Below are 55,357 nucleotides of genomic sequence, written 5' to 3'. Positions count from 1 at the left end.
TTTGTGGTGGGGCAGATGACTACATTGATGGGAGTAGTCGCTCCGAAGGTGCTGTTGTGTACGCGAAACTCGCATGAAGGGTCCCCTGCTGTCCCTTTTGTGCGCCTCTTCGTCGGGGGGTGACTCCGCTCCGGAGAGGTGGGGGTCGCGTCTTTTTAGGAGGGAGTCGTTGACGACGGTGCAGGCGCACGGGCCAGCAGGGGACCCTTCCTGCTCAGACAGGCTCGCTGGCTTTGGGGATTTGTGGCGAGGCAGATGACTACATTGATGGGTGTAGTCGCTCCGAAGGTGGAGATTTGTACGCGAAACTCGCATGAAGGGTCCCCTGCTGTCCCTTTTGTGCGCCTCTTCGTCGGGGGGGTGACTCCGCTTCGGAGACGTGGGGGGTCGCGTCTTTTTAGGAGGGGGTCTTTGACGACGGTGCAGGCGCACGGGCCAGCAGGGGACCCTTCCTGCTCAGACAGGCTCGCTGACTTTGGGGATTTGTGGTGGGGCAGATGACTACATTGATGGGTGTAGTCGCTCCGAAGGTGGAGATTTGTACGCGAAACTCGCATGAAGGGTCCCCTGCTGTCCCTTTTGTGCGCCTCTTCGTCGGGGGGGTGACTCCGCTTCGGAGACGTGGGGGGTCGCGTCTTTTTAGGAGGGGGTCTTTGACGACGGTGCAGGCGCACGGGCCAGCAGGGGACCCTTCCTGCTCAGACAGGCTCGCTGACTTTGGGGATTTGTGGTGGGGCAGATGACTACATTGATGGGTGTAGTCGCTCCGAAGGTGGAGATTTGTACGCGAAACTCGCATGAAGGGTCCCCTGCTGTCCCTTTTGTGCGCCTCTTCTTCGGGGGGTGACTCCGCTTTGGAGAGACGAAAAATCTCGGGGGAGCCGACAACATGGGGCAGCAGACATGTAGAGCAGGTTGCTCGAGTAGGAGGCGCGCCGTTTCAGGGGTTGAAACACGATGTTTCGGGGGTATGAGACCCATATGCTTGTGGAGGACCAGATGTGCCGCGGTTGAGGCGCGCTTGACTTAATACCCTTGGGGGGTATGGGTATGGCGATGATGGACCCGCAGACCAAAGGCAAGGTCGAGGCCCGGCTCAAGCGAGTCGCAGGGCAGGTGGCTGGTGTGCAGCGCATGGTCGAAGACGACCGCTACTGCATCGACGTCCTCCTGCAGATCTCCGCGGCCCGGGCGGCCCTCGCCAAGGTCGGGAAGATCCTGCTCGAGTCTCACGTGCGCACCTGCGTGAAGTCGGCCTTCGAGAGCGAGGACGACCAAAAGCGCGACGCGAAGATCGCCGAGCTGATCCAGGTCTTCGACAAGCACTACTGAGGGAGTGGGCCATGCACGAGCACGAGAGTCATGACGAGGAAGGTGGTTGCTGCGGGCAACCGAAGGCCGAGGTGGTGGAGGAGAGGCAGGACGCAGGTGGGTGTTGCGGGGGAGGGTCGAAAGACGAGGTGGTGGAGAAGCAGGAAGCAGGCGGGTGTTGCGGGGGCGGCGGTGATGAGAAGACGCTGCGCGATCCCGTGTGCGGGATGAAGGTCGCGCCGGATGCTCCTTTGGCGCACACCCACGCGGGCACGACCTATCGCTTTTGTTCGTCGCGCTGCCTCGAGAAATTTTCTGCCGACCCGGAGCGCTACCTCGACGAGGACCGGCGGGCGGCCGAGCGGGCCAAGCCGGCGCCCGCGGGCACGATCTACACCTGCCCGATGCACCCGGAGGTCGAGGCGCCCGAGCTGACCGACTGCCCCAAGTGCGGCATGGCGCTCGAGCCCAAGGGGCGGCCGCAGCCGGCCACGCGGACCCAGTGGACCTGCCCGATGCACCCCGAGGTCGTCGAGGACGAGCCGGGCGACTGCCCCAAGTGCGGGATGGCGCTCGAGCCGACCACGGTGACCGTCGACGCCGGGGAGAACCCCGAGCTGCGCGACATGAGGCGGCGGTTTTGGATCTCCGTCGGCTCGAGCTTGCCCCTGGTCGCGCTGGTGATGATCGACATGCTGCCCAGCCGGCCGATCTCCAGCGTGCTGCCCGAGGGCGCGCGCGGGTGGATCGAGCTCGCCCTGGCCACGCCCGTGTGTCTGTGGTCGGCGTGGCCCTTCCACGTCCGGGCGGTGCGCTCGATCAAGACCATGAACCTCAACATGTTCACGCTGATCGGCATCGGCGTGGCCGTGGCCTATCTCTACAGCCTGATCGCAACGCTGGCCCCGGGGATCTTCCCGAGCTCCTTCCGGGGCGCCAAGGGTGAGGTGGCCGTCTACTTCGAGTCCGCGGCGACGATCGTCACGCTGATCTTGCTCGGCCAGGTGCTCGAGCTCGAGGCGCGGGCCCAGACCAGCGCGGCGCTCGAGAAGATCCTCGGGCTCGCGGCCAAGCACGCCCTGCGCGTGGGCGAAGACGGCAGCGAGAAGGAGGTCCCGCTGGACCAGGTCGAGGTCGGGGATCGCTTGCGCGTGCGCCCCGGCGAGAAGATCCCCGTGGACGGCGTGGTGCTCGAGGGCCGCAGCCGCGTCGACGAGTCCATGGTCACCGGCGAGCCGATCCCCGTGGCCAAGGGCCCCGAGGACGAGGTCATCGGCGCGACCGTCAACGGCACCGGCGCCCTGCTCATGCGCGCCGAGAAGGTCGGCGGCGAGACCCTGCTCTCGCGCATCGTCGACATGGTCGCCGAGGCCCAGCGCAGCCGCGCGCCGATCCAGCGCCTCGCCGACGTCGTCGCCAGCTACTTCGTCCCCGCCGTGCTGCTCAGCGCGGTCGTCACCTTCGCCGTGTGGGCCCTCGTCGGCCCCGAGCCGGCCATGGCCTACGCGCTGCTCAACGCCATCGCCGTGCTGATCATCGCCTGCCCCTGCGCCCTGGGCTTGGCCACGCCGATGTCGATCATGGTCGCCACCGGCAAGGGCGCCGGCCTGGGCGTGCTCTTCCGCGACGCCGAAGCCATCGAGGTCCTCGGCAAGGTCGACACCCTGGTCGTCGACAAGACCGGGACCTTGACCGAGGGCCGCCCCGCGCTGGTCGAGATCGAGACCTTCGGCGAGGTCGACGAGCTCGCGCTCTTGCGCGCCGCCGGGGCCCTCGAGCGCGGCAGCGAGCACCCCCTGGCCCGGGCGATCATCGAGGGCGCCCGCGAGCGCCTCGGCGGCGATGCTGCGGCCCTCCCCGAGGCCGAGGACTTCGAGTCCGAGACCGGCAAGGGCGTCCGCGGCCGCGTCGACGGCCGCAGCGTCGGCCTGGGCAACGCCGCCATGATGGAGGCCCTCGGCGTCGACTCGAAGGACGCCCAAGCCCGCGCCGAGGACCTGCGCCAGCGCGGCCACACGGTCGTCTTCGTGGCCATCGAAGGCGCCCTCGCCGGCCTCCTCGCCGTCGCCGATCCCATCAAGGAGACCACGGCCGAGGCCATCTCCCAGCTCCACCAAGAGGGCCTGCGCGTCGTCATGCTGACCGGCGACAACGAGACCACCGCCCGCGCCGTGGGCGAGCACCTGGGTATCGACGAGATCGTCGCCGGCGTCCTCCCCGATCAGAAAGCCGACAAGATCAAAGCCCTCCAGGCCGAGGGCCGCATCGTGGCCATGGCCGGCGACGGCATCAACGACGCCCCCGCCCTCGCCCGCGCCGAGGTCGGCATCGCCATGGGCACCGGCACCGACGTCGCGATGGAGAGCGCCGGCGTCACCCTGGTCAAAGGCGACCTCCGCGGCATCGTCCGCGCCCGCCGCCTGTCCAAGGCGACCATGGCCAACATCCGCCAAAACCTCTTCTTCGCCTTCATCTACAACAGCGCAGGCGTCCCCATCGCCGCCGGCGCCCTCTACCCGATCTTCGGCGTCCTGCTCAGCCCGATGATCGCCGCCGGCGCGATGAGCTTCAGCTCCGTCTCGGTGATCAGCAACGCCCTGCGCCTGCGCCGAAAAGAGATCTGAGCAGACTGCTCAGGCAGCCCACCTGCGCTCGGCGACTGATGGCGAACACTCGCGGTCAGTCGCCGAGCCAATTCCGAAGCACGCCTGAATCTAGTGTGCGAGGCAGAGGACTTGAAGGGTCTCAGGCGCCGGACCGCCGGTTGCTGACGAGGCGCGAGGAGGGAGTTTGTCGGGCACAAATGACTGACGAGCAACGAAGTCAGCGGCCGGTGCTCCAAGCCTGGGGCCCTTCAAGTCCTCTGGCGCGCACACTAGAGCGGCAGAGGAGCTGATGGGGCCCAGGCTCGAAGTCTCACCTCCAAGAGCCATCCCTCGATTGTGATCAGCGGAGAAATTTCCCGCGAAAGAAGCGCACAAAAGGGCCAGCGGGGGACCCTCTGAGCGAGTTTCGCGTACGCAATGCACAATCGAAGCAAAAGCCCTCACAAAGGAAGACGCACAAACGAGAAACGAGGGTCGGAGTCAGCGAGCTGTCTGAGCGCAGAGGGTCCCCCGCTGGCCCGTGCGCGCTCTGCCGTGAGGGAAGACCCTCGAGAAAGAACACTCGAACCCGTACGCGGCTCATCGCAGGGAAGACCCTCGAGAAAGAATACTCAAACCCGTACGCGGCTCATCGCAGAGAAGACTCTCGAAAAAGAGCACTCAAACCCTCGGTGAGGACGCTCTCAGCGCTCCCCCAAAGCCCGAGTCCCCTCCAAATTGACCGCCTCCAATTCCGGCAACCCCTCCAGCACCGAAACCCCCTCCACCGTCACCACGGTCCCCGCCAAATTCAAGCGCTCGAGCTTCTTCAACCCCAACAAATGAGGCAAGGCCGCGTCCGTAATCAACGTATGATCCAGCCGAAGATCCCGCAGATTGCTCAGCCCAGACAGCTGCTCGACCCCCTCGTCGACGAGGTCCGTATGGTCCAACTCGAGCACCTCGAGGTGCGTCAGCCCTGCCAGATGCGAGAGCCCCTGCTTGGTCACCCGCGTGTGGTGAAGCTCGAGCACCCGCAAGTTGCGGAGCTCCGCCAGAGACTCGAGCCCCTCATCGGAGATCGACGTCCCCCCCAGCAGCAGCCGCTCGAGCTTGGTCAAGGTCGCCAGCTGCCGCGCCGAGCGGTCGTCGAAGCCCTCGAGGTCGAGCTCGAGCTCGCGCAGGCCCACGAGCAGATCCAGCCCCGGCGCCTGCGGATCCTCCAGGCGCCCCGGGCCGAGGATCAGCCGGCGCAGCCGCGGCAAGCTGGCGAAGGCGGTGAACGCCTGGCCGTCGAGGTCGCGGTAGCGGATCGTCAGCGCCTCGAGGGCCTGGAGCTCGACGAGCTCGGCCAGCCCCGCCGAGCTGATGTCCGAGCGCGGCAGCTCGAGCACGCGCAGGGCCGGGAGCAGGCGCAGCAGGTGCAGGCCGCGGTCGCCAAAGCGCGGGCAGTGGCAGACGAGCTCGTCGATGGGCAGCTTGTGGATGTACTGCGGGCTGTAGTCGGTGAAGCCCAGGCCGCGCCACTCGATGCGGTGGAGCTTGTCGAGGGGCTTGAGCTGGTGCAGCGAGAAGTTGCCGATGCCCGTGTCGAGGACCGCCAGGGTCTCGAGCTCGCGGGCCTTGCCGACGAGGATCATCGTGTTGTGCCCGGCCCACGGTCCCTCGATGCGGATGTGCTGGAGGCCGCGGAGCATCGTGAAGATCTGGGCGACCGGGCTGTCGTTGGCGAGCTCGCGCAAGGTCACGCTGCTCGGCGCGATGTTGCGGGCCAGGGGCTTGAGCGCGTCGGCCTCGGCGCTGACCCGGGTCAAGGTCAGGCGGTCGAGGCCGTGGAGCTGAGACAGGCGGGCGACGGTCACCGCGTCGAGCTCGACGTCGACGAGCTCGAGGGCCTCGAGGCGCTCGCCGAAGGCCGAGAGCCCGGCGTGGAGCGCCGCCTGGCAGCCGCTGATCCGCAGCGAGCGCAGCTTGGGGGCGCGGGCGGCCACGTCGTGGAGGTCGAGGCCCTCGCAGCGCGGGTGAAGGACCGGGCCCGGGGCCTGCTCGGGCTGCTCGCCCTGATCCGACTGCGCAGAGGGGCCGACCGGAGCAGGCGCGCCCGCGCTCGTGTCTGCGCCGGGCTCGGGATCCGGCTCCGGCAGCGGGAGGGGCAAAGGGCGCTCTTGCCCGTCGATCTCGGACATGGCGAGGTCGAGCTCCTCGACCGCCGAGAGATCCAGGTCCGGATCGTCGAGCTGCGAGGCGTCGGCGATCACCAGCTTGCGGACCACGACCTGCTTGGGCTCGCCGTAGGGAGAGACCGGGGCCTCGCGGCGGGCGGCCTCGACGGCCGCCTCGCGCCCCTCGGAGATCATCGCGCCACCCTCGACGCCGCAGCGGCAGCCCACGGTGGCCAGGGCGAAGGCGGTGGTCAAGGCGGCGAGCCGAAGCCCGCCTCGTGCGCTCGAGCTCAGCACGGGAGGGCGTTTAAACGCCCTCGCGAGGCGAGGCGCAACCCAGCCGCGTCGCTCGCTAGTTCGGCGCGTCGAGGTCGACGCCGAAGAGCCGACAGGCGTTGGCGGTGGTCTGCGCGGCGAGCTCCTCGAGGGGCTCCCCGCGCAGGTCCGCGAGGCGCTCGGCGACGTCGACGATGAAGGCCGGCTCGTTGTCGACGTCCCCGCGCCCGGGGGGCGTCTGGTCCGGGGAGTCGGTCTCGATCAGCAGGCGCTCCGCAGGCGTCGCGCGGGCGGCCTCGACGACCTTGCGCGCCCCCGGGATGCATACGTTCGCGGCGAAGGACAGGTAGTGCCCGGCCTGGACCAGCGCGCGCCCGAGCTCGGCGCTGCCCGAGTAGGCGTGCATCACCGAGGGCGGCGTCGGGCGCTCGCGGAGCAGCTCGAGCATGAGCCCGTGGGCCTTCACGCAGTGGATGGTCAGGGGCATGCCCAGACGACGCGCGAGCTCGAGCTGGGCGCGGAAAACTCGAACCTGGTGCGCGCGCGCGTCGGGGTCTCGCCCAGCCCTCTGGAAGTCCAGGCCGCACTCCCCAATTGCGCACAGATGCGAGGGGGCGTTTTCTGCGCGAAGCTGTAATTCCTCCAGCTGACTTAAATACACCTCTGGGGTGAGTTTCGACACGGAATATGGGTGTATGCCGAGCGAAATGCGCACTTTTAGGTCTTCAAACTGTGGCAAATCCGCGAGCTGATCCCAGTCCTGTGCGCAAATCGCGGGCACTAGAATCGCGCGTAACCCGGCCTCTGTGGCATTTTGGACCAATTCCGTGAACCGAGGTTCATCAGTCGGCGCGGACCGCTGTATGTGTGCATGTGTGTCAAAAAAATACAATTTCACTGAATCTCTCGCGCGATTGACGCTGTGAAAAACCCGCTGTACAAGTCCTGAGTCCCCAACCCAGGAACCAAAACATGGCCAACAACAAGATCGAACGCGTCCTCCGCCACGATGGCATCGTGGCCGTTCTCGACTGGTACACCGACCCCGCCCAAGGCGGCGGCGAGCCCGAGTGGGTCGGCGACGACCGCTGGAACCCCATCGTGATGGAGGCGGTCAAGCTCCGCCAGATCGCTAGCGAGCCCTCGGTTCGCGTCCTCGTGGGTGATCACGCCGTCCTCGTCTCCGGCGACGATAAGCACGTCGTCGGCGTCGTCTTCATCAAGGGCCACCCCGTCGTGAAGTCTGTCGTTCGCATGGTGCGGCAGCTCCTCCGCCCTCGCCAGCCGCAGCCTTCCGTGTCCGTCTGAATAAAAGCGAACAGTAACCGTCGCGCGACCACGGACGGAACCGCGACAAGAACACGTGCCTCGAAGGATCGAGGCACGTGTTCTTCGTTTCGAACCCCTTCGCGAAAACCATGGGGATTTTTGGTCCTGGACCCATGGACAAGCGAGTGTCCTTTGAACCACGATCGGGCGTTTCCTGCGCGTAACTTCAGAGGGGTATCGAAGCCGAGCATGAGGGGGAAAACTTTGTTGTCACTCCGAGTGAAGATCCGCGCGTATGAACCCGCTGGCTTCGCGAGGTTTCTTCGCCCTTTTAGACCTGAACGTAATTTTACTAACTGTCATAATCGCGCACGAAGTAGATTCCGGCCGGGTCGCCCAGCGTGAAAATCGAATCGCCGAGCACGACGACAAGGCGCGCTTGTGACGGTAGCTTCGCCCGCATGCCCGGCTTCCGAAGGGCCGACGACCCAGACTTCCTCGCGGCGCTGCGCGAGCGCATTGGCGAGGCCCAGCTGCGCTCGCAGCCCGAAGACCTCGCCTACTACGGGGCCGACCGCTGCAAGGGGGGTTGGCCTGTCGCCCCCGGGGTGATCGCCCTGCCGCGCACGGTCGAGCAGGTCCAGGCGATCGTCGAGCTGTGTGCCGCGCGAGGCGTGGCGATTGTCCCCTCGGGGGGACGCACGGGGCTGACCGGGGCCGCGACGGCGACGGGCAAGGAGCTGGTGCTCTCGCTCGAGCGCCTCGACGCGATCCTCGAGGTCGACGCGACCAGCCGGCTGCTGCGCTGCCAGGCGGGCGCCACGGTCGAGGCCGTACAGCAGGCCGCGGCCGGCGTGGGTCTCGAGTACCCCGTGGACTTCGCGGCCAAGGGCTCGGCCCACATCGCGGGCTCCGTGGCGACCAACGCCGGCGGGGTCAAGGTCATCCGCCACGGGCTGACCCGCGACTGGGTCTCGGGCCTCGAGGTCGTGCTCGCCAGCGGCGAGCGCCTGAGCCTCGGCGGCGAGCTGATCAAGAACAACACCGGCTACGATCTTCGCCAGCTCTTCATCGGCTCCGAGGGCACGCTCGGGGTGATCGTCGAGCTGACCTTGAAGCTCGCCCAGCCGGCCCCGGGCCACGAGGTCGCGCTGTGTTCGCTGCGCGACGACGAGGCCCTGCTCGAGCTGTTCTCGCGGCTGCGCGCGGCCCCGCTGACGCTCTCGGCCTTCGAGTGCTTCGACCGCGGCTGCATCGATCGCGTCATCGCGCACCGCGGCGTGGCCCAGGCCGGGCCGCTCGCCGAGCTCGGGCCGATGCAGGCGCTGATCGAGATCGAGCGCGGCGCGGGCGAGGGCTCCGACGACGAACGTGACGACGCGGAGGACACGAGCCGCGACCGCCTGCTCGAGCTGCTCGCCGACGCGCAGGACGAGGGCCTGGTCCTCGACGCCGCCCTCGCCGCTGGCGAGGCCCAGGCGCGCGAGCTGTGGGCCTGGCGCGAGGACATCTCCGAGTCGCTTCACCCGCACACGCCGCACAAGGCCGACGTCGCCGTACCCGTCCGCGAGGTCGTCCGCTTCGTCGGGCGCTGGCGCGCGGCTGTCGCCGAGGCCCTCCCCGAGATCCCCGCGCTGTGCTTCGGCCACGTCGGGGACGGCAACCTCCATCTCAACTTGCTGTGCCCCGAGGGCATGGCCCTCGAGGACTTCCTGGCACGCTGTCACAGCTTCGACCCCACGCTCTACGGCCTCGTTCGGGACCACCGCGGCAGCGTCTCTGCCGAGCACGGCATCGGCCTGCTCAAGCGTGACTACCTGGGCCACACCCGGAGCGCGCGCGAGGTCGAGATCATGCGCGCGATCAAGCAGGTCTTCGATCCCACCGGCGTCCTCAACCCCGGTAAGCTCTTCCCACCCCGCTCATGATCGCCGCCTTCGACGATCTCCAGGCCGCGCTGGCCTCGGAGGAACCATGCCGCGAGCTCAGCTTGGCGCTGGGCTACAGCGAGAGCTTGCCGACCGAGCTCGTCGCGCTGACCGAGCTCCAGTCGCTGCGGGTGACCTGCGAAGACGGCGTGCTCGAGCTGCCGCCCTGGATCGGGCGCATGCGCGGGCTCAAGACCCTCGAGCTCCAGGGCAACGTCGAGGAGATCCCCGAGAGCCTCGGGGAGCTCGATACCCTGCGTCGCCTGGTGCTGCGCAGCTCGGGCACCTTCCCCCCGGTGATCGCCCAGCTACGTCGGCTGCGAGAGCTCGAGATCGAGGTCTCGAGCGTGGGCACGGCCCCCATGGCGCTCAGCGAGCTCGACCGTCTCGAGGCGCTCTACCTGCGGGTCGCTCGTCTGGACCAGGTGCCGATCGGCCTGCTCGCCCTGCCCAACTTGCGCATGCTGGTGATCGAGGCCTCGGCCAGCAAGCAGTCGGCGGTCAACGAGCTCCCGGCCATGCTCCCGGGCCTGACCCACCTCGAGGATCTGGCGATCCTCGGCTGGCGCATGTCCAACCTCCCGCCGGCGCTGCTCCAGCTGGCCGAGCTGCGCACCTTGACCCTGCGCCGCTGCGCCCTCGAGCAGCTGCCCAAGTCCTGGTCGGCGCTCACTCGCCTGCGCAAGCTCGACCTCTCGGACAACCGCCTGGCCACCTTGCCGCCGAGCATCGGCGCGCTGTCGAACCTGCGCGAGCTGGTGCTCACCGACAACCCGCTCTACGAGCTCCCGCCGCAGCTCGGCGCGCTCGAGTACCTCGAGCGCCTCGACCTCGACGGCAGCCGGCTCAAGGCCCTGCCCTCGACCCTGGGTCGGCTCCACCGCCTGCAGGTGCTCAGCGTCGCCGACACGCGCTCGCTCGCGGCGCTGCCCGAGTCGGCCGAGCTGCTGACCAAGCTCGTGCGCGTCGACCTGGCCCGCGGGGCGCTGACCGAGGTCCCCGCGTGGCTCTTCGATCTCCCGCGCCTGACCAGCCTGCGCCTCGACGGCAACAAGATCACCGCGCTGCCCGAGAACCTGCTCAACAACGACACGATCACCCACCTCAGCGTGGGCGATAACCCGCTGCGCGAGGACCAGCGCCGGGCCCTGGAGCGCTACCGCCGGGCCCGCGACGAGGTCGAGCGGCCCATCGACCTGCTCGGGGTCTGATGTCGACGCGCGACGACCACGGCGAGGGGGCGGCGCTCGACCGGCCCCCGCGGACCCTGGCCGAGCTGCTCGCGGCGCTGCCCGAGGGCCTGGCCGCGGGCGCCCGGACCCACGCGCTGCGCGACGAGCCGGGCCGCGTGGTCCTCGGTCCGCTGCGCGACGACTCGCGCGCGGTCGCGGCAGGAGACGCCTTCGTGGCGGTGCCCGGAGCGACCCACGACGGTCACGCCTTCTTGGCCCAGGTCGCGGCGGCCGGCGCAGGCCTGGGCATCGTCGAGGCCGGGCGCTTCGCCGAGGCGGCTCGCCGCGAGCCGACCCTGGCCGCGCTCCCGCGCCTCGAGCTCGACGACGTGGCGGCCGCGCTGCCCGAGCTGGCCGCGACCTGGCACGGCCGCCCCGGGGAGCACATGCGCCTCGCCGGCGTCACCGGGACCAACGGCAAGACCACCGTGGCCCACCTGCTCGCGGCCATCCTGCGCGCGGCGGGGCGCCCCCACCTGCGGCTGGGGACCACGGGCAACTGGCTCGTCGACCACGAAGATCGGGCGGGCTTCACCACGCCCTTCCCCGTGGAGCTCCAGGCGCTGCTCGCCCGCGCGCGGGCGGCCGGCGCGAGCGAGGGGGTCATGGAGGTGTCCTCGCACGCCCTCGCGCAGGGCCGCGTCCGCCCGCTTCGCTACCGCGCCGTGGGGCTGACCAGCTTCAGCCAAGACCACCTCGACTATCACCCGAGCATGGCGGCCTACCTGGCGGCCAAGTGTCTGCTGGCGAGCGAGCACGCGGATCCGCAGGGCGTGGCCGTGGCGCCGAGCAGCCAGGGCGAGGCGACGCGGGCGTTCTTGGCGGCCGCGGCCGAGGCCGGGGTCGCGCGGCGCTGGACCTGCGCCCGGGAAGACGACGGCGCCAGCGAGCTGCGCGTGCTCGCCCGCCGCGAGCCCGGGCCCAAGGCCGGCCTGGCGGCGCGGGTGCTGACTCCCGCGGGCGAGCTCGAGCTGCGCTCGCCCTTGGTCGGCGCCTTCAACCTCGACAACTTGCTGGTGAGCCTGGGCCTCGCGCTCGGCCTGGACATCGAGCTCGAGCTCGCGGGCGCGGCCCTGGCCGAGGCGACCGGCGCCCCGGGCCGCCTCGAGCGCGTGCTCGCCGGCGACGGCCGCCCCGGGCCTGCGGTCTACGTGGACTATGCCCACACGCCCGACGCCGTGGCGCGCTCGCTCGAGGCTCTGCGCCCGGTCACCCGCGGCGCGCTGATCGTCGTGCTCGGCTGCGGGGGCGACCGCGACCCGAGCAAGCGACCGCTCATGGGGCGAAGCGCGAGCGAGGGCGCCGACCGCTTCATCGCGACCTCCGACAACCCGCGCAGCGAGGACCCGGAGGCGATCGTGGATCAGATGGTCGCCGGGGCGGACCCCTCGGGCGCGACCCTCGTCCGCGAGCTCGACCGCGCCGCGGCCATCGCCTTGGCGATCGCCGAGGCCGGCCCCGACGATGTCGTGCTGATCGCCGGCAAGGGCCACGAGGACTATCAGATCCTCGGTGACACCAAGATCCACTTCGACGACCGCGAGCACGCCAAAGCGGCGCTGCTGGGTTGAAGGGGCTTTCGCGCCCCAAACGCTCACCTCATCGGCGAGTGGGCTCAGGGCGTCGTGGCCCAGTCCGGGAGGGCGGACTCGGCGGAGACTGCTTCGCCGGAGAGGGGGTGCTCGAAGTCGAGGCGGTAGGCGTGCAGGCGCAGCGGCTCGATCTCTCGCTCGCCTCGGCCGGCTTCGGCGCTGGTCTCGGGGCTGGGGCCGTAGCGGTGATCCCCGACCACGGGGAAGCCCAGGTGCGCCGCGTGGGCGCGGATCTGGTGGGTGCGCCCGGTCTCGAGCTCGGCCTCGAGCAGGTCTTCGCCCACGTCCTCGAAGCGGGCGAGGCGACGAAAGTGGGTGCGCGCGGACTGGGCGTTGGGGTCGCCGGCGTCGGCGATCGCGACCCCGGACTTGCGCTCGACCAGGGCGGCGTCGCAGGTGATCGCCTCGGGGGCCTGGCCGCGCACGCGCACGCGGTAGCGTCGGCGCACGCTGTGCTCGACGAACTGCTTGTGCAGCGACTTGTTGGCGATGTCGCGGATCGTGAACAGCACCAGCCCCGACGCGCCGCGGTCGAGGCGGTGGACCACGCCCACGTAGGGTCGGGTCACGCCCTCGGCCTCGAGGCGGTGGATCAGCGCCTCGCTCAGGCAGCCCACGGCGGTCTCGCGCCGCGGCGTGACCGGGACGCCCGGGGGCTTGTCGAGGATCACGAAGTCCTCGCTGCGCAGCACGAAGCTCAGGGACTGGGGGTCGAGGGGCTCGGCGTCGAGGGCCTCGGGGTAGACGGTGATCCGCTCCCCGGGGGCGACGCGGACCTGGGGCAGGCGCACGCGCAGGCGGTTGATGTACACGCCGCCGGCGAGCACGAGCTTGGTCGCGCGCTCGCGGTCGAGCTTGCGCATGCGCCGGAGCAGCACGTTGCGCAAGGTCATGCCCTCTTCTTGGGGGATGATCCGAAAGCGCTTGAAGGCGGCGGCCTGAGCAGACACGGCGCTCACGATTGTACCCGGCGCAGCTCGGCGGCCAGCTCGCGCAGGCGCGGGGCCTCGACCGTGGTCACGTCGCCACAAAAATTGCAGCGCACCTCGGTCTGCTCCTGCTCGTCGGCGAGCTGCTCGAGGTCCGCGGCGCCGAGGGTCGAGAGCACGCTCAGGGCGCGCTCGGGGCCGCAGGGGCAGTCGAAGCGGACCGGGTGCTGGAGCATGTCACGGTGCGGCTCGCCGCCCAGGGCCAGGCCGACCAGCTCGCTGGGCTCGCGGTCGTGGGCGGTGACGAGCTGGCGCAGGCCGGCGACCAGGCGCTCGCGGACCGGCGCGAGCAGAGCCGGGTCGGCGCCGGGGAAAGCCTGGACCAGGACCCCGGCGGCGCGCAGGACCTCGAGGTCCTGGCCGAGCACGACCTCCGTGCGCAGCACCGAGGGCAGCTGCTCGCTGTGCGCGAGGTAGTGCTCGATGTCCTCGTCGACCTCGCCGCTGACCAGCTCGACGCTGCCCTGATAGGGCCGGGCCAGGCCGAGGTCGCGGGTGATCACCAGGTAGCCGCGGGCGCCCACGGCCAGCGCCGTGGACGGGCGAGAGCCGTCGGCCGTGTCGCGCAGGACCGCCGCCGGGCTGCCCTCGGGCAGGCGTGACGAGAGGCAGGCCCGGACCCGCCCGTCGCCGTGGCCGTCGATGATCAGCTGACCGATGGGTCCACCGCCGTGGACCTGGAGGCGCACGCGCTCGTCTTTGGCCTTCGCCAAGGTCGCGAGCAGGGCACCGGCCGTCATCGCGCGGCCGATGGCCAGAGCCTCGACACCCCGGGCCGCCTGGCGACGGCAGGCCTCGCGCACGCTGAGGGTGGTGGTGGCCGCGACCACCCGCATGGTCTCGGGCTGGTTGATGGCGCGCAGGAGGGCGTCCATGGCGGGGGAGGGTACTGGTCGGCCCCAAAAGACACGAGGGCCCGGAAGGCGCCGCGAGAATTTAATTTTGACAGCGTCTACTGTAACGGTTACTGGTGGTTCAGTTGGATCATCGATCCACTGAAGAGGTCACATGTTTGCTGAAAGCACAGTGAATTCAAATATTTATGAGCATAAATCGACTCCGCGCTGGTCCAGCGATGCCGAGCGGTTTCGCTCTTTTGGCCAGGCCATCGACCAGATCCGCGACCAGGCCAAGGCCCGAGTCGGCGAGGAGGACCTCGTCCGCGTCCGCCGCCTGGACCGCTTTTCGCGGGCCTGCGAGGTCGTCGGGCGCGCCCTGATCGCCGTCGGCCCCGGACCGGTGGCCTTCGGTGCCGGGGTCCTGAGCTTGTGGGTGCACAAGCAGCTCCAGGCCACGGAGATCGGCCACACGGCGCTGCACGGCGCCTACAACCAACTCGAGGGCGCGGGCCGCTTCCACAGCCGGCGCTTTCGCTGGCAGATCCCCATCGACGAGGCGTCTTGGATCCGCGGCCACAACGGCAAGCACCACGGCCTGACCAACGTCGCCGACGTGGACCCCGACATCGAGTTCGGGCCGGTGCGGCTGACCACCGACGCGCCCCACCGGCCGCGGCACTACTTCCAGCTGCCCTTCACGCTCTTCGTGCTCTTCCCGGCCTTCGGCGCCCTGATGAACCTGCACTTCACCGGGGCCACGGACTTCATCCACGGACGCGTGCCGCGGACCTGGTCGGCCGCGCGCCTGGCCGCGGGCCGGACCTTGCGCAAGTACCTGCCCTACTACGGCAAGGAGCTGCTGCTGCTCCCGGCCCTGGCGGCGGGCATGGGCGCGCTGGTCTACGGGCCGCTCCTGGCCCCGTGGATCTTCGCTCGAGCCGCGGCCGGCAGCCTCGCCTCGGAGCTGCTGCGCGACCTCTACTCGGCGGCCACGATCTTTTGCGGTCACGTGGGTGAGGACACGGCGCACTACGCAGAGGGCACGCGGCCACGGAGCAAGGGGGAGCGCTACGCCATGCAGGTCGAGGCGAGCAACAACTTCTCGGTCCCGCGTCCGCTCTCGGTGCTCTGCGGGGGTCTCGACTTGCAGATCGAGCACCACCTCTTTCCCACCCTCGCGCCCGAGCGCCTGCGAGAGATCGCCCCGGCGGTCCGCGCGGCCGCCCGCGAGCATGGTGTAGACTACCGCTGCGCGAGCTGGCCGCGGACCCTGGCCATGGCCCTCGCGCAGGTCGCCCGCTTGAGCTTCGTGCAGCCCGAAGAGCTGGCAGGAGCCAAGTCATGACCGCCGCCGCTCTCCCCTGGGTCCGGCTCTTTCCCATGGCCCGCGCCCGCAAAGAACGCGACAGCAAGCCCAAGAAGCGGAGCTCCCGGCGCGCGCGAAAGCGTGAGGCCGAGGCGAGCGCGCCCGCTGTGGCCGCCACCGGCGGGACGCCCGAGCCCGAGTCCGAGCCCGAGTCCGAGCCCGACGAGGGAAGCGATCAGGTCGAGGCTGGGCCCGAAGAAGAAGAGGCGCCCTCGTACACCATCGACGAGCTCGCCGCGCACACCGGGGTGCCCAGCCGGACCATCCGCTTTTACCAGTCCAGCAGCGTGCTGCCGAAGCCAGAAAAGCGCGGGCGCGTGGCCTACTACGGCCCCGAGCACGTCGAGCGCCTGCGGCTGATCGGCCAGCTCCAGGATCGTGGCCTGCGCATGCGGGCGATCCGGACCCTGGTCGAGCAGCTCGACACCGGGGAGCTCGCCCTCCAGGAGTGGCTCGGCCTCGAGGAGCAGCTGTCCTCGGCCTGGGTCGACGACACCCCCCAGGTCCTCGACCGCGCCGCCCTGGGCGAGCGCCTCGGGGAGCGCCGGCCCGGCTTCCTGGCCGAGCTCGGGCGCCAGGGTCTGGTCGAGGCCCGGGGCGACGACGCCTACCTGCTGCCCAGCCCCAGCATGTTGCAGATCGCCCTCGCCCTCGAGGACGCCGGGGTCTCTCTCGAGATCGCCGCCGGGGCCCAGGCCATCCTCGCCCGCCACCTCGGCAAGGCCGCGAGCGAGCTCGCCGAGTACTTCGTCGAGCACGCCGGCTCGGGCTTCGGCCAGGGCAAGAGCGTCGCCGGTGTGACGGCCGCCTTCCTCGAGCTGCGCAGCCTCGGGCTCGAGGCCGTGCGCTTGCTCTTCGCCCGTGAGATGGAGCAGGTGCTGCGTCACATGGTCGAGACGGGCTCCGCCGCGCGGATCGACAAGAAGCGCCGGCGTCGGCGGGGCTGAGCGGGGTCCCTCCTGGCGGGTCCCTCCCAGAGGGGGACCTCCCAGAGGGGGACCTCCCGGCGGGGCCTGGCGAGTTCGCGTGAAAATTTCAGATCCGCGGGCCTCGGCCTAGCCTCGGCCCCATGCCGCGCTTTTTCGTCGGGCTCCGCCGCGCTCTGCTCGCTTCTTTCATGCTCGCCTCGGGCCTCGCCGGGCAGGGCTGCGCCACCGGCGACGGCATGACCGAGAAGCTCTACGACACCACCAGGGCCTACAATCGCTCGCTGCGCTGGGGCGACTGGGACCGCGCGGCCGAGCACCTGCCGCGGGCCTCGGCCGACGCCTTCATCGAGTCGCACCAGGCCGTCGAGGACGAGCTGGTGGTCATCGACTACCGCATGACCCGGCTCGAGATCGACAAGCAAGGCGGCGTGGCGGCCTCTCAGGCGGAGATCGACTGGCACACCAAGCGGGATCTGGTCGTGCGCAGCACCACCGTGGAGCACCTGTGGCAGTGGCACGGGGGCCGCTGGGTGCTCGTCGACGAGCGCCGCAGCAGCGGTCGGCCGCTGTCGATCTTCGCCGAGGTCCAAGAGGGCGACGCGCACCCCTGGCTGCCGGGCCTCGAGGCCTATCGTGACCAGAACGCCATCGGCCTCGAGCCCGCCGAGAAGCGCAAGCGTGAGCGTGAGCAACGTAAGAGCGACGAGCAGGGGCCCCGGGAAGACGGCATCTACTCCCTGGACGACCTGCACAGCATGCCTTCGCAGCGCCGCCCTGCGAGCCTCAACTGAGCCGCTTTCGCCGGCCGAGGTCCGAGCCGGGTGACCGCTGCGTGACCCGAGCGTGGAGGTCATGAATGCTCGCTCACGGGCTCGGCCTCGCGGGAGGCGCAAAGTCGCCGATCAGGCGTACAGCCTGCTCTCCTGTACCATTTCGCCCCGTGTCGACTCCCCGGTGCAAGCCGGGCTCACAACCGTTAGGATTCAAGCCCGCGATGCGTCAGCCCAAGGACCGAGCGACCTAGGAGCCCGTGGTCGACACGCAAAAAACCCAGCCCCTGGATCTCATCGGGGACATCCACGCTCAGCAGCGCCGCAAGCTCTTTCGCCGCGTCGCGCTGATCGTCGCGCTCTTCGTGGCGCTGCTCCTCGTCGCGGTCGCCCTCAAGCTGCTCGCGGATCGCCGCGACCGAGATCGCTGCCTCGACGACGCGCGCGACGGCTTCACCCTCGGGACCTCGGCCGACCTCAGCGCCGTGGGGCAGGGCTTGGACCTATGCCTCGAAGAGCACGAGGGCGACGCCCTGCTGCTCGGTGCGCGGGCGCTGACCCGGGCGCAGCTGCTCGCCGAGTTCGGTGAGGGCAGCGAGGCCGCCCACGCCGCCGTCGACGCCGTGACCGGCGACCCCGACGCGGCGACCCACGACGGCGAGCTCGCCCAGGTGATCGTCGACCTCGACGATGGAAACTTGTCCGCGGCGAGGGACCGGCTGACGACCATCGAGGCCATGGACGACAGCCACAGCATCGCCCCGAACCACGAGGTCTGGGTCGGCGGCATGCTGGCGATCGCCGACCCCGAGGCGGACCTCGACGCCGCCATCGACGAGCTCGCGGCGACGGTCGAGGACGACCCCTCGATCTCGATCCGCCGCCTGCTGGCCACGCTCTACATGCACGCCGGTGACGGCAGCGCGGCCCTCGAGGAGCTCGGCCGCGCCCGCGAGCAGAGCCGGGCCCACCTCGGCCTGGCCGCCGACGAGGCGCTCTACAACGCGCTGCTGCGTCAGAAGCTCCCCGGCGTCGCCGACGTGGCGGATCAGCTGCTCGAGGGCGACGCCTTCGAGCTCGCGACCCGCGACCGCGCCCACGCGACCTTGGCCCGCGGGGTCGTGCGCATCCAAGACGGCGAGATCGAGATCGGCATGAAGGCCGTCGACGACGCCTGGGGTGCGCTGCCCGGCTGGGACAAGCTCTCGCGCACCCTCGCCCTCGAGATGGCCATGGAGGCCGGCGACGGCGAGCGAGCGCGGCGGTGGATCGACGAGGCCGGCCTGCGCGCGCCCGAGTCGGACATCTACGAGGCCTGGGTCAAGCTCGTCGAGGGCGACGTCATGGGCGCCCTCGAGGATCTGGCCAAGCTGCCCCAGGAGCACCCCCAGGTCGCGCTGCTCCAGGGCCTGGCCCTGGTCGAGCAAAACCGCTGGGCCGAGGCGCAGCCGTGGCTCGAGCGCGCCGACAAGCTGCTCCCCGGGCGCATCGACGTCGAGGTCGCCCGCGCCCGCGTCGAGGCTCAGGTCGGGGATCCCGAGGCCGCCCAGCGCAAGCTCGAGGCCCTCGCCGAAGAAGAGCCCTTCGCGCCGCGGGCGTGGACCGGCCTCGGCGAGGCCAACCTCGCCGTCGCGTGGACCAAGCCCGGCGACGAGGACGGCCAGCGCGTCCGTCGTGACGAGCCCGACGCGACCGCGCTCAAGGAGGCTCGCCGCGCCTTCAAGTGGGCGGTGCAGCGCGAGCGCATGCCGGCCGAGGCTTACCTCCAGCTCGCGGAGATCACCGAACGCAAGCGCGCCGACGATCCCCAGCTGGTCACCGAGGTCGTCGACCTGCTGGCCAAGGCCGTCGCCGCCAACCCCAAGCTCCCGCGCTACGCCGAGCGTCACGCCCTCTACCTCGCCGAGATCGGCCGCCAGGTCGAAGCCTCCGAGAAGCTCGAGGCGCTCCTCGACCGCCCGGGCGTCGGCTACCAGGTCCCCCTGAGCCTGGCGACCATCGCCCTGCGGCGCTTCGAAGAGCGCGAGGTCTCGACCCTCGACGAGGACCTCGACCGCTGGATCGAGCTCGCCGAGGAGCGCCACGCCCCCAAGCGCGACCTCGACCTGGTCCGCGGCCGGGCGCTGCTCGCTCGCGAGAAGCCCGACGAGGCCCTCGCGCTCTTCCAGGGCATCCTCGCCACCGACGAGACCGACATCGACGCGCGGGTGTTTCAGATCCGCGCGCTCATGGACAAGCGTGACCGCGACGCCGCCCTGGTGGCCGTGCGCGCGGGCATCGGCGCCCTGCCCCGGAACGAGACCGGGCGGATCTTCCTCGAGTGGGCGCAGATCATGTCCCGCGGCGGCAAGCGCCGGGTCGCGGGCTCCCACGCCAAGACCGGCTGGTCGCGGCTCAGCGAGGAGACCGGGGTGCCGATCCCGATCCTGCTGTGGGCCGCCGACGAGGCCATCTACCACCTCGGCCGCGACGCCAAGCCCAAGCCCGCGGCGTCCATCGGCCGCGAGATCACCGCGCTGGCGCCCACGCACAGCGACGCCTGGGTCCTGCGGGCCAACGCCGAGCTGCGCACCAACCGGGGCTCCGACGCCAAGGCCAGCGCCGAGAAGGCCGTCGAGCTCGACCCCAATAACCCCAGGGCCCACGACATCCTCGGTCAGCTCTACCTCCGCTTTGGTCGCAAGGCCGACGCCAAGGCCTCCTTCGAGAAGGCCCTCGAGCTCGGCGAGGGGACCCCGCGGGAGAGCGACTACAAGAAGAACCTCTCGGGGCTGTGAGGCGAAAGAAGAGCCCCCGACCGGCGAGACCGGCGGGGGCTTGCGAATGGCTTCAGGCGAGATGGCTCAGACGACGCTCAGAGCGTCAGCGCGCTGAGGATCGTGTCCATCTCCTCGAGGTCCGCGTCCCCGGGCAGCGCCGCTTGGGCGGCCGCGATCGCGTCGAAGGCCGCGTCGATGGTCGGATCGGCCGAGGCCACGCCGCCCGCCTTGATCAGCTTGAGCGCGTCGGTGTAGGCGAGGATCGCCGCGCCCTTGAGCAGCAAGGTGGCGTCGCCGTCGAGCAGCTGGCCGAAGGTGTAGCTGCTTGAGACCTCCATGGTCTCGAAGGTCTCGATGTCCTCCCAGGTCACGCGCACGTCGATCGCCGCGTCGGCGTCGACGAGCTCGGGGGCGCAGGTCTCGACCTGCTGATAGAAGACCATGGCGTCGTTGGGCGCGAGGTGCTGGGGCTCGACCTCCTTGGGGTCGGCGCTGAACTCCTCGCCGCTGAACTTCACGATCTCGAAGCCGGGGGGCATGGTCAGCTCGACCTGCACGTTGCGCGCGGCCAGGCCCATGGTGTTGACGAAGTCGGTGTTGAACACCTTCCAGGCCTCGGCGTCGTCGGTGATGAACACCGAGGCGCCCTTGCCCGCGTCGGTCACGTCGTCCATGAGCGTGTCGTTGTAGGAGCCCGAGAGATCGACCCCGGCGCCGACCAGGTAGATGCCGTCGGACCCGCCGTATTCGGCGTTTTGGGCGATCAGCTCGATGTCGGTGATGCCCGCGTTGGCGCCACCGTCGGAGATCAGCACCAGGCGGTTGAGAGCGTCGACGTCGAAGACCATCTGCGCGAGCTCGTAGCCCGAGCTCAGCCCGCCGTAGAGGTTGGTGCCGCCGCCGGCCTCGGTCGACGCGATCACGTCGAGCAGGGTCTCGTCGTTGGGGCCCTCGACCTCGTAGCCGGCGAGCTTCCAGGTGTTCTCCGTGTCCCACTCGACCACCGAGACCTTGTCGCCCGCGCGCAAGCTCGCGGCGATCGCCCGGCAGCTCTCGCGCAGCAGCTCGATCGGCTCGCCGGACATCGAGCCCGAGGTGTCGAGCACCAAGGTCACGTTCATGGGTGGGCGCTCCTCGGGGGTCATCTCCTCGGAGCTGACCGCGATCTGCAGCTGGTAGCGCGCCTCCTCGCCGTCTTCGACCTCGACGGCGCGCAGCGCCGTGTGCAGCGCGAGCGTGCCGTCCTCCGCCGCGGGGTATTCGAAATCGTAGTAGTTCATGAACTCCCACGGGCGGATCGGGATGCCGTAGAGGGAGTTTTGGCCGTCCGCGAGCACGCGCTCGCGGACCTGGACCGGAGAGGACATGGAGTTGCTGTCGTCGGGCGACAGATAGAGCACGACGTCGTTTTGGTCGTCGCAGACCGGGTCGCCGGTGTCGGTCTCGGTCTCGGTCTCTTCTTCTTCGGACTCCTCGGACTCCTCGGCGTCGCCCTCGTCACCGCCGGTCTCGCCGAGATCGTCGCCGTAGCCGCTTTCGTCGGCGGCCTCGTCGTCGCCGGCGAGGTCTTCATAGCCAGCGGAGTCCTCGCCGCAGGCGGTCGTGGCGAAGGCCAGGGGGAGAGTGGCGAGGGCGAGTGTTTTCAGGGAAAGGGGGGATCGTCGCATGTTCAAGTCTTTCTCGATAAGGGTTGGGAGCGCCGAGCGATGCCGAGCGATGTCGGCCGACGAGGCTTCGTCCGAGGAAGTATCCCCAAGCCCACGTTTCGATCACTAGAGGATGGTGAGCGCGGGGGGAAGCGAGCCCGCGCGCGCTCGAGTGACGCACCCGCCCTCGCGGGCTCCGGAGCCGCTGGCGCGCGGGGCGAACGGGGACTAACTTTGGGCCATGCCACTGCCCGACGGAGACCGCCAGCTCGCCCACCGCCTCGTCCAGGAAGGGGTGCTCTTGCTCGATGTGCGCACCCAGGCCGAGTACGACGAGCGCCACCTCGACGGCTCGGTGCTGATCCCCCATGACCAGGTTGGCCAGCGTGTCGCCGAGGTCCTCGAGCGCCAAGGTGGAGACAAGCAAAAGCCGATCGTGGTGTTCTGTCGCCGAGGTGGGCGCGCCGCCACGGCCAAGCAGACCCTGATGAAGCACGGCTTCACCGAGATCACCAACCTCGGGAGCATCGACGACTACTGAGAGCCTGTGAATCTTTCCCGCACGACGCCATGCCCGCCTCTGGACCCCGATGCCGATGAGCGAGTACGAGTGTGAGCGTGAGCGCGACATGGATGACATGCCCGGCATGAGGTGCGCGCGTGGCTGAGGCGCTGTGGCTGGCTCGGCTCGCGCCCGCGCGGCCGGGGGAGCGACCCACCTGTCTGCGCTGCACCACCGCGGGCGAGGTCCCCGGGCCGGACCAGCGCTGGCGTGCGGTGACCGACCCCTTCGAGGCCGCGCGCTGGGGTGCCCCGGGAGCCTCGCCGTGGGCGGCCGCGCTGGCGGCCGAGCCCCTCGGCGAGCCCGAGACTCTTGTCGCGCTCGGCCGCGAGCTGCTCGCGCCCCTGGCCCCGACCAAAATCATCGCCATCGGCCGCAACTATGCCGCCCACGCGGCGGAGCTCGGCAACGAGGTCCCGAGCACGCCGATCAGCTTCTTCAAGCCGCCCTCGTGCCTGCTCGCCTCGGGCCAGCCGCTGGCCCTACCCCGGGGCTACGAGCGCGTCGACATGGAGGCCGAGCTGGTTTTGGTGATCGGGGCGCGGGCGCGCAGCGTGCGGGCCGAGGACGCCTGGGCGCACGTCGCCGGCTACCTCATGGGCAACGACGTGTCCTGCCGCGACCTCCAGCGCGCGGACAAGCTGTGGACCCGGGCCAAGGGCTTCGACGGCTTCGGCCCCGTGTCCGCCTTCGCGCGCCTGGTCCCGCCGGGCTGGGTCTTGCCCGCGGACCTCGAGGTCCACGGCTTCCTGGACGACGAGCGCGTGCAGGCGGGGAGCGTGGCGCAGATGATCTTCTCGATCCCCACGCTCATCGAGCACCTCAGCGCGTGCATGACCCTCGAGCCCGGAGACATGATCTTCACGGGCACGCCCGCCGGCGTCTCGGCGCTCGAGCCGGGCAAGGTCACCCGCGTGGCGCTCGGTGGCCGCGAGGACTTTCACCTGGCCCCCGTGGTCACGCCGGTGGTCTGAGCGGCAGCTCGCCGTTGTCGGCGAGCTGCCCGTGTTCATCTCATCGTTGGCTCAGCACGAAGCCAGCAGCGCGCAGTCCTGGAGGGCGGCGGCGTCGACGTTCGGGAAGTAGCCGTCCGAACAGGAGCCGTAGGCGCCGTTGATGCACTCGAAGTAGTCCTCGAGATCGCAGACCGTGTCCGCGTAGTACGAGCAGTTCAAGGTCCCCTCGAGCGAGGAGACGCAGGCGGCGAGGGTGTCCTCGAGCTCCTCGCAGGCGGAGACGGGATCGGAGCCCTCCCCGGCTCCGCCGCTGGCGTTGGAGGAGCCGTCGTCATCGTCGACGGGCGCGTTTGGGTCGAGGCCGCAGCCGAGGACCAGCGCCGAGAGGAGGAGCAATGAAGTGGTGATGGTGCGAGACATCGTCATTCCTCCCGATCAAAATTGGCCAGAGATGGAGATGCCTGCGCCCGAGCGGTCTGCGCTCACGCCCGCGCGCATCGACTTGGCGTTGCCGGTGAGCAGGCCGAGGCCGGCCGCGGTCGCCCCCGCGCCGACGCTGAGCAGCCCCGAGCCCCAGCCTGCGAAAGCCGCGGTGTTGTGGGCGGACTGCTCGTACTCGGGGCGAAACTCGGAGAGCTTCGCGGGGATGCTGCTCCACTCGCCGGCGCCATAGAGCACCAGGAGCAGGCCACCGAGGAAAGTCGCGGCGCCGCTGCCCAAGAGGACCGCGCCCGCGGCCCGCTGCTGACGCTGGCGCTTGTGCGTGGCCATCAGATCGTTGGCCACGCCGGCCTCGCGGGCGAACATCGAGCCGCCGATGCCGGCCAAGACCGCGCCCGAGACGGCGAAGGTCGTGCCCATGACCACCCGGGGGATGCGGGGTTGGAGCGAGTAGTTGACGGCGTCGAAGGTGACCAGGCCCTGGCTACCGATGTCGGTCTGCCCGGCCTTGCCCGCGAAGGTCACGCCGCCGATCACGGCGAAGGTCAGCCCCGCGCCCAGCAAGATCCCGCCGGCGACCCGCGCCTTGGGGTTGTTGCCAGCCACGATCGGCTGCGCGCTGGGGAGGTCGAGGCCCTCGGGGGGGGGCTGGTCGACCTGGGGCCTGGGCGGCTCGACGGGCTGCTGCTGGGGTTGAGGTTGCCAGCCCTGCTGTTGGGGTTGTGGCTGCTGCTGAGGCTGCCAGCCCTGCTGTTGGGGTTGTTGCTGAGGCTGCTGCTGGGGCTGCTGCTGCCAGCCCTGCTGCTGTTGGGGTTGCTGGGGTTGCTGCGGCTGCGGCGGCTGCTGCTGCGCGTCCCAGCCTTGCTGCGTCGGCTGCTGCTGCGCGGGCTCTTGGCCTCTCAGCGCGAGAGCGGGCGCGTCGAAGCGCGGCGTCGAGGTGCCCGCGCTGGCGGTGCAGGGGATCGTGATCAGCGTGACGGCCAGACAGGCGCCCAGCGCTCTACGTGAGTTGGTCATGGGCGAAAGCTAGCGGCGGTCCACAGTGAGGTCAAATCATTTCAGGACACTTCGAGCGATCATGAATGCAAAGGTTGCTGTGGCTTTTGGCCTCGGCGCCCCACCTGGACTCAGGTGTGCATGCGAACCGGCGAACCGGGAGAGCTGGCGAGGATCGCCGCCTCGTGGGCGGCGAGCTCGGCGAGGCGGGCCTGCAAGCTGGACTCGTCGATCTCGACGCAGCGCCGGGCGAGCTCGACATAGGTCGCGTGGTGGCGCGCCTCGCTGGCGAGCAGCCCGTCGTAGAGCGCGAAGAGGTCGTGATCGGGGTGCGCCGGGTCGTCGGCTCCCCGGGCGGCCAGGGCCCGGGCGATCATCTGCATGCGCTCGCAGCTGCGGGCCTCGATCAGCGCGCAGCACAGCAGGGTGTCGAGGAGCTTGGCCGCGGGTGCCTTGCGGACCGCGGTCATCAGCTCGGCGGCGTAGGGGCTGGGCTTTTGCCGACAAAATTCGCCCCCCCGGGCGCGGATCAGCGCCACGACCTGCTCGAAGTGGCGCAGCTCCTCGCGGGCCAGCTCGGACATGGGCACGGCCAGGCAGGCGTGCTCCGGGTAGCGGAAGATCATACTCAAGGCCGTGGACGCGGCCTTCTTCTCGCAGTGGGCGTGGTCGAGGAGCAGGGCGTCGAGCTCGGCGAGGGCGCGCTCGGCCCAGCCCTCGGCGCTGGCGGATGCGAGGTGCAGCATCGCCGGGGAGTGTATGCTCCGAGCCGTGAGCGCGCGCCTTCCTCGACTCGGCCTCGGCGTGACCGCCCTCGCGGCGACGCTGGGCTGCGTGACCGCGAGCAGCAGCTACGGCGCGCGCGAACGCTACGAGTCACCCTCGTCGGAGGCGCCGCCGCTGGGGGCCGTGACCTTAATCTCGGCTCACCTCGCCGCCCCGGCCGCGCACCCTCGACCCCCGCGCGAGCCCGGCAGCACCTGGGTCGAGCCCGCGGACGAGGAGCTCGACCGATTGATCCTCGTGTTCTCCCGGGAGCTCGACCCGCTGACCGTGGATCCGCGAGCCTTCGCCGTGCTGCGCGGAGACGGCCTGCGAGTCGCGGCCGTGTCGGCGACCTTGGCCCCCGCCGACGAAGGCGACGAGAACCGCAGTGTGACCTTGCGCGGCTACTTTGGCGCCGACCAGCACCCCCCCGTGAGCGTCCACGTGCGCGCCGAGCTGTTCACCGAGGGGGGCGAGAGCCTGCGGGGCCTCGACGCCGAGATCGCCGCCTCCGAGGTCCCGGACCGCCCAGTCGCCGTCGAGCGCCTCGAGCCCAATGATCGCCGCTGCCCCGGCGCGGCGGCCGTGCTGCGCACTTACTGGAGCGACGACCTCGCGGGCGTCGGCGCCGACGACCTCGCTGGGATCAGCCTGCGCTTCGCCGACGGCACCGCGGGGCTGCCCGTGGACTTCGACGACCAGGCCGTGCGCGAGGAAGACGAAGGCGCCGAGGGCTTCCCAGGGCTCGGCCCCGCCGACGACAACGTCTTGGACCTGTGCCTCGACCGCGTCCAGGCCGTGACCGCCGTCGACTTTGCCCCCGCCTTGTTTCGAGACGCCCTCGGTCACCCCAGCGCCGGCGCCCGCCTCGAGCCCTGACCCCCGACCCTCGACTCCCGACCACCCCCCATGGTTGCCCCCAAGCGCCGCTCGATCAGCCTGCCGATCATCTTGTCCTCGGTGGCCGTCGTGTTGACGGCCACCTTGCTCTTCGGCTGGATCTTCATGATCGCCCGCAACATGGAGTCGGTGCGCGAGACCATCGGCGGCAACTACTGGCTGCTCGTCGGCGGGATCGTGTCCTTCGCCACGGTGATCTCGGTGATCGTGCTCTTCACCGTGTTCCTGATCCGCGAGATCGGCGAGGTCCGCCGCCAGACCGGCTTCATCGACTCGGTCACCCACGAGCTCAGGACCCCGCTGGCCTCGCTGCGCCTGGCCGCCGAGACCCTGGCCCGGCCCGAGCTCGCCGCCGACCGCCGCGAGCAGCTGCGCCGGATGATGCTCGACGACGTCGAGCGGCTCTCGGCCCTCGTCGACGGCATCCTCGACGCCAGCCGGCTGAGCTCGGGCAGCCGCGAGCCCGGGGACCTCGACGAGGTCGACGTCGGCGAGCTCGTCGAGGACGTCGTGCGCGAGCTCGCCGTCCGTCACCACCTCGAGGCCGCGCGCGTCGAGGTCGAGGTCGAGGCCGAGCTCAGCTTCGTCGTCGACCCCCACGCCCTGCGCACGGTCGTGCTCAACCTCGTCGACAACGCGATCAAGTACTCCTCGAGCGAGCCGCGGATCTGCGTGGCGGTGCGGCGCTGTCCTGGTGACAAAAAGGTCGAGCTCGCCGTGAGTGACCAGGGCATCGGCATCGCCAAGGGCGACCTCAAGCGGATCTTCGAGCGCTTCTATCGGGTCCCCGAGGAGGCCGTGCGCTCGCGCCACGGCACCGGCTTGGGGCTCTTCGTGGTCTCGGCGCTGGTCAAGGCGATGGGCGGCAAGGTCGAGGCCAGCTCGCCCGGCGAAGGGGAGGGCACCACGTTCCGCGTGTTTCTCCCGCTGCGCGACGCGAGGGCGTGAGGAGGCGGGATCGCGGGGCCCTGCCGACGGCCTCGAGCTGGCCCAACGTCGGTAAGAGCGGCATGTCGCCCAAGGGGTACACGACGGACGTCGAGGTGGAGATCAGGAAGCTCAGCGAGAACGCTGGGTGCCCTATCCAAATTATCAAGAATTGACCCATGGCCGGAGCAAGACAGTGAGCACATCATTCGAGGCAAGGTTCTCAACGAGCAAGCTAGGGTTGCCCCAGTTGCTCCACAATCTCGACTCAGCATTCAAGCAGTGCAACCTCAGGTTCTATGGAACCATTGCCGAGCTCCACTCTCACCGGGGGTGGCCGACGGTCATGAGTCTCGAGTTTCTCAACGTGGACTCGCTCGCGGAAGCTGCGAGCGTGGCTCGAAATTGGTGGGGGCTGGGCATCGAGTGCATATCGGAGAGTCTCCAAGAGGAGTTCGGCCGAAGTGATGTCATCGAGGTCTATTTCAACATATTCAGGGCTCCAGACGGTAAGTGGACCCTCATCTATCTCGAATCGAGCCGGGCGACTGTCTATCGAAGCCAGTCAGCTCATGCAGCGCAGGACTTGACCAACTTACAGATCGCAATGTGCCAGGCCGGAGGCTTTGCTCTTTCGATGTACGACGAGCAGTATCATGAACGGTCACCGCTCCTAACCCGGCGAGGGGTCGAGGTTGCGATCAAGCGTGTCGCCGGCGACCCGAGGCGGGGATATCTCTCGGTGGTTGCTTCGCTAGATGAGATTAGCCATGAACGGGCGCGCGAACTCGCTGGGCCTCGTGCTGACGAGGTTCTGCTCGCTATTCCGGGCTACGTCGTCGTGCCCTTTCTCCGCCCACAATGATGAGCGTCACCCACGAGCTCAGGACCCCGCTGGCCTCGCTGCGCCTGGACGCCGAGACCCTGGTCAGGCCCGAGCTCGCCGTGAGTGACCAGGGCATCGGCATCGCCAAGGGCGACCTCGAGCGGATCTTCGAGCGCTTCCATCGGGTCCCCGAGGAGGCCGTGCGCTCGCGCCACGGCACCGGCTTGGGGCTTGGGGCTTGGGGCTCTTCGTGGTCTCGGCGCTGGTCAAGGCGATGGGCGGCAAGGTCGAGGCCAGCTCGCCCGCGAAGGGGAGGGCACCACGTTCCGCGTGTTTCTCCCGCTGCGCGACGCGAGGGCGTGACGTGAGCGCAGGGCCTGGACCCCGCTTTACAAGCGCGTCGAATCCGCGCCACCATGTCGGCGCCATGGCCAACGGCTCTCCTCGTCTGCTGGTCGTCGAGGACGATCGCAACCTGGGCACCGGTCTCAAGCTCAACTTCGAGCTCGAGGGCTACACCGTCGACCTGGTTCACTCCGTCCGCGAGGCCGGCGCGCAGCTGCTCGAGTCGGGCAGGTACGCCGCGATCATCCTCGACGTGATGCTGCCCGACAACGACGAGGGCGGCTTCGTGCTGTGTCGCAAGCTCCGCGACGCCGGCGACTTCACCCCGGTGCTGATGCTCACCGCCCGCGACCGCACAAACGACCGCGTCCGCGGCCTCGAGGCCGGCGCCGACGACTACCTCGTCAAGCCCTTCGAACTCGACGAGCTCCTCGCCCGCGTGCGCTCGCTGCTGCGCCGCCGCGACTGGGAGCAGCAGGTCAGCGAGGAGCCTCGCGAGCGCCTGTACATCGGGACGGCGCAGATCGACTTCGCGGCCCGAACCTGCGAGACCGGCGGCGAGGAGATCAAGCTGACCGCCCTCGAGTTCGACCTGCTGCGCTACTTCGCGGAGAACCCCAACCGCGTGCTCAGCCGCCAGGAGCTCCAGCAAAAGGTCTGGAAGCTCGACAACTATCCGAACTCGCGGATGGTCGACAACTTCATCTTGCGGCTGCGCAAGCACTTCGAGGAAGACCCCAAGAACCCGCGCTACTTCGTGTCCGTGCGCGGGGCGGGCTATAAGTTCGTGCCTTAGGGGCCCGCATCCTCATCGACGAGCCCGACCTCGGCTTTCGGATCTTGCGTGGGGGACGACAAATTCTCGGGCTTCGGACGCTACGGATCCGACTCGCAGACGCGGACCATCGACGAGATCACGAAGGCCCTCTCGAAGCACGCCACCGAGGCCCACGAGATATCGGGGACCGACGACCCGGCGCCAAAGCTGGACGAGATCGTGGGCTTGGACAGCCACTTCATGTAGAGCCCTGAGCGCTCGATGTTGGTCGTGCGCTCGCTCCTCCTCGCCGCGGCCTGCTTCGCCGCGCTCTCCTCCGGCTGTACGTCGAAGAACTCGGACGCGGGCGATGACGCCGCGCCAGCGAGCAGCACGCGCGCGCTGCTCGCTGGCGCGGCGTCATTGACGGATACGCGGGGCGAACTCCAGACTTTCACTACAGCCTCGACCTTCAGCTGCAAAATCCAGCCGCCGAGCCGCGGTGGTTGATCTGGCCCTGCGAGCTCCCGCAGGGAGAGCGCGGTCATCCAGGCCAGCGCCGGCTCATCAACCTCGACATGCTTCTGCGTTCGCTGGCCAGGGTCGGCGCCCAACAGCTGACGGTCGCCGACAGCCGCGCCGTAGCAAGACGCAAGCGCCGGCTGGTCCTGCGCGAGCTCGTCGGGAGCGTCGTCGAACTCGTCGAGCGAGCGGCCTTCGACCACGGGGGCCCGGGGCGAGCTCGTCGATCACCATCTGCCCTGTCGCTGATCCAAAGCGGATCGCGTCAGAGGTTGCGCAGCGTCAGGCCGGCACGAACGACGCTGCGTGCCGGGTAGGTCAGCCCGGACGGGGTGCCGCTCCCGAGCGGGCTCTGCGGTCGGCCGAAGAAGTCGGCGATGTCTTCGAATAGCGCTCGGATGCAGGGGACCCAGGTCGGCTGCGATGCGACGTTTCGCCAGCTCAGCTGGGAGAACGCTGGAGCTCCGTGCACGCACTCGTCGTAGAACCCACCGGAACGCTCGACGAGGTGCTCGAGGTAGTGCTTGGGGTGTCGACGCTCCCGCCACCAGGGATACCGCCCGGCCATGTTGGCGTCAGTCGCATTGCAGCGCGGGGTCCAGCTGGGATCGTTGGCCTCGAAGCTCTCGACGTCCGGGTCGACGAGCTGGGGCTGGACGGAGGCTGCACAGCCCGCTCGTCTCAGTGCCCCTGGGTCGCCGAACAGATAGGACTCGACCATGGGGCGCAGGAGGTGAAAGCTACAGCGCCCCTGCAGTTGTGCCCGGACGCGAGCCTCGTGCGACGCGCTCATGCTCCGGCGCTTGAGCTCGGCCTCGATCGCCCTGCGAAAGTGAGCACAGATGACGGCTTCTCGACCGAAGTTGTGCAGCTCGACGTCGTCGAGCGCGATCGCTAGATCTGCGGGGGTCCCGTCAGCGCCCTCGATGGCCTCGGCCACAAGCGCACGGGCGAGCCCGAGCATCGCCTTGCCAGGGCCCTGCTCGGGCTGCAGGCGGGCCGAAGTCGCAGCGTGGACCTTGCGGGGGGGCAGCCACTCGACCTCGTGGCCCTCGTGGGTCAGTCCCTTGTAGTGCCGGCTGACGGACTCGACGATGGCGAGTCGCTCAAGGTCGCCGGTGACGATGAACCGGACGCGCTTCACGGGACGATCTCGAGGTCGTTGTTCCCGAGCTCGCCGTCGGCGTAGAGCTCTCCGAGTCGAAACTGTCGCAGCCACTCCGGGTTCTTGAGCTTGGTCAGCGGTGTGGGGCTGGGGGAGAGCTGGGGCTCGAGGACGTGGACGCGCTCGGGCTGGGCGTCGAACACGTCGAGGAGCACGGTCGAGTGGGTAGCGAGGATCACGCGGAGCTTTCGCTGACGAGCCGCACGCTCAGCGAAGCGTGCGAAGGTCCGGACAGCGTAGGGATGCAGCGCAGTCTCGGGCTCGTCGATCGCTACGACGCCGCCGTCGTCCGCCGCCGCGAGACTAGCGAGCAGGACGAGCATGGCGATCACCCCGTTGGCTTCGTTGCGCAGGGGCTCGGCGAGCTCGCGCCCCGGTCGAAACACCCGCGCGACCAGGGTGTTGCCGGCCTCGACGAAGTCGAGGTCTTCGATGAGCCTCGGAAACGCCGCCTGGAGGCCGGTGAGCACGAAGGTGTAGCGGTGGCGGTCCGGCTTGCGCTGCCACCACGCGCGCAGCATCGTGATCGCGTTCTCGCCGTGGCTGGACAGGCGCGTCGCATGAGCCGTGTTGGATCCCCCGCGCAGGGCGTGGAGATCGAGATCGTGCATCACGCTCATGCTGCCGATACAGGCGGCCATCTGCTCGACCGCTGGCTCCTTGACCTGGCTGTCGAGGAGCGTTCGAAGTCCGAGGCGACCGTTGGCGCGGAGCTGTCGCTCGCCGTGCCTGAGCGTGCCGAGGGCGTCGCGGCGAAACACCTCGCGCTCGCCTGCGTGAAGCGACTCCCCGCCCGAGGGATCGGCCCCGGGAGTGAGCGCGCCCAGGACCAGGACCCAGCGTAGATCGTCGAGCTCGATGCTGAGCTCCACGGGCTCATCGGGAGGCGCGTCGCGGTGGCGCAGCCCGTGACCCCCGTCGAGGACGACGGCGATCGCCTCGGACAGACCGCGCTCGAGGGCGACCCGCAGCAGCTTCAAGACGAGCAGGGCCGTGGTCTTGCCAGCGCCGTTGGCTCCGACGATCAGGCTGACACCGTCGGCCCGGAAGCGAAACTCGCGGAGACCGTAGAAGTTGCGCGCGACGATTGTCAGCGCCTCGGCATCGACGACGGGGTCGAGATGCAGGGGCTCCGCTGGCTGGTCGGGCATGTCCGGGACGTCGGGGGTGGCGTCGTCGCCCTCGCCGAGCCGCAGCTTGACCCGAGTCAGGACCTCGTCCATGACGTCGAGGATCGAGCAGTAGTTCCAGTCTCCGTTCGGATTGCGGGCGAACTTGCGCTTCAGGCCGAGCTCGCCGTCGGGACCCCAGCCGGTATCGAGCATGCGCAGCTCCTCGTCGAGGCCCATCTCTCGCAGGAGCGGACGTAGCTGGGATCGGGCGTACTCGACCTCGGTGTCTTGGCCGCGAGGATCTGCGTCGGGGTCGAGCACCTCGTCCTCGGCGAGCGACCAGGCGTCGTTGATCGCCCGCTCGATCTTCTCGACCAGCGTCGCCTTGGTCAGCACGATCAGGCTCTTACACCAGCGTGCGCACGGCTCACAAGCGCGCGGGAAGCCTCGCTCGGCGAGAGATGGGCCTCGGTGTCGAGCTGCCGTGGTGGTTCGCACCCAGGGCGCGAGTACCGCAATTTCAGCGACGAACGCGCTGTCTCGCTGTAGCCTGAGCCATGTCTTCGGCCAAGCCCCCGGAGTGAATATTGACTCCGCCAAGGTCGGCGAGTGCCTCGGCGGTCTCGGCGACTGGCTCGCGGAACTTCTGCGTGCTCCCTGGCCCAGCTCGAGCGCTGGCGCGAGCGGGCCAGGGTCGTCGACCCCGCAGTCGAGCTCGTCGCCGCCGAGGCCTGAGGGAGGTCGAGCTCGCCTCAGCGGCTCAGGTCGCGCAGCCGCTCGACCGTCTGCTTGGTCTGCTTGGTCAGATCGTGCCCGACCCCGCGCACGGCCTCCTCGACCTCGAGCGACTTCTCGTACCACTGGAGCGCCTGGCGGTAGGCCTTGCGCTTCTCGTGGATCAGCCCGAGGTTGAAGTAGCTCGTCGCCGTGATGATGCTCGAGCCGCCGAGCAGCCGCTCGCGGATCTCCATGGCCTCGGTCGCGTACTTCAGCGCGTCGTCGAGCTTCTTGAGCCGGTAGTAGGCGATCGCCATGGCGTCGAGGGTCCGCGCCGTGTCGAGGTGGTTGTCGCCCAGGGCCAGGCGGCGCAAGGTCAGCGCTTTTTGGTACCACTCGAGGGCCGTGTCCCAGCCCTTGCGGGCGGCCCAGACGTCGCCGATGCCCTGGTAGCTGACGGCGACCTCCGGGTGCCCCGGGCCCAAGATCCGCTCTTGGACCTCGACGGCGTGGTTGAGCAGCTCGTAGGCCTCGTCGGCGCGCTCCTGGATCAGCAGCACGTCGGCGTAGCTCGCCTCGGACAGGGCCGTGGCCGGGTGGTCCGGGCCCAGCGACTTGGTCTCGGCGGAGATCGCCTTTTTGTACCAAGCGGCGGCGCCCTCGATGTCCTCGAGGCCGATGTGGGTGTAGCCGAGGTTGTGGTAGGCCCGCGAGGTGATCGGGTCGTCGGCGCCGAAGGTGTCGGTCCAGATGTCGAGGGCGCGCATGTAGAGGTCGTGGGCCGCGCGGTAGTTGGCCATGGCGACCTCGAGGTTGCCAAGGCGGTTGGCCGCGTCGGCGACCCGCGGGTGCTCGGCACCAAAGAAGGCCTCGCGCTGGCCGAGGGCGGCCTCGAGGTCGCGGCGCGCCTCGATGTAGTTGCCCGCGCGCAGCTCGGCCGTGCCGATGCAGGTCAGCGCGTCGGCCTCGCCGATGGCGTAGCCGAGCTTCTGCGCGGCGGTCAGCGCCGGGCGGCCCTGGCCGAGGGCCTGCTCGTAGTCGCCGATCATCACCGAGTGGTGGCAGCTCGCGACCTTGGCGTCGATCTTGCGCCGCTCGTCGCCGGACTTCTCGGCCGCGAAGCCGGCCTCGCCGAGGAGCTTGCTGGCCGCGTCGCTCTTGCCCAGGGCGAGGAGCGTGCGCGCCTCGGCGGTCTTGTCGTCGGCGAGCTTGGCCGCCTCGGCGTCGACGGTCTCCTCGGGCTGCTTGTAGTAGGCGAGCACGGCCTGGTTTTGGCAGGTCGAGATCTGCTCGGAGATCTCGAGCATGGCCCGGTCGATGTGCTCGTAGCTGGTCCGGTCGACGCCCTCGAGGGCCGAGACCAAGGTCCGCTGCTGGACCAGGGCGGTGTTCAGGCACAGCGAGACCCGCACGTAGATCTCCTCGGGCATGGTCTCGCGCTCGACCGTGTCCTTGCAGGCGCGGCGGTTCATCATCACCCAGTCGCTGGCGATGTCGTCCATCTTGGTGATGATCCGGTCGACGTTGATCTGCTGGCTCTCGCCGGCGAAGGCCTCGAGGCCGCTGCGGATCTCCCGGCGCTTGTCGGAGCTCCACACCCGCTCGACGTCGAGGTCGAAGTCGTCACAGGGCCCGGAGGCGGCCTGGTCGCGGCCGTGGGCGCAGGCGCCCGCAAAGGCGCCGGCGAGCAGGGCGATCAGGGCGAGGCTGGCCCGCGTGGTCGTGGTCTTGCGCATGTCGGTTCTCAGTCGGCTTGGGTTGGTTGCGCGCAGCTCGGGGGCTGGGCGAGGAGCTCGTCGAGGCTGGCCTCGACCAGGGCGAGATCGGCAGCGTCGCCCGCGGCGCGCAGGAGCTCGCTCGAGCTGCGCTGGCGCTCGAGGCGGTCGTCGAAGCAGCGCACGCGGGCCGCGTAGGTCTCGGCGTCGATGATCCCGCGGACGAAGTGGTCACGACAGACCGAGGTTCGCGTGCGCACCCAGTCCTCGGCGATGAGGTCCATCTCATTGGCGACGGCCTGGCGACGCTCGACCTCCAGGGCGGCGCTTTGCTTCATGAACTCGGCGCGGACCGAGGCCGACCAGACCCGCTCGACCTCGACCTCGAAGTCCGCGCAGGGGTCGGTCTTGGACTGGCTGCTAGAGGCACGGGATCCCGCGCAGGCGCCGAGCACGGACACGCTGAGCACGCACAGGAGTAGTCGCCCGGGGGTCGGGATCGCTCGGCTCGGGGGCACGCGGGCATCTTGGAGAATCCGGCGCCCGCAGTCACGCGCGAGATGCTCCACCGCGAGGTGGGGGTCGAGCTCACCAAAAGAACAGTTTTCCAGCCACACTGTAAATCGAGCGTTAGCCTGTTCCAGGCAGACTGTACTTCTGCGCTGTTCGCACGTTCAAAATCGCCCCTTAATTTTCATTCAGGCTGTATCGATCTTCGATTTTGTGAAAATTTGCCGATGACTAATTTCACCCAACGAAGGCAGAGTGCCGCGATTTATGCGGTTTTGAGCGCTTCTCCGGCACAATTTGTTGGGTTCGGGACCAAGAACACCGAATTTCAGTAAAACTGGAAATTTAATTTGCGCGACCTGCCCACGATCGTGCATGGTTTCAGTGTCATCGAAAAACGATGGCGAGCCCGAGGCAGAGACCATGAACGGCAACCGACAGACCAAGCCAGCGCAAGGATGCGAGGACGTCTGTCGGGAGCGTTCGGGCTCGTTGGAGCTGGTGGTCCATGGAGGCGGCAAGGAGCGCTGCTTTCCGATCACTGAGCTCCACTTCGACGAGGTCGAGGTCGCAGGGAGCGACCTCGACCTCGGCCCTCGCCGCAAGGAAGCGGCGATCCACTATTGCGATGGGAACCTCATGGACGAGATCTCCTGTCGCATCGTGCTGCGCGCCACCGGAGTTGGTGCCGAAAGGGGCGCCGGAGCTGGCGCCGCGCGCGTTCGAGTCTTCAACCATCAGGGTGAACACATGGACGTCGTTCGCCTGGTGAACTCGCTCGAGCGGCGCGCCCAGCTGCGGCGCGACATCGAGCGGGCCCGGCTCACGGTCGCCTGCGGGTGGCTCTGAACCTCGCTCAGCCCAGGAGCGACGCACTTCCGAGCGCGTCGGGTTCCATCGCGGGCTCCTAGCTTTCCCCGGGGCAGGACGTGCGGCGCCAAGGACGGCCCGTGCGTCTTGTTTCGGGGACCTTTGGATCGTGAGTGAACCCTGTCGCAGCTGGCCAAAGAGCGGGTCTGAGCGCTGATTCTTCGCCTTGCCAGGGGTCAGATCCTTTGGTACATGCCGCGCGCCGAGATGGGTGACCACGACACGCTCTACACCGTCTTGATGCCCGAGTTCTGGGCCCGGTTGACGCATCGCGCAGCCGAGACGCCTGCGATCGGGCAGCGCCACTGGGAGTGGGCGCTGTTCCAGGACACGCACTACTCGTTGATTCACGTCGCCGCCGCCGTGATCACCTTCGTGTTCCTGATCATCGCCAGCTTGGTCTGGCGAGCGAGCATCCAGGACAAGACCGAGGGCGTCGTGCCGCCACGCAAGTGGAACCTGGCGGCGATGCTCAGCAATTTCGTCAACGCCACCTACAACATCTGCTCGGATGTCATGGGTGAGAAGCACACGCGGACCTTCTTGCCCTTCCTGGGCACGCTGGCGCTGTTCATCTTCGTGTGCAACATCCAGGGGCTGATCCCTGGGCTGCTCCCGGCCACGGACACGCTGAAGACCAACCTCGCCCTCGCGGTGATGGTCTTCCTCGTCTACAACTTCACCGGCTTCTTCGTTCAGGGCCGGCACTACGCGGCGCACTTCATGGGGCCGAGCTTCTCGGTGGGCCCGCTGCCCAAGTTCCCCTGGCTGTTCCCGCTGATGGTCCCGATCGAGATCGTCAGCCACCTCGCGCGGCCGCTCTCGCTCTCCCTGCGTCTGATGGGCAACATGGTCGCGGACCACAAGGTCCTCGGCGCGATCATGATGCTGGTCCCGCTGGTCGTCCCCGTCCCCTTCTTGTTGCTGGGTGTGCTGGTCTCCATCGTGCAGACCCTGGTGTTCACCCTGCTCACCGCGATCTATCTGTCCATGGCCCTCGAGCACGCCGAGGAGCACTGATCAAACCCAAACGATTTCTCGACTCCCCGTCGACTTTCTCAGAGGAAACCGAAACATGAAGCGCTTCATCGCCCCCCTCATCGCCCTGATGACCCTGATCCTGGTGCCGGGCATCGTCTTTGCTGCCGCCCCCGAGACCGGCGCCGCCCCCCTCGGCGCGGGTGGTGGGATCCGCGCTTTGGGTCTTGGTCTGGCCATGGGCCTCGCCGTGCTCGGCGGTGGTCTCGGTCAGGGCCGGGCTGCGTCGACCGCCCTCGAGGGCATCTGCCGCAACCCCAGCGCCGCCAAGGAGGTCTTCACCCCGATGCTCCTCGGCCTGGCGTTCGTCGAGTCCCTTGTCATCTTCGCGTTCGTCTCGCTGTTCATCATCTGAGCCCGAGCTCCTCGGCGAGATAACTCTCCTTCAAGGATCGACCCTGGCCTGGTGGCTTGGGTCGATTTTTTTGTTCGTAGGTCTTTTGCGGGGGGTGTCGAGGTTTTTTGCGGGGGGTGTCTGTGGAGGGGGGTTGTCGAGGTTTTTTGCGGGGGGTGTCTGTGACGACGGTGCAGGCGCACGGGCCAGCAGGGGACCCTTCCCGCTCAGACAGATCGCTGACTGCGGAGGGGGTTGGTGGGGCAGACGGGGGCGTCTGCGAGGGGTGTCGCTCCGAAGGTGCTGGGCGTACGCTAAACTCGCGGGAAGGGTCCCCTGCTGTCCCTTTTGTGCGCCTCTTTGTCGGAGGGTGACTCCGCCGCTGGGAAGCAGAGGGTGACTCCGCCGCTGGGAAGCAGAGGGTGACTCCGCCGCTGGGAAGCAGAGGGTGACTCCGCCGCTGAGAAGGAGGGTGACTCCGCCGCTGGGAAGCAGAGGGTGACTCCGCCGCTGAGAAGGAGGGTGACTTCGCCGCTGGGAAGCAGAGGGTGACTCCGCCGCTGAGAAGGAGGGTGACTTCGCCGCTGGGAAGCAGAGGGTGACTTCGCCGCTGGGAAGCGGAGGGTGACTCTGCCGCTGGGAAGCAGAAGGGTGACTTCGCCGCTGGGAAGCGGAGGGTGACTCTGCCGCTGGGAAGCGGAGGGTGACTCTGCCGCTGGGAAGCGGAGGGTGACTTCGCCGCTGGGAAGCGGAGCTCAGCAGGCATCGAAGAGCACCTCGTCTGTGAGGGCCGGCATGTCGCTCGCAGATGTAGAGCAGGCCGCTCGAGTGGAAGGGGCCCGCGCCGAGCACCGAGCCGGCTATGCGGCTTCGTTTGTGGGTCGCCCGTGACTCGGCGAGAGCGCAGGGGTGGGAAGGCTTGTGCCGAACAGGCCGCGGTGCACCGCCCGAAGCAGCGCGCCTCGCAAAAGAAAAGAGCCGCAAAAGAAAAGAGCCGCAGCGAGGTCGCTGCGGCTCTTCTTCGTGGTGGCCCCGAGATCTAGGGCGCCTCGACCCAGAGCTTGCCTTGGGCGGGCAGGTACGTGAACTTGAGCTGGTTCATCAGCGGGACGTTCGCGTAGCCGCCCAGCTCGAAGCCCGCGAAGGCGCGGACGCCCGCGATGCCGGGCTCGCCGGGCTGCTCGAGGTAGACGAGGCCGCCGACGCCGGAGGCGACCTTTTGCTCGCCGAAGCTGACGGCGTCGACGAGGACCATCTTGCGGCCGCCCTCGACGTCCTCGGGGTTCTCGACCTCACGGGGGAGGTGGTCGCTCTTGAGGTAGGCCTTCTCGGTGGTCGAGATCGCGCTGGGGTGGATGCCGCCGAGCCAGATCCAGATGTCGTACTCGGAGCCGTCGATGTGGGCCTGGGTGGCGGGGATGTGGATCGACCACTGGTCGAGGAAGAGCAGCGGGACCTCGGCGGCGCCGGAGGGGGCGGCGGCGGGGGCTGCCTTGGTGACCGTGAGCGAGCCGGCAGGGAAGTCGGCGACGACGGAGCCCAGGCGGTGCATGACCTGGTGGCCGAGGATGATGCCGGGCTTCTCGTCGGGGAGGTTGGCGCCGCCGAAGGCCGAGAGGTCGTCGACCACGGCGGGGATGTTCTTGATCTTGAGGCCCTTGAACTCGACCTCGGGGACGAGCACGACGTCGTACCCGCCGAGGTTGAAGAGGCTGACCTTGCCGAGGGGCTCGAGGCCCAAGCTGGCGGCCATGTCGGCGTCGATGTGGCTCTCGATCTGCATCTCCGAGAGCATCGCGGTGGTCGGCTGGCCGCCGACGGTGGCGAAGGAGAACTTCAGGCCGGTCCACTGGTGGAGGCCGAGGTCGGAGGTGCCGGTCTCGCCCTCGACGGTGAGCAGCTCGCCCTTGCCCTGGAAGGCGCGCAGGAAGTCGGCGTAGCCGCGGATGGCGTCGGCGGCGATGCCATCGGCGGCGCCGCTGAGGAAGACCTCGTCGGCGACGGCCGGGCCGGCCTCGGCGTCGGCGAGGACGTAGTGCGACCACAGCTGGCCGATGCGCGAGTCGAGGCCGACCGGCGCCTTGCAGACCTTGGCCTGGGCGTCACACCAGCCGCCGATGTCCTCGCAGTCCTCGAAGGTCTCGCAGGACTTGTTCTCGAAGCCCTCGTTCTCGGCCTCGATCACGGGGGTGAGCACGCTCAGGGCCTCCTCGAACTGGCCGCTGGCCCGGAGGTTGCGGGACAGGGCCACGGCGGCGCCGTAGTTCTTGGGGTCGAGCTCGATGGCCTTGCGCAGGGCCTCGGTCGAGGCCGCGAAGTCGCCGGCCCGCCACTTGGCGGCGCCGATGACCACGTAGGCGTCGGCGTTGTCGGGGTTGTCGGCCAGGGCCTCTTCGCCGCGCTCGTAGGCCGAGATGTAGCGGCCCATCTGCAGGTCCTCGTTGGCGAGGGTGATCAGCTCGTTGACCTTGGCGTTCTTGGCCGCGGCGGCCTGTTCGGCCTCGACCTCTTCCTTGGACTTGCCCTTGGGCACCTTGGTGCCGTCGGTGGTGGTCTTGGCGCAGCCAGTGGTCGCGCCGGGGAGGGCGAGGAGCAGGGCCAGGGACAGGGGGCTGAGGAGGCTTCGGACGCTTCGCATGCGCGTTCTCCTGCGGCGCGGGCCGAGTTCGGCGGGCGCGGCGGTGGCGGGGAGGATACCCGCCACGAGGCGAGGTCGGCAAACGCCTTCGCTGCCCGTGAGTGAACCCGCGAAGACGAGGGTCAACCACGTCGTTGAGCCCGCCTTTCACCCCCGCGGCCGGTGTTTTCGGCGTGTTTGGGGTCCGAGGGCGCTCAGGGCTGGCTCTGGGGGTCCACGGCCACGTCCGAGGGAGCCGCGCTGGCCTGAGCCGCGCGATCGCCTTCGTCAGGGCTGGTGCGCCGGTGGTGGCCGAGGAGCAGGGCCCCCGGGAGCGCCAGGACGCAGGCACCGAGGAGCTGCAGCAGGTACATGAGCGCGGCGAAGGTCGAGGCCGCGTCGACCTCGCTGGGCCCGGTGAGCAGGCCCAGGGCCAGGGCCATGCCGACCTGGAAGCTGCCCGCCTGGGCCGGGCCGCCGGGGACCTGGATGCTCAGCCCGACCACCGCGACGACCACGGCGGCGTCGGCGAAGCCGAGCTCGAGGCCGCAGGCGAGCATCAGCAGCCACAGCTGGAAGATCGTCAGGCCCCAGTAGATCGCGGACCACAGCAAGAAGGGCCCGCTCAGGCGCCAGTCGAAGAGCACGGCGATGGTCGCGGCCATGCGGTGGGCGGCGGCCGCCGCTCGCTGACCGAGGCGCCCGGGCAAGGCGGCGCCGACCACTCGCTCGAGCACGGCCGGCTCGAGGGCGCCGAAGATCAGCGCCGCCAGGGCCAGGACGAAGGTCAGGGCCATGATCCGCCCGCTCCCGCGGATGTACGAGAGGGTCTCGGGATCGTCGACGCTCAGGTGGGCGAGCTCGAGGCCGACGAAGAGCATGGCGACGACGATCAGCGCGTCGACGACCCGCTCGACGGCGATCGCGGACAGGGACTCGGTGAAGCCCACCCCGGGCTCGCGGGCCCGGGTGATCAGCAGCGGCCGGGTGAATTCGCCGAGCCGAAAGGGCAGCAAGATGACCGCGGGGAAGCTGACCAGGCCGCTGCCGTGGAGCACCCGCCAGTCGAGGCGCCGGCGCGGGCTCTCGGGGCTCGCGTCGGCGCTGGCCCGGGCGACCACGCGATCGAGGGCGAAGCGCAGCCGCGCCGCGCGGAAGCCCGCGTAGGGCAGCTGGACCGCGCAGGCGGCCACGAGCAGCCACGGCCGGGGCAGGACCACGCGCTCGGGCCACAGGTCGATCTTGCCGAAGCGGGCGACGAGGATCAGCAAGGCGGCGGCGGCGGCCACGGAGACCAGCCACAATAGCACGCGCCTGCCCGCGCTCGGGGCCTCGCGCGGGAGCTCTCGAGCCGCGGCCATGGGGGCTGTTTTATACCCCCCGGGGGATCTGTGAAATCGGCCGCGTCCGAGCATGGCACGCAGTCGCGACGTGGATTCGGGCCAATTGCTGTTCTAGCCTTGTCGGGCCGCGGCATGGAGACCTACCGCATCCGCTTCCTCGGCGGCCCGACGCCGGTGCGCTCCATCGAGCTCGTGCGCGAGTTCATGGGGGTGGGCCTGCGCGAGGCCAAGGAGCTTGTCGAGACCCGGGGGGTGATCCTCGAGCGGGCGACGGCGGCGGAGGCCCGGCGGATCCACGCGCGCTTCGCCGAGATCGGGGCCGAGGTGGCGCCGGAGCGGACCTGGCGACACCTCTACATCTACGACCCCAGCCACCCCGCGCGGGGTGACCAGCCGCTGCGGCGCCTGCGTGCCGGGGAGCGCGAGGTGGAGATCGACGGCGGCGCGCTCGGGGCCTGGGGCCGCCCGAGCGCCAGCGATCTCGCCGAGTCGAACCGCCTGGCCTTCGAGGATCCGACGCTCGCGGATCGCCACACCCTGGCCAGCATCCACGGCTGGGTCGGCAAGGGCCTGGCCATCGCCGAGAGCGAGCTCGACGTGCTCGAGGCCCTCAGCCCCCGCGACCACGCGCTCGAGGCGAGGCTGCGGGCGACCCCCGAGGATGTCGAGGCCCACCTCATCTATGGCGACTGGTTGCAGGCCCGGGGCGACCCTCGCGGCCAGCTCATCGCCCTCCACCACGCCCGGCACGCGGCCGAGTCCGAAATCGAGGGCGGGACGCTCACGGCCAAGCTCCGCGCCGAGCTGCGCGAGCGCGAGCGCGAGCTCCTCAGCGTCCACGCCGGCCACTTCTTCGGCCCCCTGCGCGGCCTGTGCGAGCCGGACACCAGCCGCCGCGACTCCCTGGCCCTGCGCTGGTCCCTGGGCTTCGTGGACGCGGCCTTCGTCGGCGCCCTGAACTGGTCGCGCGCCGCGGGCGGCCCCTTCGAGATCCTCGCCGCGCTCTTGCGCCTCCCGGTCACCGCCCGCCTCCAGACCCTGGCGCTGACCAACATGATCAGCTCGCGCCCCGAGCTCGAGGCCCTGCTGTGCGCCTCGAGCGTGGTCGCCAACCTGCGCGCCCTCGAGCTCGGCGACCACGCCGAGCCCCCCCGCCCGCGCCGCGGCGCCGCCCCACCGCCCACCTGGGCGCGGCTGTGGCCCCACCTACAACGCCTCGAGCGCCTGCGCCTCCACGGCGATCACCCGCCCTTGGGCGCCTTGCACTCCCAGACCCTCACCCACCTCGAGCTCCACCTCGGCGACCTCGACACCACCCTCGCCTGGCTCGACCAACAAAGCTCCGCCCCCACGCCCCTGGACAGTTCACCAAGGTTCACCAGCCGCCTCCCCCAGCTGCGCACCTTGACCCTCGCCCCCCGCAGCCCCGCCATCACCCGCGCCGGCCTCGGCGAGCTGCTCGGCCGCCCCGAATTCGACGCGCTCACGACCCTCGAGCTCAGCGTGCGCGACGAGCCCTTACCTCCACCCCTCGTCGACGCCCTCGCCCACACCCCCCGCCTGCGCACCCTGGACCGCCTCGACCTCTCGCGCTGCACCGCCGACGACCACAGCCGCGCCCACCTCCAAGCCTTGCACGCGCACGGCCACCTCCCCCGAGACCTCCGCCTCCCTCGACCTGCCCTCGCCTAGGAGCCCGTGGTGGAACCCAGCGCGGCCCCTGGCGCCGGGATTTTCGTCGAGGGCGCGAAGCCAAAACGCCGCTGTACCGGGCGTACTGCAAGTTTTGGCGACAAAGCCCTCGGCGAAAAGACCAAGCCAGGTGTCGTGTTGGGTTTCACCACGGGCTCCTAGAGCGGCAATCAGTTTGGATTCGCGCTCTCAGGCACATCTGGGCGGCCCCGTGGTCTTTGTCACTCGGCGCTCGCAGTGGGTCCACCACGGGCTCCTAGGCTTGACCAAGACGAGCCTCGCCAAAAACCAGACACCCCACCGATTGCCGGCTCGCGGAGACATCCTTCCGCCAAAGAGGCGCACAAAAGGGCCAGCAGGGGACCCTCTGGGCGAGTTCTGCGAACGTAGCCCAACTTCGGAGCGACGCCCTCCAAGAAGGACAGCATCACTTCACCGAGCCAGCCGTCGGAGTCAGCAGCTGTCCGAGCCAAGAGGGTCCCCTGCTGGCCCGTGCGCCTGTTCGTCGGCCGAGAAGACCCCCGCCAAAGGCCGAGAAGACCCCCGCCAAAGACCGAGAAGACCCCCGCCAAAGACCGAGAAGACCCCCGCCAAAGACCGAGACGACCCTCTATTCCAAAGCCCCCCGAAACCCCAAAAACTTGTCCCGAAAAACCTCCTCCGAAAACGCCGCATCCGCATCCTCGTGCACATCCATCCAAGCCTGCATCCGCTCCTCCCCCGGCCGATCCAGCTCCCCAATCGCCAGCGTCATCGTACACCGCAGCCCCTCCTCCCGGTGCTCGTCCGTCTCCACATCCACGCTGCACTGAAAGCAAACCCCATAGTGCGTCACCACCACCTTCTCCCCCTCCTCGTGCTCGAGGCGCCGCCCCAGCGTCAAGAACTTCGGCTCCCCCTCGCAGGTGATCGCCAGCACCTTCGTGCTGGCGATCTGCTGGCGAAACATGTCCTCGAGCTCGGCCCGCAGCATCACGAAGGGCTCGCTCACGTTGAAGAACATGTGCACGGAGTCGGCGAAGATCGAGAAGTCGTCGCGGGGATCGGCGGCCGGCTCGGTCATGATGAGCCATGGATAGCACGTCCCTCCTCGCGTCGCGCCGCCGCGTTCACAATCCCCACGCTCGGAGGTGACGCACCGGGGTGAGTCGGCCGTACCGTCTGCGGGGAGGGGGAGCCGGGTCGCTCGGCGAGCACGAATTCGAGCTGAAAATTGTATTTCGCGCACGCCATCGTCTTCGAGGATCGCAAGGCAGGTGTCGTCGGCTTCTGTCGGCTGCTGATACTCGCCGGCGTCGTCGAGGACATGGGCGCCCAGTGGATCGCGCAGGCACTCCGGCAAGGACTCGGTCGGTCCGGGGGCGAGGGTGGGGTCGCCGCGGTGTCGAGCTTGCAATGGTCGGTGCAGGCCTGCGCGCGGACGTCGACGCCGCCCTCGGCGGTGAACTCGTCGAGGCGCTCGGTGCAGGGGCTGAGCACGAAGGTCGGTCGACGAAAACTCGGCGCGTGAAAAAGGTGAGCCGCGTTGTTGGGCCAGTTTACCAATTGAGCGAGTGTACTTTTGGCCGCTGGTGGCGAGGGGATCATCCTCTTAGCCTCTGTCCATGCGATTGAATTCGAGCCTCGTTTTGGTTTGCATGCTCGCGGCCGCCTGCGCCTCCGATGATGGGGGCGCTGACGAGGTCGGCGAGACCGCCGGGAGCGAGGGGTCCGACGAGGCGACGGAGACGGACACGTCCACGGAGGGCGGAACCACGGGGACGGGGACGGGGACGGGGACGGACACCGACACGGCGGAGACGGACACGGAGGCCGAGGGCGAGGAGACGACCACGGACACCGACACGGGCGGCGGCGAGACCCTGGCGCCGGGCCTGTTCATCGGCGTCGATGATCTCGAGCGCGCCCGCGATCGCGCGAGCGGGGGGATCGAGCTGTTCGAGGCTCAGCTGAGCCTGGTCGACTCTCGGGCCGCGGCCGCGCAGAGCGAGGAGCCCAACCCCTTCCACATGGACGACGTCACGCAGATCCGCTTTGGCTGGTGCGAGTCGAGCGACGACGTCGACGACACGCTCAGCGAGGCCTCGGACCGGTTCACCAACGAGAGCGACGACATCCACGGTCTGGCGTTGAAGTTCGCCCTGAGCGAGGACCCGGCCTACGCCGACGACGCCCTCGCGCGCATGCTGGTCTGGGCCGAGGCGCAGACCCTGGTCAACCTCAACGACCTCGGGGTGGACTTCGCGGCGGCCACCCTCGACGACATGACCGACGGCTACTGCAGCGATCGCCCGTGGAACTTCGCCCTCGACACGATGTGGCAAGCCTACGGCCTGACCAACATCGCCGACAGCTACCTGCTGCTCACCCGCAACGGCTACGCGCTCTCGGAGGCGGACGACGCGGCGCTCCGCGACTGGATCTTGCGCGTGACCGAGGCCGTCAACTCGAGCTTCCAGGCGTGGACCAAGTGGGCCGACGCGCACCCCAGCTCGAGCGTCTACGAGCGCTACCGATCCGACAACCACCTCTCGTGGGCGATGGTCGGGCTGATCTCCGCGGCCGTCGCCCTCGACGACGACGCGCTCGCGGACTACGTGCTCGAGGGCGGGGAGTGGACCGACAGCCGCACCGGCGCCTACGCGAACCCCTCGTCGGTCCGCGAGCTGATCGACTACGCGATCGAGGGCGACGGCCTGGTCTACGAGGAGAAGATCCTCCGGGATCCGCCGGTCGGCTACTCCTTCTTTCACCTCTGGGCGCTCAGCGCCATCGCCCGCGTCGCCGAGCTCCACTACCCCGAGCACGACATCTGGGCCTACGCCGGGGAGGACGGCGGGAGCTTGAAGCTCGCCTTCGACCGCTACGCCGGCTTCATCACGGGCACCAAGGTCTCGCCGGAGCCGGATCAGGAGCCGGACCTCACGACCTACAACTTCCTCTACGAGCTACCGGTGGCGCGCTGGGACGAGGCCGAGCACCTCGAGGCGCTCACGGCGGCCTCGCGCAACCGGTGGATCATCCAGAATTTCGGGCCTGTGGCCGTTCTCGTTGGCGTCGATCCGTGACCGAGCGCCCGGTGAGCTCGGCCCGCTGACCCGGGCTCGGGCTCACCGGGCCACAGGAGGTCGCTCAGGAGGCGATGGTCAGGACCACGCGCCCGCTCGCGTTGGGGCGCTCGGCCAGACGGATGGCGTCGGCCCAGGCTTCGAGGTCGAAGCGCTCGACCACGCGCTCGCGCAGGCCGAGGTCGACCGCGGCCGCGACGAGCTCGGTCAGCCGCGCCTGAGCCCGGGCCTCGCCGACCTCGCGGCTCCACTGGTGCAGCCAAAAGCCGCGCAGGTGGAGCTGGCGAAACACGAGCTGGCCGATGGACATCTGCGCGGGGGCCCGGCTCGCGCCGCCGTAGACCACGAGCTCTCCGCCGGCGTCGAGGCAGCTGGCGAGCAGCTCGGTGGTCGCGCCGCCGCTGCCGTCGAAGGCCACGCTCGGGGCGGGCAGGCCGAGCTCGATCAGGCGCCTGCCCAGGCCGGGCTCGCGGACCAGGACATGGTCCGCGCCCAGCCCCCACAGGTCGGCGATCGGCTCGCGCGAGCCGACCAGGGCGACGCTGTGCAGCCCCCGGGCCTGGGCGAGGGCGGTGAGGTAGCGGCCCACGGAGCCGCCGCCCGGGCTGTGCACGAACCAGTCGCCGGGGCGCAGGGCGTCGAGGAGCACCGCCGCGCTGAGCCCCTCGACGCGCAAGGTGCACAGCGCCGCGAGGTCGGGCCGCGGGGGGAGAGGGACGAGGGTCGAGGCGGGCACGCAGACGCGCTCGCGCCAGGTCCCGCAGCGGATCGGCAAGAGCACCGCGGTCCCGGGCGCGAGCGCGGACTCGCCCTCGCGGGGATCGACGAGCACGCGGCCGATCCCCTGGGCGCCCGGGAAGCCCCCAGGCGGCGGCAGCGGGTAGTGCCCGCGGATCATCAGGCGGTCCATGGGGCCGATGGGCGCCGCCAGGACCTCGATCAGGGCCTCGCCTGGTCCGGGCTCGGGTTCGGGGAGCTCGACGAGCTCGAGGACCTCGAGGGGGTGACCCGCTCGTTGAACACGCAGGGCTCGCAAGGCCGCGAGTGTGCGCGATAGTGACCTGGGCTGCTAGAGCAGGCCCCGGCTCGAGCTGCCAGCCGAGCGCGCCTTGGATGGGCGACCGGCCGGTGGGCTAGCCGTGAGGTGAGCGAGCTGCGCAGCGGATCGGGATCCCCGCAGGCAACGCGGGGAGTTTGAGAGAACACTCGCGTTTCGCGGCACCCCAAATCGGCGCTAAGTCCGCATCCCGACCCCGACTCTGGCGATCGCTCGAGGCTCAGCCGCGGGCGTAGCTGAGGAACATCATCGGCTTGCCCTCGGCGTCGCCGCAGACGACGGTCCACTCGTAGCCGCCCTCGATCCCGTGGGCGACCTGGCGGTCCGTCGAGGTGTCGGGGCTGGGCATGTCGGCCACGGTCTTGCCAGCGACCTTGGCGATCTCGCTCAGGGCGTTTTGCATGCACTGGTCGGGGCTCGTACCCGCGGCGAGCACCAGGATCATGGCCGCGGTGAAGCCCCCGCGGAACTTGGTCTCGTCGACGTCCTTGCGCTTGACGACCGAGCCCGGGAAGCGGGCCTCGTCGTACCAGGGCGGGGGCTCTCCGGGGCGCGAGCTCCCGTCGGGGGACTCCTGGCTGACCGCGGGGGCGGAGCTGGGCGCGGGCACGGTCGTGGGCGCGGGCGCCTGTTCGGGCGCGGCAGGCTCCGCGGCCTCGGGCGCACCCTTGGTCGCCTCGGCGGGCTTGGGCGGCTCGCAGGCGAGCGCGGCGAGAGGGAGGGTGAGCGCGATGGCGAGGGCGGCGCTGTGCGAGCGCATCATGGCTCGGGAGCTTACTTGTCCCGGATGCATCGCGCGAGCAGGCCCTGGTCATCGTCGATCTCGACGCTCGCCCACTCGGCGGTCTCCTTGTCCACGTAGGTCTGCTCGGCCGCGCCTTCGCGGGTCCAAAACGGCCCTGGGCCGCCGAACCACATGTACAGGGCCCTGACCTCGGCAATGCTCGGCAGCCGCCACGCGGGCGCGTCGTCGCCCTCTCCGGGGGCGCGGAGCAGCGAGCAAAAGCGCACCGCCTCATCGCGGCTCACCGCCTCGGCGACGGCCATGAAGATCTGGTACTGCTCGCGGTCGAGGACGATCGGCAGCGGGTTGGCGGCCTGCGGGACAGTCAGCGGCGTCTGGTCGCCCAGGTCCCGGGCGCAGCGAAAGCCCAGGCGGGGGTGTTGGGCGAGCATGCGGTCGGTCTCGAAGTTCTGCTCGGGGATGGGCTCGGCGAAGCTCGCCCCCTCGGCGAGCTGCCAGGCGCCGGCTCGAGCCCCGGAGCGGCCGCCCTTGACGGTGTAGCGCTGGCCGAGCTCGCACTCGCTGCCGCCGCAGAGCGTCTCGATCCAGTCCGCCCACGAGCGGGCCAGCGGCCCATCCTCGTCGCGGAATTCCCCGGTGACATAACGGTTGATGTAGGCGTCTGGATCGAAGGGATCGGCGACCCACTCCGTCGCGTTTCCTCCAAATCCCTTGAGGCCGAAGTAGCTGATATCGAGGGGATCGAAGCCCACTGGCCCGAGCGCGAGGCCGAGCTCGTCGCGGAATTGATTGCCCCAAGGGTAGGTCCAGCCCAGGGGACCACGCGCGGCGTATTCCCACTGTGCTTCCGTGGGCAAGCGAGCGCCTCGCCATTCGCAATAGGCGGCGGCTTGATCGTGGGTCACGCAGGTCTGGGGGATGGACGCGAGCTCGCGATCTTGCAGCTGCGTCTCGCTGGGCCGGCCATCGCTGCCGTCGAGGCAGCGCGCGGGCGTGCACTCGCCAGCGCTCACGCACTTGCCATAGGCCAATCGATTGACCTCCCAACCATCAATCCAATAACTGTCGATACGGTCTTCAAACAGTGGTTGTCCAGCCCATTTCACGTATGGACGATCGGGGGTCGCCTTCATCCGAGTCATTGGGGGCAGGTCACCCCGCCAAAAGACACCTCCCGGAATTTGCACCTCTCCGTTTTGTCCATCTTCGAAGGGGTGGGACACGAGTGTCACGCACTGACCTTCCGGATTGATGCCGCCGCTGCGGGGGCACTCGTCGGGCTGGCTCACCTCTTTGGGGGCCTCGTCGGGCACCTGCTTGCCGCGGTAGGGCTCGCCAGCGGGGATCGTGGGCGGCTGATCGAAGTAGCGCTCGGTTCGGGCGGCCTCGTCTGGGCGGTCACATCCGAGCGGGGACAGCCCGCTGGCGACGAGCAGACCGAGGAGCCAGGGGCACGAAGAGATGGCGGTGCTGCTGGTGCGCATGGCGAGTTCGCTCGACCCTGCCAAAGATTCGAGGACTCGAAAACTCCCGCGTATGAGCGGCTTCGAGGGGAGGTCGCTGGCACCGAGTTTGGGCGCTGTAACCAGGGGCCTCGAGGCCACGTAGGCAATAGACGGACTGGGCGCCCACCGGCGCGATCGCGCTTGGCTCCACTGGCGCCTGTGGAAAACTGGGCCATGCTGATGCAGGGGTGCGAAAAACCCGCCCCACCCCTGAAACGAGAGGAATCATGAGCCTTCTAGCGAATATCGACCATCTGAACATCGCGGCCGGCATCGAGGCGGTCGCCGTCGACACGGGAACCCGCGCATATCGCGGGCAAGAGAGCTGGCACCCCGTCCTCGACGGGGCCTTGGATCTCTTCAAGCAGACCGAAGAGAAGAGCATCCGGCTCGTCATCGGCAAGCACACCGTCGTCGTCCAGCGCGAGAACACCGAGACCGTCGCCGTGGTGCTGCCCACGGGTCACGCGATCGCCAAATCGCTGCGCCGGATGATCCGTCGCATGGCACGCAAGGATCGTGGGCCGCTGCCCAAGACCCAGACCCAACCACAAAGCGAAGCCGCGCCTGCGCCCGCGCCCACACCTTCGGTGGTCCCCAGCGCGCCCGTGGTCTCGCCCTCGGTGTCGCCCTCCCTATCCCCGGTGTCGCCCGTCTCGCCGGCTGCACCGGCGCCGACCAGCGCCCCGCCCAGCCCCCTGGGCAACGTCGCCAAGCCGGAGTCCAAGCCCGAGCCCGCCAAGCCCGAGGTCGAGAGCGCCCCGCCCTCGTCCCCGGACCGCGGTGGCTTCACCTTCTAGCTCGCTCCGCCGAATACCGTCGATATCACACGCTAGAGCACGAAACGGGTGAGGGGGCCGCGAGGCTGCCCTCACCCGGGCGAAGCCCCAAAGCGGGGCAGGCAAAGCTCGCTGTGACCGTCGATGGCGAGCGCTGCCACGGCCAAGCCGACGGCTGGCGCGAATTTGAAGCCGTGGCCCGAGAACCCGGCCGCGATCGACACCCGAGGATCCTCGGGGTGTGGCTCGATCCAGAAGTCACCGCTCGCCGTCTGGGTGTACAGACAGGTCTTGCTCGCGCGTAGCTGCCCTGCCGCGGGGAAGTAGCGCGCGATGAAAGCACGCAGTGGCGCGAGGTCGCGCTCATCCACCTCGCGCGCGACGGACTCGGGGCTGCGCTGGGCCGCGTCCATGTGTGCGACGAGGTCCGCTGTGATGCCCTCTGCGCCAGCGCGGGCCTGGTGGCAGGCGAGCTTACATCCACGCAGCGCCTCGGCCTGGGGCTCGCGCGCGCCCTCGTCGTTGGCGGGGAAGCCATAGAAGAAGCCCTCTGGGGTGAACGCCCCCCAGGCAGGCAGCTCGCGCAGGCAGGCGTCGCTCCACGCCAACACGCGGCGGAGGATCGTCAGCGGCTGGACCCGGGCGGCGATGGGCAGCAGGCGCGCGGCCCAGGCTCCGGCGGCGATGACCAAGTGGTCTGCCTGGATCTGTCGGCCGTCTTCGAGGCGCAGGCCCACACGGGCACCGCCGAGCTCCAGTTCGCGCACTCCCACGCCGTAGTGCAGCGTCGCGCCTGCGGCCTGCGCTTCGTCGCGCAGGGCGTCGAGGCAGGCCCGGACCCGCAGGTAGCCGCTGCCCGGAGACAGGCAGGCGTCCCAGCCCGGGGGGATCTCGAAGGGATAGCGGGCGCGGGCCGTGGTCGCGCTGAGGCGCTGGTGCTCGACGCCGTGCTCGTCCAGGGCCGCGAGCGTGGCGGCGAACTCCGGGTCGTCGGGCGCGCCGAATTCGAGCAGCCCGCAGCGGACTAGCAAGGTCTCGCCCACGCGCTCGCCCAGGGCCGTCCACTCGCGGTCCGCCCGGCTGACCAGGCCGACGTAGTCGGAGCCCTCGTGGTAGGCGTGGCGGATGATCCGGGTGTGGCCGCCGTGGCTGCCGAGCTCGTGGACGTGGCCGTGGCGCTCGAACACCTCGACCCTCGCGCCGCGCCGGGCCAGGGCCCAGGCCGCGGCCAGGCCCATGGTCCCGCCGCCGACCACCGCGACGCGCAGGCCCGCGCCGGCCCGGCTCACGGGTGACCCTCGGCGAAGCCGTAGTAGTCGGCGTTGCCCAGCTCGGGCAGGGCGGCCGAGCGCAGCAGCAAGGTCCGCACGGCCCAGACGTCGCGGAACACCCGGTAGAGCAGGGCCGTCTGGTCCAGGTACTCGACCCCCGCCGAGCCGCCGGTGCCCGTGCGCCGGCCGATGATCCGCTCGACCATGCGTGCGTGTCGCTGGCGGAAGATCACGAAGGCCTGCTCGAGGGCCACGATCGCGTCGAGGACCTCGCGCGGCCAGGCCAGCAGGGGCAGCTCGCGGTAGCTCTCGATGAAGAGCAGCGCGGCGCGGATCCGCGAGCGACGCTGGCGCTCGGGTTCGCTGGTGTCCTCGGGCAGATCTTCGGCCAGCAAGAAGGTCCGCGCGCTGGCGATCTCCTTGCGGTAGCGCGCGTCGAGGCGCTCGCGGTCGCCCTCGGTCAGCGCGTCCTGCATGGCGCGGGTCCGGGCGGCGTCGAGCTCCCGGGCGTGGGCGTCGATGAAGGCCTCGATGACCGCGCGGACGTGGGCGGCGTCGCCCTCGTCCTCGGGCACGGAGCCGTCGATGGGCGTGCGGTAGAGCCAGTCGTCGAGGGCCTCGCGCAGGCTCGGGCGGTCGGCGAGGCGGGCCGTGACCCGGCGCGAGGCCGGCGAGGGCGAGCCGTCGGCGTTTTGCAGCGCGCGCATGTAGTCCTCGTGGCCCAGGGGGATGCGGTCGCGGGACTCGAGCCCCAAGAGGATCTCGATCTCGCGCAGCTGGGCCGACTGAAAGCCGCTCGCCGGGGACAGCTTGTCGCGGAAGGCCAGATAGTCCCGGGTCGTCAGCGTCTCCATCAGCTCGAAGTGATGGGCGACCTGCTGGAGCAGGAGCACCGTCCGTCGCAGGCCCCGGACCACGCTCGACAGCGACTGCTCGGCGACGTGCTCCTGGGCGAAGAGGTCACGGATCCCAACGAGCTCGCGCAAGGTCAGCTTGAACCACAGCTCGTCGATCTGGTGGATGACGATGAACATGACCTCGTCGTTGACGAGCGCGGCGTCGTCGGCCTCGATCCCACCTTGTAGGCTCAGCAGCTCCTCGACCTTGATGTAGTCCCAGTAGGTCGTCGGCTTGCTCGGCATGGACCCGACGCTGCCAGGGCGCGCGGGGGTCTGACAACGACCTCGCTTTGCGGCTGCTCACGGTGATTGGCGATTCACAGCCACGAATGGCCGTGTGCAGCTCGTTTCGCCGCTCGTCAATTTGACGGATTGGATGGGGCCTAGGAGCCCGTGGTGAAACCCAACACGACACCTCGCTTGGTCTTTTCGCCGAGGGCTTTGTCGCCAAAACTGGCAGTACGCCCGGTACAGCGGCGTTTTGGCTTCGCGCCCTCGGCGAAAATCCCGGCGCGAGGAGCCGCGCTGGGTTCCACCACGGGCTCCTAGGTGGGGGGCGCGGTCGGGACGGTGACGCGCACCTCGCCCCTGCGCGGGACGGTGAGCACGCCGCGGGCGAGCACGCGCTCACCGTCGCGGACCTCGACGTCGTGCTTGCCGGGCTTGAGCGCGAGGGCGTCGACGGGGGCGAGGGCGATCCACACGCCGTCGACGAACACGCTGGCTCGACCCTCGCCGGACAGGCTCAGGCTCACGCTCACGTCCTTGCGCTTGCGGTTGCGCTTGCGGCTGCGCTGCTTGTCGTCGAGCTGCTCCCCCGAGCGCCACTCACCGCCGTCGACGCACAGCCCGTCGAGGTCGCAGACCTCCGCGGCCTCGGCGGGGCTGCTCGCCGAGAGCAGCGCGACGAAGAGGGCGGCCGCGCAGGCCCAAGCGAGCGGCGGGGAGAACGGAGAGAGGAGAGAGAGCGAGGCGGGGGTCGCAGTGTCAACGCGCATGCTCAAAACCTCCCGACCACGCCCAGGCCTGCGCCGCCCCCGAGCCACAGCGGGGTGAGCGTGGCCTCGACCGCGGGGTCCTCTTCGCTCGCGGGCCCGAGGCCGGCGCGCTCGCGCTTTTTGACGCCGAGCACGAGCAGCGCGACGCCAGCGGCGAGGCCGACGCCTCCCAGGCCGAGGCCGACCCCGGCCATGATGTTGCCCCTGCGCCCGCGCAGCTCCGCCGCGTGGTGCTCGTCGGCGTAGACCAGGGGATCTTCGACGTCGCGCTGGGCCGCGGCGCCGATGGCCAGACCGGACACGCCCAGGCCGAGGCCGGCGATGCCCACGACCAGCGCCGCGCTCCCGCCTGCGATCAGGCCGGTGCCGGGCTTGGCGGACTTGGAGGGCGGGGGCTCGGGGGGCAGGAGGGCCGCGGCCTGCTCGGCCTCGATCTCGGCGATCAGGTCCGCGGCCGCGGGGGCGATGGCCTCCGCGCGGGCGATCACCGTGTCGAGGTGCTCGTCGGCGATCGGCCGCCACTGCTTGGAGGTGGCCGAGTCGCGCAGGAAGTAGAGCATGTCGAGGGCCGGGGCCACGCCCTCGACGGCGGCCTCGGCCGCGGGGATCGAGCGCTCGGCCTCGGCCTGGTCCAGCCACAGCTCGGCGGCCTCGATGAAGAGCAGCGGGTCCTTGAGCGCGACGCCCTCGTCCCAGAGCAGCTGCGCGGCCTCGGCCAGGGCGCCGGTGTCGACGAGCAGCTGGCTGGTTTGCTCGGGGTCGACGCGTGCCTCGTTGGCGGACTCGGGGGTGATGGGGGACTGGGCCCGGGCGGCCCCCGGGAGCGCCATGCTCAAGGCCACTGCCGTAGCGACTGCTGCGGCGGCGGCCGACGCCGAGCCCCGCGCTGCGCGAGTGCGCGTCACGCCGCGAGGTTAGCCGGCGCGCGGCGAGGGTCTCAAGCGCTTTTTGGTCTGCTACTCTCGCGCCGATGTCCGCCCCCGGCAAGCTCGGTCAGTCTGGCCGCGCCAGCGAGCTCGAGGGCGCGGGCTGGTCTCGCCGCGCCGCGCTCGGCCTCGCGCTCGGGGTGCTTTTCGGTCTCGGTGCATGCTTCTCCGGCGCCGATCTCGACGACAAGGAGCCGCCGCCGGGCTACGCCGGTGGCAGCTGCGTCGAGGGCCAGGGCTGCCGCGTCCCCGCGCTTTGCTATGAGGGCCCCGAGGTCTGCTACGACCCCACGGACCCCTGCGAGGGCTTTTACTGCGGCGGCCACGGGACCTGCACCATCGACATGGACAACGGCAACCGGCCGCTGTGCGTGTGCGAGCTCGGCTACAGCAACGAGACCTACGCCTTCTACTGCACCCCAGGATGAGCGACTCCCCGCGACCCGACACCCCCGCCGTCGTGCTGCTCAGCGGCGGCCTCGACTCGACCACCGTGCTGGCGATCGCCGCCCGCGAGGCAGGCCAGCGCGTGCACGCCCTGAGCTTCGCCTACGGCCAGCGCCACGCCCTCGAGCTCGCCTGCGCGCGCCGCCAGGCCGAGCGCTTCGGCGCCGTGGCCCACGAGGTCATCGACATCGCCCACCTCGGCGCGCTCACGGCCCCGGCCAGCTCGCTGCTGGCCGCCAGCGCGCTGAACGTCCCCGCCGCCGCCGAGCGCGAGCAGGACCCCGACGCCGACCCGATCCCCAGCACCTACGTGCCGGCGCGCAACACCTTGTTCTTGAGCTACGCCCTGGCCTGGGCCGAGGTCGTGGGCGCGCGGGACATCTGGATCGGGGTCAACGCCGTCGACTACTCGGGCTACCCCGACTGCCGGCCCGAGTTCGTGAGCGCCTTCGAAGCGGTCGCCAACCTCGGGACCAAGCTCGGCGTCACTGGTGAGGGCGGGGCCGCGTCCGCGACGTCGCGGATCCGCGTTCGCGCGCCGCTGATCCAGCTTTACAAGCGGCAGATCGTCTCGCGGGGAATCGCCTTGGGGGTCGACTACGCCGACACCCTCAGCTGCTACGACCCGCGCACGGGCACGGACCCGAGCAGCGGGGAGCTCAGGCCGCTGGCCTGTGGTCGCTGCGAGAGCTGCGCGCTGCGCCGCCAGGGCTTCCTGGACGCCGGGTTCACGGATCCCACGGTCTACGCGGGCTGAGACTCACAGACTCTGAGTCCATGCGCTGGCTGACCGCGTCGGCAGTCCCGGGCGGCGTCCCCATCGAGCGCCTGAAAACGCGCTACCCTGCGCGCTCGTGACCCGCTTCGATGCTCTGTTGGCCGCACCCCTCTCCTTGCTG

General features: G+C 69.7%; 52 protein-coding genes (1 of these 52 running past the window's edge). 29 read left to right on the top strand and 23 right to left on the bottom strand.

Going from position 1 to position 55,357, the window contains the following annotated elements:
• Positions 1 to 1,044: 1,044 nt before the first annotated feature.
• The gene (locus G6O69_RS09385; protein WP_217909800.1) at positions 1,045 to 1,332 is read left to right on the top strand and encodes a metal-sensitive transcriptional regulator; all 288 of its coding nucleotides are present in this window, start codon (positions 1,045 to 1,047) and stop codon (positions 1,330 to 1,332) included.
• 11 nt (positions 1,333 to 1,343) lie between these two features.
• Positions 1,344 to 3,935: a heavy metal translocating P-type ATPase gene (locus G6O69_RS09380; RefSeq protein ID WP_172303179.1), complete on the top strand. Its 2,592-nt coding sequence runs from the start codon at positions 1,344 to 1,346 to the stop codon at positions 3,933 to 3,935.
• A 665-nt stretch (positions 3,936 to 4,600) separates the two neighbouring features.
• Here the strand turns inward: G6O69_RS09380 and G6O69_RS09375 are convergent.
• On the bottom strand, positions 4,601 to 6,355 hold the full coding sequence (locus G6O69_RS09375) for a hypothetical protein (protein WP_217909799.1): 1,755 nt from the start codon (positions 6,353 to 6,355) through the stop codon (positions 4,601 to 4,603).
• A gap of 55 nt (positions 6,356 to 6,410) precedes the next feature.
• Positions 6,411 to 7,232: a TatD family hydrolase gene (locus G6O69_RS09370; protein ID WP_172303177.1), complete on the bottom strand. Its 822-nt coding sequence runs from the start codon at positions 7,230 to 7,232 to the stop codon at positions 6,411 to 6,413.
• Positions 7,233 to 7,351: 119 nt separating this feature from the next.
• On the opposite strand from G6O69_RS09370, the gene G6O69_RS09365 reads away from it, so the two are divergent.
• The 5 genes from G6O69_RS09365 (at position 7,352) to G6O69_RS09345 (ending at position 12,334) form a co-directional block, all read left to right on the top strand.
• On the top strand, positions 7,352 to 7,642 hold the full coding sequence (locus G6O69_RS09365) for a hypothetical protein (protein ID WP_176396733.1): 291 nt from the start codon (positions 7,352 to 7,354) through the stop codon (positions 7,640 to 7,642).
• A gap of 256 nt (positions 7,643 to 7,898) precedes the next feature.
• Positions 7,899 to 8,048, top strand: a complete 150-nt coding sequence (locus G6O69_RS09360) for a hypothetical protein (RefSeq protein WP_172303175.1) — start codon at positions 7,899 to 7,901, stop codon at positions 8,046 to 8,048.
• A gap of 16 nt (positions 8,049 to 8,064) precedes the next feature.
• On the top strand, positions 8,065 to 9,531 hold the full coding sequence (locus tag G6O69_RS09355; RefSeq protein WP_172303174.1) for an FAD-binding oxidoreductase: 1,467 nt from the start codon (positions 8,065 to 8,067) through the stop codon (positions 9,529 to 9,531).
• A complete protein-coding gene (locus G6O69_RS09350; protein WP_172303173.1) occupies positions 9,528 to 10,742 on the top strand; it encodes a leucine-rich repeat domain-containing protein in 1,215 nt (404 codons plus the stop codon). Before G6O69_RS09355 ends, G6O69_RS09350 begins: the two co-directional genes overlap by 4 nt.
• Positions 10,742 to 12,334 carry a UDP-N-acetylmuramoyl-L-alanyl-D-glutamate--2,6-diaminopimelate ligase gene (locus tag G6O69_RS09345; RefSeq protein ID WP_172303172.1) on the top strand — a complete coding sequence of 531 codons (1,593 nt, stop codon included), beginning with the start codon at positions 10,742 to 10,744 and terminating at the stop codon, positions 12,332 to 12,334. Before G6O69_RS09350 ends, G6O69_RS09345 begins: the two co-directional genes overlap by 1 nt.
• Before the next feature lie 44 nt (positions 12,335 to 12,378).
• Here G6O69_RS09345 and G6O69_RS09340 read toward each other — a convergent pair whose 3' ends face one another.
• Both G6O69_RS09340 and G6O69_RS09335 read right to left on the bottom strand, forming a co-directional pair.
• Positions 12,379 to 13,314 carry an RluA family pseudouridine synthase gene (locus tag G6O69_RS09340; protein WP_176396732.1) on the bottom strand — a complete coding sequence of 312 codons (936 nt, stop codon included), beginning with the start codon at positions 13,312 to 13,314 and terminating at the stop codon, positions 12,379 to 12,381.
• The gene (locus G6O69_RS09335; protein ID WP_172303170.1) at positions 13,311 to 14,219 is read right to left on the bottom strand and encodes an Hsp33 family molecular chaperone HslO; all 909 of its coding nucleotides are present in this window, start codon (positions 14,217 to 14,219) and stop codon (positions 13,311 to 13,313) included. Before G6O69_RS09335 ends, G6O69_RS09340 begins: the two co-directional genes overlap by 4 nt.
• A 151-nt stretch (positions 14,220 to 14,370) precedes the next feature.
• On the opposite strand from G6O69_RS09335, the gene G6O69_RS09330 reads away from it, so the two are divergent.
• The 4 genes from G6O69_RS09330 (at position 14,371) to G6O69_RS42035 (ending at position 20,025) form a co-directional block, all read left to right on the top strand.
• Positions 14,371 to 15,528 carry a fatty acid desaturase gene (locus G6O69_RS09330; RefSeq protein ID WP_172303169.1) on the top strand — a complete coding sequence of 386 codons (1,158 nt, stop codon included), beginning with the start codon at positions 14,371 to 14,373 and terminating at the stop codon, positions 15,526 to 15,528.
• Positions 15,525 to 16,496 (top strand): MerR family transcriptional regulator, encoded by a 972-nt coding sequence (locus G6O69_RS09325; protein WP_172303168.1) that lies wholly within the window; start codon positions 15,525 to 15,527, stop codon positions 16,494 to 16,496. The genes G6O69_RS09330 and G6O69_RS09325 overlap by 4 nt, the downstream gene beginning before the upstream one ends.
• A 122-nt stretch (positions 16,497 to 16,618) precedes the next feature.
• Positions 16,619 to 17,269 carry a hypothetical protein gene (locus G6O69_RS09320; protein ID WP_172303167.1) on the top strand — a complete coding sequence of 217 codons (651 nt, stop codon included), beginning with the start codon at positions 16,619 to 16,621 and terminating at the stop codon, positions 17,267 to 17,269.
• Positions 17,270 to 17,508: 239 nt separating this feature from the next.
• Complete coding sequence (locus G6O69_RS42035; RefSeq protein WP_172303166.1) at positions 17,509 to 20,025, top strand: tetratricopeptide repeat protein; 2,517 nt, start codon at positions 17,509 to 17,511, stop codon at positions 20,023 to 20,025.
• A 77-nt stretch (positions 20,026 to 20,102) separates the two neighbouring features.
• Here G6O69_RS42035 and G6O69_RS09310 read toward each other — a convergent pair whose 3' ends face one another.
• A complete protein-coding gene (locus G6O69_RS09310; protein WP_172303165.1) occupies positions 20,103 to 21,674 on the bottom strand; it encodes a VWA domain-containing protein in 1,572 nt (523 codons plus the stop codon).
• 220 nt (positions 21,675 to 21,894) lie between these two features.
• Between G6O69_RS09310 and G6O69_RS09305 the strand changes: the two genes are divergently transcribed.
• Both G6O69_RS09305 and G6O69_RS09300 read left to right on the top strand, forming a co-directional pair.
• Positions 21,895 to 22,194 carry a rhodanese-like domain-containing protein gene (locus G6O69_RS09305; protein ID WP_172303164.1) on the top strand — a complete coding sequence of 100 codons (300 nt, stop codon included), beginning with the start codon at positions 21,895 to 21,897 and terminating at the stop codon, positions 22,192 to 22,194.
• Between the two features lie 119 nt (positions 22,195 to 22,313).
• Positions 22,314 to 23,189, top strand: coding sequence for a fumarylacetoacetate hydrolase family protein (locus G6O69_RS09300; RefSeq protein WP_172303163.1), 876 nt, complete (start codon positions 22,314 to 22,316; stop codon positions 23,187 to 23,189).
• Positions 23,190 to 23,240: 51 nt separating this feature from the next.
• Here the strand turns inward: G6O69_RS09300 and G6O69_RS09295 are convergent, their stop codons facing one another.
• The 3 genes from G6O69_RS09295 to miaE all read right to left on the bottom strand — a co-directional run bounded on the left by G6O69_RS09295 (position 23,241) and on the right by miaE (position 25,354).
• Positions 23,241 to 23,591, bottom strand: coding sequence for a hypothetical protein (locus G6O69_RS09295; RefSeq protein ID WP_172303162.1), 351 nt, complete (start codon positions 23,589 to 23,591; stop codon positions 23,241 to 23,243).
• A gap of 15 nt (positions 23,592 to 23,606) precedes the next feature.
• The gene (locus G6O69_RS09290) at positions 23,607 to 24,629 is read right to left on the bottom strand and encodes a hypothetical protein (RefSeq protein WP_172301234.1); all 1,023 of its coding nucleotides are present in this window, start codon (positions 24,627 to 24,629) and stop codon (positions 23,607 to 23,609) included.
• A 110-nt stretch (positions 24,630 to 24,739) separates the two neighbouring features.
• Positions 24,740 to 25,354 (bottom strand): tRNA isopentenyl-2-thiomethyl-A-37 hydroxylase MiaE, encoded by a 615-nt coding sequence (miaE, locus tag G6O69_RS09285; protein ID WP_172303161.1) that lies wholly within the window; start codon positions 25,352 to 25,354, stop codon positions 24,740 to 24,742.
• A 25-nt stretch (positions 25,355 to 25,379) separates the two neighbouring features.
• Between miaE and G6O69_RS09280 the strand changes: the two genes are divergently transcribed.
• From G6O69_RS09280 to G6O69_RS09260, 5 genes are all read left to right on the top strand, one after another.
• On the top strand, positions 25,380 to 26,252 hold the full coding sequence (locus G6O69_RS09280; protein ID WP_172303160.1) for a hypothetical protein: 873 nt from the start codon (positions 25,380 to 25,382) through the stop codon (positions 26,250 to 26,252).
• Positions 26,253 to 26,282: 30 nt separating this feature from the next.
• A complete protein-coding gene (locus tag G6O69_RS09275) occupies positions 26,283 to 27,221 on the top strand; it encodes a HAMP domain-containing sensor histidine kinase (RefSeq protein ID WP_172303159.1) in 939 nt (312 codons plus the stop codon).
• Between the two features lie 175 nt (positions 27,222 to 27,396).
• Positions 27,397 to 28,065 carry a hypothetical protein gene (locus G6O69_RS09270; RefSeq protein WP_172303158.1) on the top strand — a complete coding sequence of 223 codons (669 nt, stop codon included), beginning with the start codon at positions 27,397 to 27,399 and terminating at the stop codon, positions 28,063 to 28,065.
• Positions 28,065 to 28,394: an ATP-binding protein gene (locus tag G6O69_RS41525; RefSeq protein ID WP_275943073.1), complete on the top strand. Its 330-nt coding sequence runs from the start codon at positions 28,065 to 28,067 to the stop codon at positions 28,392 to 28,394. The genes G6O69_RS09270 and G6O69_RS41525 overlap by 1 nt, the downstream gene beginning before the upstream one ends.
• Positions 28,395 to 28,453: 59 nt before the next feature.
• Entirely contained in the window at positions 28,454 to 29,167 is a 714-nt protein-coding gene (locus G6O69_RS09260) for a response regulator transcription factor (RefSeq protein ID WP_172303156.1), read from the top strand.
• 80 nt (positions 29,168 to 29,247) lie between these two features.
• Here G6O69_RS09260 and G6O69_RS09255 read toward each other — a convergent pair whose 3' ends face one another.
• From G6O69_RS09255 to G6O69_RS09245, 3 genes are all read right to left on the bottom strand, one after another.
• On the bottom strand, positions 29,248 to 29,853 hold the full coding sequence (locus tag G6O69_RS09255; protein WP_172303155.1) for a hypothetical protein: 606 nt from the start codon (positions 29,851 to 29,853) through the stop codon (positions 29,248 to 29,250).
• 62 nt (positions 29,854 to 29,915) lie between these two features.
• Positions 29,916 to 30,794 (bottom strand): hypothetical protein, encoded by an 879-nt coding sequence (locus tag G6O69_RS09250; RefSeq protein WP_172303154.1) that lies wholly within the window; start codon positions 30,792 to 30,794, stop codon positions 29,916 to 29,918.
• Positions 30,791 to 32,323 (bottom strand): AAA family ATPase, encoded by a 1,533-nt coding sequence (locus G6O69_RS09245; protein WP_172303153.1) that lies wholly within the window; start codon positions 32,321 to 32,323, stop codon positions 30,791 to 30,793. Before G6O69_RS09245 ends, G6O69_RS09250 begins: the two co-directional genes overlap by 4 nt.
• Positions 32,324 to 32,536: 213 nt before the next feature.
• Here G6O69_RS09245 and G6O69_RS39975 point away from each other — a divergent pair, with 213 nt between their 5' ends.
• A complete protein-coding gene (locus G6O69_RS39975; RefSeq protein ID WP_255215747.1) occupies positions 32,537 to 32,662 on the top strand; it encodes a hypothetical protein in 126 nt (41 codons plus the stop codon).
• A gap of 17 nt (positions 32,663 to 32,679) precedes the next feature.
• Here the strand turns inward: G6O69_RS39975 and G6O69_RS09240 are convergent, their stop codons facing one another.
• Together G6O69_RS09240 and G6O69_RS09235 are read right to left on the bottom strand one after the other, a co-directional pair.
• A complete protein-coding gene (locus G6O69_RS09240) occupies positions 32,680 to 34,380 on the bottom strand; it encodes a tetratricopeptide repeat protein (RefSeq protein ID WP_172303152.1) in 1,701 nt (566 codons plus the stop codon).
• Positions 34,381 to 34,388: 8 nt separating this feature from the next.
• The gene (locus G6O69_RS09235) at positions 34,389 to 34,877 is read right to left on the bottom strand and encodes a hypothetical protein (RefSeq protein ID WP_172303151.1); all 489 of its coding nucleotides are present in this window, start codon (positions 34,875 to 34,877) and stop codon (positions 34,389 to 34,391) included.
• 415 nt (positions 34,878 to 35,292) lie between these two features.
• Between G6O69_RS09235 and G6O69_RS09230 the strand changes: the two genes are divergently transcribed.
• The 3 genes from G6O69_RS09230 to G6O69_RS09220 all read left to right on the top strand — a co-directional run bounded on the left by G6O69_RS09230 (position 35,293) and on the right by G6O69_RS09220 (position 37,132).
• On the top strand, positions 35,293 to 35,718 hold the full coding sequence (locus tag G6O69_RS09230; RefSeq protein WP_172303150.1) for a hypothetical protein: 426 nt from the start codon (positions 35,293 to 35,295) through the stop codon (positions 35,716 to 35,718).
• 213 nt (positions 35,719 to 35,931) lie between these two features.
• Positions 35,932 to 36,759: a F0F1 ATP synthase subunit A gene (atpB, locus tag G6O69_RS09225; RefSeq protein WP_172303149.1), complete on the top strand. Its 828-nt coding sequence runs from the start codon at positions 35,932 to 35,934 to the stop codon at positions 36,757 to 36,759.
• 55 nt (positions 36,760 to 36,814) lie between these two features.
• Positions 36,815 to 37,132 (top strand): ATP synthase F0 subunit C, encoded by a 318-nt coding sequence (locus G6O69_RS09220; protein ID WP_172303148.1) that lies wholly within the window; start codon positions 36,815 to 36,817, stop codon positions 37,130 to 37,132.
• Positions 37,133 to 38,150: 1,018 nt separating this feature from the next.
• On the opposite strand, the gene G6O69_RS09215 is transcribed toward G6O69_RS09220, so the two are convergent.
• Positions 38,151 to 39,749, bottom strand: coding sequence for a tetratricopeptide repeat protein (locus G6O69_RS09215; RefSeq protein WP_172303147.1), 1,599 nt, complete (start codon positions 39,747 to 39,749; stop codon positions 38,151 to 38,153).
• A gap of 194 nt (positions 39,750 to 39,943) precedes the next feature.
• A complete protein-coding gene (locus G6O69_RS09210; protein ID WP_172303146.1) occupies positions 39,944 to 41,089 on the bottom strand; it encodes a lysylphosphatidylglycerol synthase transmembrane domain-containing protein in 1,146 nt (381 codons plus the stop codon).
• A 114-nt stretch (positions 41,090 to 41,203) separates the two neighbouring features.
• Here G6O69_RS09210 and G6O69_RS09205 point away from each other — a divergent pair, with 114 nt between their 5' ends.
• Entirely contained in the window at positions 41,204 to 42,763 is a 1,560-nt protein-coding gene (locus tag G6O69_RS09205) for a ribosomal protein L7/L12 (protein WP_172303145.1), read from the top strand.
• Between the two features lie 610 nt (positions 42,764 to 43,373).
• On the opposite strand, the gene G6O69_RS09200 is transcribed toward G6O69_RS09205, so the two are convergent.
• Positions 43,374 to 43,826, bottom strand: a complete 453-nt coding sequence (locus G6O69_RS09200; protein WP_172303144.1) for a hypothetical protein — start codon at positions 43,824 to 43,826, stop codon at positions 43,374 to 43,376.
• Positions 43,827 to 43,976: 150 nt separating this feature from the next.
• Between G6O69_RS09200 and G6O69_RS09195 the strand changes: the two genes are divergently transcribed.
• Complete coding sequence (locus tag G6O69_RS09195) at positions 43,977 to 44,273, top strand: hypothetical protein (RefSeq protein WP_172303143.1); 297 nt, start codon at positions 43,977 to 43,979, stop codon at positions 44,271 to 44,273.
• Positions 44,274 to 44,367: 94 nt separating this feature from the next.
• Positions 44,368 to 45,831, top strand: coding sequence for an alginate lyase family protein (locus tag G6O69_RS09190; RefSeq protein ID WP_172303142.1), 1,464 nt, complete (start codon positions 44,368 to 44,370; stop codon positions 45,829 to 45,831).
• 64 nt (positions 45,832 to 45,895) lie between these two features.
• On the opposite strand, the gene G6O69_RS09185 is transcribed toward G6O69_RS09190, so the two are convergent.
• From G6O69_RS09185 to G6O69_RS09175, 3 genes are all read right to left on the bottom strand, one after another.
• Entirely contained in the window at positions 45,896 to 46,867 is a 972-nt protein-coding gene (locus tag G6O69_RS09185; RefSeq protein ID WP_172303141.1) for a 2-enoyl thioester reductase domain-containing protein, read from the bottom strand.
• A gap of 241 nt (positions 46,868 to 47,108) precedes the next feature.
• Positions 47,109 to 47,651, bottom strand: coding sequence for a hypothetical protein (locus tag G6O69_RS09180; RefSeq protein WP_172303140.1), 543 nt, complete (start codon positions 47,649 to 47,651; stop codon positions 47,109 to 47,111).
• A gap of 11 nt (positions 47,652 to 47,662) precedes the next feature.
• Complete coding sequence (locus tag G6O69_RS09175) at positions 47,663 to 49,117, bottom strand: SUMF1/EgtB/PvdO family nonheme iron enzyme (protein WP_172303139.1); 1,455 nt, start codon at positions 49,115 to 49,117, stop codon at positions 47,663 to 47,665.
• Positions 49,118 to 49,365: 248 nt separating this feature from the next.
• Here G6O69_RS09175 and G6O69_RS09170 point away from each other — a divergent pair, with 248 nt between their 5' ends.
• Positions 49,366 to 49,938, top strand: a complete 573-nt coding sequence (locus G6O69_RS09170) for a hypothetical protein (protein ID WP_172303138.1) — start codon at positions 49,366 to 49,368, stop codon at positions 49,936 to 49,938.
• Between the two features lie 71 nt (positions 49,939 to 50,009).
• Here the strand turns inward: G6O69_RS09170 and solA are convergent, their stop codons facing one another.
• From solA to G6O69_RS09150, 4 genes are all read right to left on the bottom strand, one after another.
• Positions 50,010 to 51,206 (bottom strand): N-methyl-L-tryptophan oxidase, encoded by a 1,197-nt coding sequence (gene solA / locus G6O69_RS09165; RefSeq protein WP_172303137.1) that lies wholly within the window; start codon positions 51,204 to 51,206, stop codon positions 50,010 to 50,012.
• Positions 51,203 to 52,330: a tryptophan 2,3-dioxygenase family protein gene (locus G6O69_RS09160; RefSeq protein ID WP_172303136.1), complete on the bottom strand. Its 1,128-nt coding sequence runs from the start codon at positions 52,328 to 52,330 to the stop codon at positions 51,203 to 51,205. The genes solA and G6O69_RS09160 overlap by 4 nt, the downstream gene beginning before the upstream one ends.
• A 302-nt stretch (positions 52,331 to 52,632) precedes the next feature.
• Positions 52,633 to 53,085, bottom strand: coding sequence for a hypothetical protein (locus tag G6O69_RS09155; protein WP_172303135.1), 453 nt, complete (start codon positions 53,083 to 53,085; stop codon positions 52,633 to 52,635).
• Positions 53,086 to 53,087: 2 nt separating this feature from the next.
• Complete coding sequence (locus G6O69_RS09150; protein ID WP_217909798.1) at positions 53,088 to 53,990, bottom strand: hypothetical protein; 903 nt, start codon at positions 53,988 to 53,990, stop codon at positions 53,088 to 53,090.
• A 65-nt stretch (positions 53,991 to 54,055) separates the two neighbouring features.
• Between G6O69_RS09150 and G6O69_RS09145 the strand changes: the two genes are divergently transcribed.
• The 3 genes from G6O69_RS09145 to G6O69_RS09135 form a co-directional block, all read left to right on the top strand.
• Complete coding sequence (locus G6O69_RS09145) at positions 54,056 to 54,439, top strand: hypothetical protein (RefSeq protein WP_172303133.1); 384 nt, start codon at positions 54,056 to 54,058, stop codon at positions 54,437 to 54,439.
• Positions 54,436 to 55,215: a 7-cyano-7-deazaguanine synthase QueC gene (gene queC, locus G6O69_RS09140; RefSeq protein ID WP_172303132.1), complete on the top strand. Its 780-nt coding sequence runs from the start codon at positions 54,436 to 54,438 to the stop codon at positions 55,213 to 55,215. The genes G6O69_RS09145 and queC overlap by 4 nt, the downstream gene beginning before the upstream one ends.
• A gap of 118 nt (positions 55,216 to 55,333) precedes the next feature.
• Positions 55,334 to 55,357 carry the 5' portion of a hypothetical protein gene (locus G6O69_RS09135; RefSeq protein WP_255215746.1) on the top strand. The gene runs 1,716 nt beyond the window's last position, so 24 of the gene's 1,740 nt are visible here — the first part of the coding sequence; its start codon is at positions 55,334 to 55,336; its stop codon lies off the right edge, out of view.

The organism is Pseudenhygromyxa sp. WMMC2535 (assembly GCF_011083025.2).
The sequence above is the reverse complement of the archived record's forward strand: the minus strand, read 5'-3'. Positions and strand labels throughout refer to the sequence as shown.

Coding starts and splice junctions, on each gene's coding strand:
- G6O69_RS09145 (WP_172303133.1), top strand. CDS start 54,056: ATGTCCGCCCCCGGCAAGCTCGGTCAGTCTGGCCGCGCCAGCGAGCTC.
- G6O69_RS09205 (WP_172303145.1), top strand. CDS start 41,204: ATGGAGACCTACCGCATCCGCTTCCTCGGCGGCCCGACGCCGGTGCGC.
- G6O69_RS09180 (WP_172303140.1), bottom strand. CDS start 47,651: ATGATGCGCTCGCACAGCGCCGCCCTCGCCATCGCGCTCACCCTCCCT.
- miaE (WP_172303161.1), bottom strand. CDS start 25,354: ATGCTGCACCTCGCATCCGCCAGCGCCGAGGGCTGGGCCGAGCGCGCC.
- queC (WP_172303132.1), top strand. CDS start 54,436: ATGAGCGACTCCCCGCGACCCGACACCCCCGCCGTCGTGCTGCTCAGC.
- G6O69_RS09170 (WP_172303138.1), top strand. CDS start 49,366: ATGAGCCTTCTAGCGAATATCGACCATCTGAACATCGCGGCCGGCATC.
- G6O69_RS09220 (WP_172303148.1), top strand. CDS start 36,815: ATGAAGCGCTTCATCGCCCCCCTCATCGCCCTGATGACCCTGATCCTG.
- G6O69_RS09190 (WP_172303142.1), top strand. CDS start 44,368: ATGCGATTGAATTCGAGCCTCGTTTTGGTTTGCATGCTCGCGGCCGCC.
- G6O69_RS09160 (WP_172303136.1), bottom strand. CDS start 52,330: ATGCCGAGCAAGCCGACGACCTACTGGGACTACATCAAGGTCGAGGAG.
- G6O69_RS41525 (WP_275943073.1), top strand. CDS start 28,065: ATGAGCGTCACCCACGAGCTCAGGACCCCGCTGGCCTCGCTGCGCCTG.
- G6O69_RS09325 (WP_172303168.1), top strand. CDS start 15,525: ATGACCGCCGCCGCTCTCCCCTGGGTCCGGCTCTTTCCCATGGCCCGC.
- G6O69_RS09345 (WP_172303172.1), top strand. CDS start 10,742: ATGTCGACGCGCGACGACCACGGCGAGGGGGCGGCGCTCGACCGGCCC.
- G6O69_RS09260 (WP_172303156.1), top strand. CDS start 28,454: ATGGCCAACGGCTCTCCTCGTCTGCTGGTCGTCGAGGACGATCGCAAC.
- G6O69_RS09240 (WP_172303152.1), bottom strand. CDS start 34,380: ATGCGCAAGACCACGACCACGCGGGCCAGCCTCGCCCTGATCGCCCTG.
- atpB (WP_172303149.1), top strand. CDS start 35,932: ATGCCGCGCGCCGAGATGGGTGACCACGACACGCTCTACACCGTCTTG.
- G6O69_RS09200 (WP_172303144.1), bottom strand. CDS start 43,826: ATGACCGAGCCGGCCGCCGATCCCCGCGACGACTTCTCGATCTTCGCC.
- G6O69_RS09385 (WP_217909800.1), top strand. CDS start 1,045: ATGGGTATGGCGATGATGGACCCGCAGACCAAAGGCAAGGTCGAGGCC.
- G6O69_RS09335 (WP_172303170.1), bottom strand. CDS start 14,219: ATGGACGCCCTCCTGCGCGCCATCAACCAGCCCGAGACCATGCGGGTG.
- G6O69_RS09350 (WP_172303173.1), top strand. CDS start 9,528: ATGATCGCCGCCTTCGACGATCTCCAGGCCGCGCTGGCCTCGGAGGAA.
- G6O69_RS09230 (WP_172303150.1), top strand. CDS start 35,293: ATGAACGGCAACCGACAGACCAAGCCAGCGCAAGGATGCGAGGACGTC.
- G6O69_RS09210 (WP_172303146.1), bottom strand. CDS start 41,089: ATGGCCGCGGCTCGAGAGCTCCCGCGCGAGGCCCCGAGCGCGGGCAGG.
- G6O69_RS09290 (WP_172301234.1), bottom strand. CDS start 24,629: ATGACCAACTCACGTAGAGCGCTGGGCGCCTGTCTGGCCGTCACGCTG.
- G6O69_RS09360 (WP_172303175.1), top strand. CDS start 7,899: ATGAACCCGCTGGCTTCGCGAGGTTTCTTCGCCCTTTTAGACCTGAAC.
- G6O69_RS09380 (WP_172303179.1), top strand. CDS start 1,344: ATGCACGAGCACGAGAGTCATGACGAGGAAGGTGGTTGCTGCGGGCAA.
- G6O69_RS09175 (WP_172303139.1), bottom strand. CDS start 49,117: ATGCGCACCAGCAGCACCGCCATCTCTTCGTGCCCCTGGCTCCTCGGT.
- G6O69_RS09155 (WP_172303135.1), bottom strand. CDS start 53,085: ATGCGCGTTGACACTGCGACCCCCGCCTCGCTCTCTCTCCTCTCTCCG.
- G6O69_RS09355 (WP_172303174.1), top strand. CDS start 8,065: ATGCCCGGCTTCCGAAGGGCCGACGACCCAGACTTCCTCGCGGCGCTG.
- G6O69_RS09215 (WP_172303147.1), bottom strand. CDS start 39,749: ATGCGAAGCGTCCGAAGCCTCCTCAGCCCCCTGTCCCTGGCCCTGCTC.
- G6O69_RS09305 (WP_172303164.1), top strand. CDS start 21,895: ATGCCACTGCCCGACGGAGACCGCCAGCTCGCCCACCGCCTCGTCCAG.
- G6O69_RS09295 (WP_172303162.1), bottom strand. CDS start 23,591: ATGTCTCGCACCATCACCACTTCATTGCTCCTCCTCTCGGCGCTGGTC.
- G6O69_RS09275 (WP_172303159.1), top strand. CDS start 26,283: ATGGTTGCCCCCAAGCGCCGCTCGATCAGCCTGCCGATCATCTTGTCC.
- G6O69_RS09320 (WP_172303167.1), top strand. CDS start 16,619: ATGCCGCGCTTTTTCGTCGGGCTCCGCCGCGCTCTGCTCGCTTCTTTC.
- G6O69_RS09310 (WP_172303165.1), bottom strand. CDS start 21,674: ATGCGACGATCCCCCCTTTCCCTGAAAACACTCGCCCTCGCCACTCTC.